Here is a 57,142-nt window from a genome sequence, read left to right as displayed (position 1 = left end):
TTCACCGAGACCCCCGACCAGCTGACCACCATCAACGAGGTCAAGGCGGATATGGAGCGCGAGGTCCCGATGGACCGGCTGGTCTCCGGCGACGTCGGATTCGGCAAGACGGAGATCGCCGTCAGGGCCGCGTTCAAGGCCGTCCAGGATGGCAAGCAGGTGGCCGTGCTGGTGCCCACCACCCTGCTGGCGCGCCAGCACCACGAGACGTTCACCGAGAGGTTCTCCGGCTTCCCCGTGCGGGTGCGCTCGCTCTCCCGCTTCCAGACGGCCAAGGAGGCCAAGGAGGTCGTGGAGGGGCTGCGGAACGGGTCCGTGGACGTGGTGGTCGGCACCCACCGGCTCCTCTCCAAGGAGGTCCAGTTCAAGGACCTGGGGCTGGTCGTGGTCGACGAGGAGCAGCGCTTCGGCGTCGAGCACAAGGAAGCGCTGAAGAAGATGCGCACCAATGTGGACGTGCTGGCCATGTCCGCCACTCCGATCCCGCGCACGCTGGAGATGTCGCTGACCGGCATCCGCGAAACCTCGACGCTGGCCACCCCGCCGGAGGAACGGCACCCCGTCCTGACCTACGTCGGCCCCTACACGGACCGGCAGGTCACCGCGGCGATCCGGCGCGAGCTGATGCGCGAGGGACAGGTGTTCTTCGTGCACAACCGCGTCTCCTCCATCGACAAGGTCGCCGCGCAGCTGCGCGAACTCGTTCCGGAGGCGCGGGTGGAGGTCGCCCACGGCAAAATGAGCGAGGCCCGGCTGGAGCAGATCATCGTGGACTTCTGGGAGCGGAAGTTTGACGTGCTCGTTTCCACCACCATCATCGAGACCGGCCTGGACATCTCCAACGCCAACACCCTGATCGTGGACCGCGCCGACGCCTACGGGCTGTCCCAGCTGCACCAGCTGCGCGGGCGCGTGGGACGCGGGCGCGAGCGCGCCTACGCCTACTTCCTCTGGAACGCGGAGAAGCCGCTGGGGGAGGTCGCGCTGGAGCGCCTGAAGGCGGTGGCCGCCCACAATGAGCTGGGCTCCGGCTTCCAGCTGGCCATGAAGGACCTGGAGATCCGCGGGGCCGGCAACCTGCTCGGCGGCGAGCAGTCCGGCCACATCGCCGGTGTCGGGTTCGACCTGTACATCAGGCTGGTTGGCGAGGCGGTGGCAGAGTTCAAGGGCGAGGCGGAGGACAAGCCCGCGGACATGAAGATCGAGCTGCCCATCAACGCCCACCTGCCGCACGACTACGTGCCGGGGGAGCGGTTGCGCCTGGAGGCCTACCGCAAGCTGGCCGCCGCGCAGGACGCCGAAGCGATCGACGCGGTCGTGGAGGAGCTGGTGGACCGCTACGGCGAGCCGCCGGCCCCGGTGGTGAACCTGGTGGAGGTGGCGCGGTTCCGGGTGCGCGCGCGGGCGGCCGGGCTGACGGACGTGGCCATGCAGGGCAACTTCATCAAGTTCGCCCCGGCAGACCTGCCCGAGTCCCGCCAGATGCGCCTGGCCCGGATGTACAAGGGGGCGCAGGTGAAACCGGCCCTGAATGCGGTGCTGGTCCCCAAGCCCAAGACCGCTCCGGTGGGCGGTCGCGACAAGGTCGACGCCGAAATCCTCGCCTGGGCGGGGGAGGTCGTGGGGAACATCTTCGAGGACTGAGCCTCCAGGCAGGCGGTGCTGCATGGTTCCGGTGCTGCGTGGCTCCGTGCTGGATAGTGCCGGAACTACATGGTGCCGTGGGCGATGACCACCGGGCATTTGGCGTGCGAGGCCACCGAGGTGGAGACGGAGCCCAGGAGCATGCCCTTGAACCCGCCGCGGCCGCGCGTGCCCACCACGAGCATCTCGGCGCCTTCGCTGGCGTTGATCAGGACCTGGGTGGGGGATCCCATCTCCATGCGCACGGTCAGCCCGGCGGGCGGCTCATCCCCAAAGGCCTCCCGGACGGCCTGGTCGACGACGGCGCGGGCATCCGCCTCCGGGTCCCAGTTGGTGGGCGCGTACTGCTCGAAACTCGTGCGGGCCTGCCACGCGCCCACGACCTCCACGGCGTGCCCCAGCGCGTCGGCCAGCGTGCGCGCGTAGCGCAGGGCCGCAACCGACTGGGGGGAGCCATCCACGCCGACCACGATGCGGCCACGCGGTCCAAATGCCTCGGTCATCCTGTTCCTCGCTTTCCTCGGCGGTGCTTCCCTGGGGGGGTGCTTCCATCGGTGGCGCCGGGCGCCCTGCTGCGCCGGGCCCGAATCCAGCGTACGTGGGCAGCCCCCCGAAGCGGAGCCCTGGCCGGGAAATCGTCCGCGAAGACCGCGAACCTCAGGACAGGGAGGTGGCCTGGGGTTCGTGGAGCTTGCGGGAGACCGTCGAGACGGCGCTTTCGACAACCTCTCCCACCGCCGGGGACTTGGCCCTCAGGCTGTCCTCCATGGCATCGATGCGCTGCTGGGTGCGCGGGTCGTCCCACAACTGCTGGGCCTTGGCCATCATCTTGTCGTAGGAGCCGCGTCCGGAGCGGGTGCCCAGCACGTAGCCGGTCGCGGCGCCTGCGAGAAACGTCAGAATGCGCATGTCAAGCCTCCTCAGGGTTGGAACGGGGCAGGTCCAGGACACAACCCTAGCCGCCCCGGCCGTTCCGGTCACGCAGTCCGGTGCCGGTCCGGGCCCGTTTAACGCCGCAGGACCCCCGCCGGTCCGGCGGGGGTCCTGCGGCGCCTGCGGGCAGGCGGTGCGACCGGTGCTACTTCTGGTCCTCCATGAGCTCCTTGGTGCTCCGGGAGCGGCCCAGGACGTGCTGCGGGATGGCAAAGGCGAGGCCGGCCATCAGCAGGCAGAGCAGGCCCGGAACCCAGGCGTTCTCCAGCGTCCACAGGGACAGCACGAAGAACGACCCCACCAGGAGGGCAAACATCACCAGGAAGGCGATGAAATTGCCAACGAAGTTGCCCTGGCCGGAATAGGCCTTGTTCTTGCCGTTCGAGTACACAGCGTTCTCCCTTGAAATCCTGTTGAAATCCGGCGTCCGGGGCCGCGGCGTGCGCGTCAGTACCCGGGGGCGCCCTGTTCTCCTCCAACAATAGCAACTCCGGAGCTGGCCCCGAGCCGCGTGGCCCCGGCCTTGATCAGCGCCAGCGCGTCCGCGAGCGTGCGCACTCCGCCGGAGGCCTTCACCCCCATTTTCGGCCCGACGGTGAGGCGCATCAGGGCGACGTCCGTGACCGTGGCGCCGCCGCCGGCGAACCCGGTGGAGGTCTTGACGAAGTCGGCGCCCGCGGCCGCGGCGGCTTCGCAGGCGAGGACCTTGGCATGTTCGTTCAGCAGCGAGGTTTCGATGATCACCTTGAGGATCGCCCCGCCGGCGTGCACCGGGGAAACGACCCCGGCGATGTCGCGCTCCAGCGCCGCCCGGTCCCCGCGCCTGGCCGCGGCGATGTCGATGACCATGTCGACCTCGTCGGCCCCGTTGGCAACGGCCTCGGCGGCCTCAAACGCCTTGGCGGCGGTGGTGGAGGCCCCCAACGGGAAGCCGGCCACCGAGCAGGTCAGCACCCCCGAGCCGGCCAGTGCCCGCTTGGCCGTGGCGACCCAGATGGGGTTCACGCACACCGCCTTGAATCCGTGGTCGATGGCTTCGCCGCACAGTTTCAGGATCTCGTCGCGCGAGGCGTCCGGCCTCAGCAGCGTGTGGTCGATGTAGCCGGCGACGTCGCGGCCTGTGGTTGGTTCCATGGCGGACCCTCCTGGGGTTGGGGAGCTCGGGGTGTGGGAGTGGGGTGCCCGCCGGCGGCGGGCGGTGGGGCCGGGGCCCTAAAGTCCGAGGGCCTCCTCCACGTCGCGGCGGACCGCCTCCAGGCGTTCGCGGGCGGCGGCCCGGGCGGCGGGCAGCTCGTCGGCCGCGCCCACCGCCGCGGTCACCTCGAGGTAGCACTTGAGCTTGGGCTCGGTGCCGCTGGGACGCACGATCACGCGGGTGTCGTCCGCGGCCAGGAAGCACATGCCTTCGGTGGGCGGCAGCTGGCCGCCCTCGGCCAGGTCCAGCGCGGAGACCACCTCCGAGCCGGCGAGCGAGGCCGGGGGATGCGCGCGCAGGCGCCCCATCATGGCGCCCAGCAGATCCAGCGAAGCGACCCGCACGGAGAGCTGGTCGGTGGCGTACAGCCCGTGGACCAGCGCCAGTTCGTCCAGGGCCTCGGGCAGGGAGCGGCCCTCGTGCTTCAGATCCGCGGCCAGCTCAGCCACCAGCAGCGCGGCGGAGATCCCGTCCTTATCCCGCACCAGGTCCGGGGCGACGCAGTAGCCCAGCGCTTCCTCGTAGCCGTAAGCCAGCCCGGGGACCCGGGCGATCCACTTGAAACCGGTCAGCGTGGTGCGGTGCTCCAACCCGTGGGCCGCGGCGATGCGCCCCAACTGGCGGGAGGAAACGATCGAGTTCGCGAACACCGGCCGGCCTGCGCCCTCCGCCTCCGCCCGGAAGCGCGGGGCCAGGTACGCGCCCAGCAGCGAACCGACCTCGTCCCCGCGCAGCATCCTCCAGCCCTCCCCGGGGAACTCGGCGCCGACGGCGCAGCGGTCCGCGTCGGGGTCGGTGGCAATCACCAGGTCCGCCGCGGAGGACTCCGCCTGGGCCAGTGCCAAATCCATCGCCCCCGGCTCCTCCGGGTTCGGAAAATCCACGGTGGGGAAGTCCGGGTCCGGGGCCGCCTGCGCGTCCACCGGCGCCACGTCCGTGAATCCGGCCGCGGCGAACACCCGGGAGAGGGTTTCCCCGCCGACCCCGTGCATCGGGGTGAACACGATCCGCAGCCCGCGCCCCGGACCGTCGGGGGAGGAACCGGCGGAGGCCAGGGCCGCGACGTCGGAGACGTAGCGGGCCGCCAGGTCACCGGGTTCCCCGGCGCCGGGCAGCACCGTCCAGCCGGCCCCGGCCAGGGGGATCGAGCCCAGCGGGGCGTCATGGTCGATCAGCGCGGCGATCTCGCGGTCGGCCGGGGACACGATCTGGGCTCCCTCGCCGTCGCCGGGCGCCATTTCGCCTCCGAGGTAGACCTTGTACCCGTTGTCCTGCGGAGGGTTGTGGCTGGCGGTCACCATGACCCCGGCTTCGCATTCCAGCGCGCGCACCGCCCACGCCAGGACCGGGGTGGGCAGGGGGGAGGGCAGCAGGAAGGTCTCGATGCCCGCGGCGGTGAACACCGCGGCGGTGTCCAGCGCGAAGGCCTCGGACTTGTGCCGGGCGTCGAAGCCGACGACGGCGCTGGGCACATAGGCGTCCCCCGCCTGGCGGAGGAGGTACCGGGCCAGGCCCGCCGCGGTGCGCCGCACGACGGCCCGGTTCATGCGGTTGGGTCCCGCCCCCAGTGCCGCGCGCAGCCCGGCGGTGCCGAACGCGAGCGGCCCGGCGAAGCGGTCGGCGAGGTCTCGCAGGGCGAGGTCGCGCCCGGCCCCGGAGCCGGCGCCGTTCCCCTCGGCCGCGGCGGCGAGCGCGAGCAGCTGTTCGGCGGTTTCCGGATCCGGGTCTTCGGCGGCCCAGGCCCGGGCCCGGGCAAGCAGTGCGGCGGTCTCTGCAGCGGTGGTGTTCACGGGTGTGCCTCCCTACAGGCGGCCGACGATGTCGGCGAGCAGCCGGGAAATCCGCGGCCCGGCGGCCAGGCCGGCCTCGATGACCTCCGCGTGGCTCAGCGGGGCCGGGCTGATCCCGGCGGCGAGGTTGGTGACCAGGGACACACCGAGGACCTCCAGCCCGGCATGGCGGGCGGCAATGGCCTCCAGCGCGGTGGACATGCCCACCAGGTCCGCCCCGATGCGCCGGGCGTACTGGACCTCCGCCGGGGTTTCGTAGTGGGGGCCGGTGAACTGGGCGTACACGCCTTCCTCCAGCGTCGGGTCCACCTCGCGGGCGATGCCGCGCAGGCGCCGGGAGTAGAGGTCCGTGAGGTCCACGAAGGTCGCTCCCTCCAGCGGGGAGGCGGCGGTGAGGTTGATGTGGTCACGGATCAGGACCGGGGTCCCCGCGGGCCAGTCCGGGTTGAGCCCGCCGCACCCGTTGGTCAGCACCACAACGGAGCAGCCGGCGGCGGCGGCGGTGCGCACCCCGTGGGCGACGGCGCGCACGCCCCGGCCCTCGTAGTAGTGGGTGCGGGCTCCCAGCACCAGGACCCGCCGGCCCGCGGGGGTAAGGACCGAGAGAACCGTGCCGGCGTGCCCGGCCACGGTGGGGGGATTGAATCCGGGAAGGTCCGCGGCCTGGAGGGTGTGCGTGGTCTCCCCGAGCAGGCCGGCGGCTCCGCCCCAGCCGGAGCCGAGCACCAGGGCGACGTCGTGGCGGTCGACTCCGGTGCGCCCGGCGATGGCGGCGGCCGCGGCGGAGGCCAGGTCGAACGGGTCGGTTCCGGAGGCGAGGGAGTCGGGGCCGGACAGGCCGGTGCGCAAGTCGTTCACGAATCCAACCTACCCAAGAACGGGGCAGGGGGGGAGCGGTCCGCCGGTGTGCAAGATGCTTCCAAGTGGGGAAGAATGGCTTTCCGTGACCGCACAACATGATTTCAGGACCCATAGGCTCGTCATTCTCGGGGGAGGACCCGGCGGTTATGAGGCCGCCATCGTCGCGGCGCACGCGGGGGCGCAGGTCACGATCGTGGAGCGCCAGGGCATGGGGGGCTCGGCCGTGCTGACGGACGTCGTTCCTTCCAAGACCCTCATCGCCACGGCCGACGCCATGCGGCGCGTGGCCAGCGCCGGAAAGTTTGGGGTCCACATCGGCGCCGGCGCCGGCACCTCGGCCGACCTCGGCGTCGTGAACTCCCGCCTCCTGGCGCTGGCCCAGGACCAGTCCAGCGATATCCGCACCGGCCTGGAGCGCGCCGGGGTGCGCGTGGTCATCGGCGAGGGCCGCCTGCTCTCCGCGCACCGGGTCCATGTGGCCCGCGCCGACGGAACCGAGGTGACGCTGGAGGCCGACGCCGTGCTGCTGGCCGTCGGTGCCAAGGCGCGCGAACTGCCCACGGCCCTGCCCGACGGCGAGCGGATCTTCAACTGGACGCAGATCTACAACCTCAAGGAGGTGCCCGAGCACCTGATCGTGGTCGGCTCGGGCGTTACCGGCGCTGAGTTCGCCTCCGCGTACAACCTGCTGGGCACCAAGGTCACCCTGGTGTCCTCGCGTGACCGCGTCCTCCCCGGCGAGGACGCCGATGCGGCCCAGGTGCTGGAGCAGGTGTTCGAGCGCAACGGCGTGAATGTCATCGCCCGTGCCCGCGCCCAGGCCGTGGACCGCGTCGACGACGGGGTGGTGGTCACCCTGGCCGACGGGCGCACCGTCGAGGGAAGCCACTGCCTGGTGGCCGTCGGCGGCATTCCGAACACCGCCGGCATCGGCCTGGAGGAGGCCGGGATCGACCTCACCGAGAGCGGGCACATCAAGGTCGACGGCGTCTCCCGCACCTCCGTGACGAACGTCTACGCCGCCGGGGACTGCACCGGCGTGTTCGCGCTGGCCTCCGTGGCCGCCATGCAGGGCCGCATCGCCATGGCCCACCTGCTGGGCGACTCGGTCAAGCCGCTCAAGCTTAAGGACGTCTCCGCCAACATCTTCACCAGCCCGGAGATCGCCACGGTCGGGGTCACCGAACGCGAGGTCGCCGAGGGCAAGTACCAGGCGGACATCATCAAGCTGAACCTGCCCACCAACGCGCGCGCGAAGATGATGAACGTCGACGAGGGCTTCGTGAAGATCATTTCCCGCCGCGGTTCCGGTTCGGTGATCGGCGGCGTGGTGGTGGCCCCCCGGGCCTCGGAGCTGATCTTCCCGATCGCCCTGGCGGTGCACAAGCGCCTGCACGTGGACGACCTCGCGGAGACCTTTACCGTCTATCCGTCGCTGACCGGGTCCATCTCGGAGGCGGCCCGCCGCCTCCACGTGCACATCTAGGCTGCCGGAACCCAGGGGACCGCCGCGCCGCGCGCCGGTCCCCTGTCCCGCCGCCGCTTTTGGCCGGGGCTTCGCGTCCCGTCCATCATTCGGACCGATTTGTCCGGCATTCGGAACACAGCTGTAGACTTTTGGGGAAATCGAGGGTATACGCCCGCACCACTTCCGAAAGAGAACACCCAGTGCCAACCGCTGTCACCGCTTCGAAGGCCGCGAAGAAGAACACGCCCGGACGCGTGATCTTCGCGAGCCTGATCGGTACCACGATCGAGTTCTACGACTTCTACGCGTACGCCACCGCCTCCGTGCTGGTCTTCCCGGCGCTGTTCTTCCCGAACGCCACGGACATCAACGCCATCCTCAGCGCCTTCGCGATCTTCGGTGTCGCGTTCGTCGCCCGCCCCCTCGGATCCATCGTCTTCGGCCACTACGGGGACAAGATCGGCCGCAAGGGAACGCTGGTGGCCTCCCTGCTGACCATGGGCATCGCGACCTTCCTGATCGGCTTCCTGCCGGCGGCCACCGGCTCCTTCGTGGTGCTGGCCCCGCTGATGCTGGTGCTGCTGCGCTTCGCCCAGGGCCTGGCCCTCGGCGGCGAATGGTCCGGCGCCGCGCTGCTGGCCACCGAGAACGCCCCGGCCAACAAGCGCGCCATCTACGGCACCTTCCCGCAGCTGGGTGCCCCCATCGGATTCATCATCGCGAACCTGTTCTTCGTGGGCCTGCAGACCTCCCTCACCCCGGAGCAGTTCATGGCCTGGGGCTGGCGCGTGCCGTTCATCCTCTCCGCCGTCATGGTGGCCGTGGGCCTGTGGGTGCGCCTGTCCCTGGTCGAATCCCCGTCCTTCCAGAAGGTCCTCGACCAGGACAAGGTGGAGAAGTCCCCGTTCGCGGCCACCATGAAGAAGCACTGGCGCCCCACCCTGGCCGGCACCTTCATCATGCTCGCCACCTACGTGCTGTTCTACCTGATGACCTCCTTCACCCTGACCTACGGCACGGCCCCGGCCACCGTCGAGCAGGCGGCCGCAGCCGCCGCCGCCAAGGGCAAGGAGTTCACCGCGGCCCAGGCGGAGGCGTTCGTGCCCGGCCTGGGCATCGCCCGACCGGAGTTCCTCACCATGCTGATCATCGGGGTGGTTTTCTTCGGCCTCTTCACCGTGGCTTCCGGCCCGCTGGCCGAGAAGTTCGGCCGCCGCCGGTTCCTGATTTGGGTGACCACGGCCATCGGCGCGTTCGGCGGGGCCTGGACCCTCATGTTCGGTCCCGGCCAGGGTGCGGCAATGGTCGGCCTGATCGTCGGCTTCGCCCTGATGGGCCTCACGTTCGGCCCCATGGCGGCCATCCTGCCCGAACTCTTCCCCTCCAACGTCCGCTACACCGGTTCGGCGGTCGCCTACAACATGTCCTCCGTGATTGGCGCGGCCCCGGCCTCTTTCGTGGCCATCGCGCTGTGGCAGGCCGGCGGCGGCAGCACCGTGTGGGTTGGCCTCTACCTGGCACTCGGCGCCGTCCTGACCCTGGCCGCGCTGTTCATGACCAAGGAAACCCGCGACGTGGCCTACGAGGACAACGTGGCCTAGTCCGGTCCGGGCAGCAAAGACGGCGGCGGGGCCCACCCCTGGTGGGCCCCGCCGCCGTTGGCGTTCCGGGATGGTCCGGTGCGGACCTAGTCGGCGATCGAAGCCAGCACGGTCCCCGCGGAGACCGTGTCGCCGGCCGTGGCGCTGAGTCCGCTGACCACGCCTGCCTTGTGGGCGGTCAGCGGCTGTTCCATCTTCATGGCCTCCAGGACCACGATCAGGTCGCCCTCCGCGACGGTGTCGCCGTCGCTGACCGCGACCTTGACGATCGTGCCCTGCATGGGCGAGGTCAGGTCATCGCCGGAGGCGGTGCCGGCGGGCCCGCCGGCGCGCGCGGCGCGCTTCTTCTTGGCCTTGCCGTTGGAGCGCGGTCCCGGGCCCAGCCCCAGCCCTGCCGGGAGCACGACCTCCAGGCGCTTGCCGGCGACCTCGACGGTGACGCGCTGCTGCCCGCCGTCTTCGTCCGGATCCGCTGCGCCGTTGGGGGACCACGGCTCGATCCCGTTGCGGAACTCCGTTTCGATCCAGCGGGTGTGGACGGAGAAGGGGCCCTCGTCCGGAACGAATGCCGGGTCCGCCATGACGGCGCGGTGGAAGGGCACCACGGTGGGCATGCCCTCGATGACCAGCTCGTCCAGCGCGCGGCGGGCCCGCTGGGCGGCCTGGGCGCGGGTGGCGCCGGTGACGATCAGCTTGGCGATCATGGAGTCGAAGCTGCCGGAGACGGACTCGCCCTCCTCGACGCCGGAGTCCACGCGCACGCCCGGTCCGGTGGGAAGCTTCAGGGTGGAGATGGTGCCCGGAGCCGGCATGAAGTTGCGTCCGGCGTCCTCGCCGTTGATGCGGAACTCGAAGGAGTGGCCGCGGATCTCCGGATCGGTGTAGCCGAGCTCCTCCCCGCGCGCCAGGCGGAACTGCTCGCGGACCAGGTCAATGCCGGTGACCTCCTCGGAAACCGGGTGCTCCACCTGCAGGCGGGTGTTGACCTCGAGGAAGGAGATCACGCCGTCCTGGCCGACGAGGAACTCGCAGGTGCCCGCGCCGACGTAGCCGGCCTCCTTGAGGATGGCCTTGGAGGCGGCGTAGAGGCGCTCGTTCTGCTCCGCGCTCAGGAACGGGGCCGGGGCCTCCTCGACCAGCTTCTGGTTGCGGCGCTGCAGCGAGCAGTCGCGGGTGGAGACCACCACGACGTTGCCGAACGCGTCGGCCAGGCACTGGGTTTCCACGTGCCGGGGGGCATCCAGGAAACGCTCAATGAAGCATTCGCCGCGTCCAAACGCGGCGGTGGCCTCGCGGACCGCGGATTCGTAGAGCTCGGGGATCTCCTCGCGCACCCGCACCACCTTGATGCCGCGGCCGCCACCGCCATAGGCGGCCTTGACGGCCAGGGGCAGCCCGTGGGCGTCCGCGAAGTCCAGGACTTCCTGGGTGCCGGTGACCGGGTTCTTGGTGCCGGGGACCAGCGGGGCCCCGACCTTCTCGGCGATGTGGCGGGCCTGGACCTTGTCGCCCAGCTTGGCGATGGCGTCCGGGGACGGGCCGATCCATGTCAGGCCGGCGTCGATGACCTTCTGCGCGAACTCGGCGTTCTCGGAAAGGAAGCCGTAGCCGGGGTGGATGGCGTCGGCGCCGGAGCGGGCCGCCGCTTCGAGGATCCTGTCCATGACCAGGTAGGAATCGGCGGCAGTGCTGCCGCCGAGCGCGTACGCCTCGTCGGCGAGGCGGACATGCAGGGCGTCCCGGTCCGGCTCCGCGTAGACCGCAACGGATGCGATGCCCTCGTCGCGGGCGGCGCGGATTACGCGCACCGCAATCTCGCCGCGGTTGGCAATAAGGACCTTGGTCAGCTGACTCATGGCAGGGGTGTCTCCTTCACTGTGCTGACTTGGAGCCTACCGGGATTGTGGGGTTCCCACGCCCCAACCCCTGTGCGGCGGACGCGACCGGCAAAAATTCTGTAGGTTCCCTACAAAATCCGGCCCGCAGGCCCGTGCGTCCCCGGCATCGGAGCCGTGGGCCCGGCCACATCCGCGGACGGCCCCTACTCCCAGAGGTCGGTGACGGAGAGCCGGGCCGATTCCAGCAGCCTGCGCAAAGTGGAGACCGAAAGGCCCACCACCGTATGCGGGTCGCCTTCCACCTTGCGCAGGAACGCCGCCCCGCGACCGTCGATGGTGAAGCCGCCGGCGCACGGCAGGGGCTCGCCGGTGGCCACGTAGGCCTCGATCTCGGCGTCGGAGACCTGCTCGAAGTACACCGCGGCGGAGGAGACCGCCCCCACCGTGGCGCCCGTGCCGCCGTCGTCCTCCTCGGTGCTGCGGTTGTCCACCAGCCAGTGGCCGGTGTGCAGGATCCCGGACTTGCCGCGCATCGCCTGCCAGCGCGCGGTGGCGGCCTCGGCTGTGTGCGGCTTGCCGTAGGCGGCGCCCTCGAACTCGAACACCGAGTCGCAGCCCAGGACCACCGCCCCGTCCGCATCCTCGAGCGCGGCCACGGCCTCGGCCTTGGCGCGGGCCAGCAGCAGGGCGGTGTCGGCCGGATCGAGGTCGCCGAAGCGTTCGGCGGCCGCGGCCACCGCCGCGTCCTCGTCCACTTCGGAGACGATCACCTGGAAGCCGATGCCGGCATCGGCCAGGATGCGGGCGCGCCCGGGCGAGGCGGAGGCCAGGACCAGCAGGGGCAGGTCATCGGGGTCGGACGGGGTGGAACCGGATGCGGTGGATTCGCTCATGCATCCACCGTATCCCGTGGCCGCTCCGGCTCCAGCCTGGCTCCCTCGACGTCTACGTCCGGCACGATCCGGTCAAGCCAGCGCGGGATGTACCAGGCGTGCCCGCCGAGCAGGTGCATGGCGGCCGGGATGATGGTCATGCGCACGATGAACGCGTCAATCAGCACGCCCACGGCGAGCGAGAACCCAATGGCACGCATCATCGTCAGGTGCGCGAACACGAACCCGGCGAACACGCTGGCCATGATCAGGGCCGCCGCGGTCACCACCGGCGCCGCGTGGGCGAAGCCGGAGCGCACGGCGACCCGGGCGGGCTGGCCGTGGGCGTAGGACTCACGCATGCCCGAGACCAGGAACACCTGGTAGTCCATGGCCAGCCCGAAGAGGATGCCGGTGAGCAGGATCGGCAGGAAGCTCATGATCGGGCCCGGGGTATGGACGCCGAACACGGCGCCCAGCCATCCCCACTGGTACACCGCGACGGTTGCGCCGAACGCGGCGGCCAGGGACAGCAGGAACCCGGCGGTGGCCAGCAACGGCACCACCACCGACCGGAACACCAGCAGCAGCAGGACCAGCGACAGGCCCACGACGATGCCCAGGTACGGGGGCAGGGCCTGGGCGAGCTTGGCCGACACGTCGACCTGGATGGCGACCTGGCCGGTGAGCGAGATTGCCGAGCCCGTCTCCGCCTCGATCTGTGCGGCGGAACCGCGCAGCGTGTGCACCAGCTCCTCCGTAGCCCCGCTGGCCGGCCCGTCCTGCGGGATGACCTGGATGACACCAACGGTGTTGGCCTGGTTGGTGTCCACGGGTACCGCGGCCACGACGCCGGGAACCTGGCGCAGCCGCTCGGCCAGGTCCAGGCTGGCGGCCTCGGCACCGGCGGCGTCCAGCCCTGCGGGCAGGTCGGCGACCACCATGACGGGGCCGTTGTGGCCCGCGCCGAAGCGGTCGCTCATCAGTTCGTAGGCCTGCAGCGCGCTGGAACCCTCGGGTTCGGCGCTGCCGTCGGGCAGCGCGGTGCGCAGGCTCGCGGCGGGCACGGCCGCCAGGCCCAGCAGCAGGATCCCGGCCGCCGCGAACACCCACGGGCGGCGGGTGACCACTGCGCCCCAGCCGCGGGCGCCGTCAGCGTTCGCCTGCCGGGAAGGGCCGGCCGCCGCCCTGGCCCAGGCGCGCCGGGAAACCAGCCGGGTGCCGATGATGCCCAGCACCGCCGGAGTCAGCGTCAGGGAGATGACCACGGACACCGCCACGGTGAACGCGGCCGAATAGCCCAGGACGGCCAGGAACGGCAGTCCCGGAACCGCGAGCGCCGCCAGGGCAACCACCACGGTCAGGCCGGCGAAGACGACGGCGTTGCCGCTGGTTCCGGTGGCGCGGCCGATCGACTCCTCCATGGCCATGCCCTCCAACAGTTGGCGGCGGTGGCGGTACACGATGAACAGCGAGTAGTCGATGCCCACCGCCAGGCCCAGCATCAGGGCCAGCGCAGGAGTGATGGAGGCCATCTCGACCACGCTGGACAGGGCGAGGGTGCCGCCCACGCCCGCTCCGACGCCCAGCACGGCCATCAGCAGCGGCAGGCCCGCGGCCACCAGGGTGCCCAGCATGGCCAGCAGGACCGCGGCGGCGATGGCCAGGCCGATCACCTCGGCGGGGCCGAAAACGGAGGAGAGGTCCTGGACGATCTCCTTGGAGTAATAGACCTCCACGCCCTCGTCGAGGGGGGCGGCGGCGATCGTCTTAATCCGTTCGCGGGTGTCCGTGCCCAGCGCGTCAGCTGATCCGGTGAACGTCAGGTAGGCCGCGGCGGTGGTGCCGTCCGCGGAGATGAAACGCATGCCGGCCGTGGAGGCCGCCTTGCGCTCGCCGAGGACCAGCTCCTGCTCGCCGCCGGCCAGCTCCGCTTCGCCGTCGGCGAGCTTATGTTCCGCCTCCGGGATTTCGGCAGCCTTCTCCTGAAGCGTCTTCGCGCCCTCCTCGAGCCTGGCTTCGTTTCGGGTGACGGCCTCCGCGGCCGCGATCAGCCTGCCCTCGTGGGCGGCGAGGGCGGCCGCGCCGGCGTCGAGCCGGGCCTGGCCCGCGGCGATCCGGGCTGCTGCGGCATCGAGCTTGCTCCGCTGGACGGCGAGGGTGGCGGCGCCGGCATCGAGCTGTTTCTTGGAGGCGGCCAGGGTCTTCCGCCCGGCGGCCAGTTCGGCCTCCTTGGAGGCCAGGGTCCTCCGCCCGGCGGCCAGCTCGGTGGCGGCGCCGTCCAGCTTCGCTTTGGCGGCGTCGAGCTGGGCGAGCCCCCCGACGGCGCGGTCAATCTCCTTTTGGGAAGCGGCGAGCGCCGAACGCTGTTCGCCCATCCGGGCCGGGGTTGGCAGTTGGGCGCGGGAGCTGTCGATGGCGGCCTGGCGGGCGGCACGTTCCGGCGGATCCGGCGAGGCGTCCGCGTCCAGGGCGGCCTGCTGCCGGTCAAGATCCCTGTGGGCGGCCTCGGCCTGATCGAGTTGGGCCCTGCCGTCGTCGACTGCCTGGCGGGCGGACGTGAGGGAGGCCAGGAACTCCGCCCGGGTCTTGCCTCCGAGCAGCCGGCCCATCCCCGCGTCGTACTGCGCCCGCCCGGCCTCGATCTCCCTCCCGCTGGCGGCGAGGGTCTTCCTGGCGGCGGCGAGCTGCCTGGCGGCGTCCGCGAGGCGGGCGGCACCGGCGTCGTACGTGCGCCGGCCGGCGGTGAGTTCGGCCTGGCCGGCCTCCAGCTTGGCCCGGCCTGCCGCGATGTCCTTCCCGGCGCCGGCCAGTTCGGCACGGCCGGCGTCGGCCTCGGACTTGGCGGCCTGCAACTGCGCCCGGCCGTCCCCGATCTCCTCCTTGCCCTGCTCCAGCTGCTCGCGGCCGGCCCGGATCTCCTCCTCGCCCTGCGCCAGCTGTTCCCTGCCCTGCTCCAGCTGCCGCCGTCCCTCGGCGAGTTCGGCGCGTGCGTCGGCCAGCTGGCGGCGGGCCTCGGCCAGCCTGGCCGGAGCCGAATCCATCTCCGCCTGCAGGTGGAAGGGGTCGGTGACCGAGGCCACGTCCTCCAGCTCCCCCAAGCGGGCGAGGGCACTTTGCACGGCGGCCGCCTGGGCGGGGGTGAAAGCGGTGCCGTCAGCGGTCCGGTAGAGGACGGACCCGGTCCCGCCGGCCAGTTCGGGCAGTTCCGCCTTGAGCCGGTCCAGCGTCTGCTGGCTGGCCGCGCCGGGGATGCTGAAGCTGTTGCTCAGGGTGCCCATGAACGCCCCGGCACTGGCACCGATGGCCAGCAGCGCCACGGTCCAGGCGGCCACGAAACGCCAGCGGCGGCGGTAGGCCAGCCGGCCCAGGCGGTACAGGAAGCGCGCCATGGCTCAGGCCCTTCGCCCGCCGGCGCCGGAGGCCGGGATCTGCAGGTGGGGGAAGCCGTCGCGCAGCAGGGCCAGCGCCTCGATGAGGTGGCCCTGGAGGGCCGCCATGGAGGCGTCGGAGAGGTCTCCGGCGTGGCCGCGGGCCCACTGGGCAAAGGCGGCCCGGCCGGCCCCGACGATCGCGTGGGCAAACACCACGGCTTCGAAGCCGTTGTGCGCGGGAATGCGCTCGCGGAGGGAGTCCACCAGGTGGTCCGCGCAGTCATCCCAGGCCTGCAGCTGCAGGCGGTCCAGCCGGGGGTTGCCCGCGGCGAGCACGAACAGTTCGGCCACCGGTGCCAGCAGGCGCCGTTCGGCCAGGGACTGCATGGCCTGGACGGACGCCGCCACGACGGTAAGCCCCGGGGGCAGTGCGTCCATGCGCTGCAGGGCGTGGTCCAGGAACCGTTCCACGGGCACGTTCAACGCGGCCTCGACGGAGGGGAAATAGTTGAAGAAGGTGCGCCGTGAGACTCCGGCGGCCTCGGCGATCCGCTCGGCGGTGACCGCCTCGCTGCCGCCGGAACGGAGCAGGTCCAGCGCGGCGTCGGCGATGGCGGCCCGCACGGCGGCTTTGTTCAGTTCGCGGCGGGAGGCGGGGCCAGTGGACGGGCTCATGAATTTACACTAAGTGCAAGTTTGCACTGCGTGCAATTCTTTTCCGGTGCCGGAAGCGGCAGTGGCGCCGCCCCCTGCGGTCAGGGGACGGCGCCACTGGAGCGGAACGGGAACCCGTGCTGTGCCCGCTGAAGGCCAGCGGTGCCCGGCGAAGGTTAGCGCTGTTCGGCGGAGGTTATTAGCGCTGCGCGGCCCCGGCGTCCCGGGAGGCTGCCTCAAGGGCAGAAGAGGGGGCCGCGGTGGCGGACTCGTCGGCGAAGGGGGTGCCGTTGCGGGGAGCGTTGTAGAGCGCCTCGTCGAGGATGCCCTCGCGCTTGGCCACGATCGCCGGCACCAGCGCCTGGCCGGCGACGTTCACCGCGGTGCGGCCCATGTCCAGGATCGGGTCCACCGCCAGCAGGAGCCCAACGCCGGCCAGCGGCAGGCCCAGGGTGGACAGGGTGAGGGTCAGCATCACGACGGCGCCGGTGGTGCCCGCGGTGGCCGCGGAGCCGAGCACGGAAACCAGTGCGATCAGCAGGTAGCTGCCCAGGTCCAGGTCGATGCCGAAGAACTGGGCGACGAAGATCGCCGAGATGGCCGGGTAGATCGAGGCGCAGCCGTCCATCTTGGTGGTGGCGCCCAGCGGCACGGCGAAGGCCGCGTAGCCGGAGGGCACGCCCAGGTTACGCTCGGTGACGCGCTGGGTGAGCGGCAGCGTGCCGATCGAGGAGCGGGAGACGAAGGCCAGCTGCACCGCCGGCCACACCCCGGAGAAGTACTGGCGCACGCTCAGGCCGTGGAGCCTCACCAATACCGGGTAGAGCGCGAACAGCACCAGGGCCAGGCCCGCGTAGACGGCGGCGGTGAACTTGCCCAGGGCGCCGATGGTGTCCCAGCCATAGGAGGCCGTGGCGTTACCGATCAGGCCCACCGTGCCGATGGGGGCGATGCGGATGATCCACCACAGCACCTTCTGGATCACGGCCAGGGTCGAGGCGCTGAAGGCCAGGAAGGGTTCGGCCGCCTTGCCGACCTTGAGTGCGGCAACGCCGACCGCGATGGCGATGACCAGCACCTGCAGCACGTTGAAGCTCACCGAGGTGGAGACCGACCCGGCCTCGGAAACGCTCGAACTGGCGCCCAGGCCCAGGAAGTTGGAGGGAATGAGCCCGGTGAGGAAGGCCCACCAGTCGCCGGTTTTCCCTGAGTAGTCCTCCGGCGCCGGTTGGCCGGTGTTGGCTCCGGGGCGGAACACCAGGCCCAGGGTGATGCCGACGACCACCGAGGCGAAAGCGGTGATGGCGAACCACAACAGGGTCTTCCAGGCCAGCCGGGCGGCGTTGGCGACCTGGGAGAGGTTGGCGATCGAGGCGACGACGGCGAAGAACACCAGCGGGATCACCGCAGAGCGCAGCAGGCTTACGTAGCTGGAGCCGATCGTGGCCAGCGTCTCGCCCAGGGCGGTGGGGGTGTCCGGGGTGTGGCCGGACTGGCGGGCCAGCAGGCCCAGGGCAACGCCAAGGACCAGGGCGGCGATGATCTGCGGCCCGAAGGAGGTCATCCAGCGGGGCACGCGCGTGGTCGGGGTGGGGGAGGCTGTAGTCACCCGTCGACGCTAGGCGTGGAGCCCATAGCATTCCGAGTCCGTGTTGAGAAATGTGACGTCACGGGAGGCGGGCGCCCCCGGGTCCCACGGCGCGCGATCGGCGGGAATCCGCGGCACGGGCGCCCGCGGGCCGCGGGCCCGTGTGACAAACCTCTCCGGCCCCCGGGCGGGTCCGGAGAGGTTCGGCGGCGCTGCCCTCAGCCCTGCGGCAGGAGGGCCCGGCGCAGCGTGTCCAGGCCCACCGAGCCCAGGCCCAGCGCCTCGCTGTGGAAGGCCTTCAGGTCGAAGCCCTCGCCCTCGGCACGGCGGCGGGCATCGCGGATCTGCTCCCACAGGCGCTGGCCGACCTTGTAGGCCGGGGCCTGCCCGGGCCATCCGAGGTAGCGGGCGAACTCGAAGTTCAGTTGCCCCTCGGAGATATCCAGGTGCCGGGCGAGGAAGTCATAGCCCTTCTGCGCGGTCCAGGTGCCCTCGCCCCACCGGGAGGGCACTTCGAGCTCCAGGTGGACGCCGATGTCGAAGACCACCCGCGCCGCGCGCATCCGTTGCATGTCCAGCATCCCCATGTGGTCCCCCGGGTCGGCGAGGAAGCCCAGGTCCAGCATCAGCCGCTCTGCGTACAGCGCCCAGCCCTCGCCGTGGCCGGACACCCAGCAGGCGTGCCGGCGCCAGTCGTTGAGCGTGTCCTTGCGGTAGGTGGCCGTGCCGACCTGCAGGTGGTGGCCGGGGACGCCCTCGTGGTACACGGTGGTGGTTTCCGCCCAAGTGGTGAAATCGTCCTCGCCCGCGGGTACGGACCACCACATGCGGCCAGGCCGGGAAAAGTCGTCGGAGGGACCGGTGTAGTAGATGCCGCCCTCCTGGGTGGGGGCGATCAGGCATTCGAGGCGGTCCATCGGGGCGGGGATGTCGAAGTGCACGTCCCGGAGCGCGGCGATCGCGGCATCCGACTTGTCCTGCATCCACTGCCTCAGCGCCTCGGTGCCCTTCAGCTGGCGGGCGGGGTCGGCATTGAGGACGGCCTTGGCCTCCTCGATGGTTGCCCCCGGCCTGACCTGTCCCGCGACCTTCTCCTGTTCGGCGATCAGCCGGTCCAGTTCCTCCACGCCCCAGTGGTAGGTCTCCTCCAGGTCCACCGTCGCGCCGAGGAAGAGCCGGGACGTCAGGGCGTAGTACTCGCGGCCCACGGCGTCCTTCTCCGGGGCCGACGGATGCAGTTCGGCGCGCAGGAAACGGGCGAAGGACCGGTAGGCCCCGGCGGCCAGGGCCGCGCCCTCGGCCAGGTCCGCGGACAGCGCGGCCGGCAGCCCGCCGCCGCCCGCCACCGCGGCGCCCGAAGCGAGCGTGTGGAAGAAGCCGTCCTCCGTGGCGTAGCCGCTGGCCTGCCCGGCGACGATCTCCACCTGGCGCCGGGCGGCGACTTTGCCCAGCGCCAGGCTGTGGCGCAGCGACTCGGTGTATCCGGCCAGGGCGGCCGGCACGTTGCGCAGCCGGCCGGCGATGTGGCCCCACTGCTCCACGGTGTCCCGGGGCATCAGGTCGAAGATCGCGCGGATCCCCTGGGCGGGGCAGGCGATGTTGTTCAGTTCGGTGATGCCGGTGGCGATGATCTCCAGCTCCAGCCCCAGCCGTTCGCGCATCGCGTCCAGGGTGGTGGCGTCGGTCGCGTCCGCCGGCTCCTGGTTCTCCAGCGCGGCCAGGGCCCCTCGGGCGGCCTCGGCCCGGGCCGCGGTGCCGGCGGGGGAGTAGTCCCCGTACCCGGTCTCATGGCCGGGCAGGCCCAGGCTGGTGGCGAACTCCGGGGAAAGCTCCAGGAGGCGGGCGAAGTGCCGGTTCGCGATCGCATCGATGGCGGTGGGCACCCGCGGGGTGCCGGCTGCGGCGTTGGTCATGGTCCGAGCCTACCCGGGCGTGAAAGTGTTGTTTGGGAATTGGGGGTTACCGCTCCGTGCTGGCCGCTTGGGAGGAGTTCGGCGGCGACCCCGCCTCCCCCGGGGATGGCGAACCTCGGGCCAGGCCCCTGCTGCACCTGGCCCACGGGGTCTTCGCCGACAGTGCCACCCCAACAGGCGGGCCGTTCCCGGCGGACACCCTGGAGGCCGGGTTCGCCACCGCCTCCGGCGGGGTGGTCCAAACGCCCACGGTGTACCGGGGGGCCGGTTCCGCCACACCGGGGCGGACGGCTGGCGGATCGTGGAACTGCCCTACAGCAACGGGTTCCTCATGCGGCTGGCCCTGCCGCCCCAGGGCGTGGCCCCGACGGCCGGAGCGGACACGCTGGCCTCCCTGGACGCGGCCGCGGAGGCCGCCCCCTCCGGGGAGCTGAGGGTGGGCCTGCCCCGGTTCGGGGTCAACGGGACGGTGCAGCTGCTTCCGGTGCTCAAGGCCCTGGGGCTGGAGCGCACCCTGGGACCCGAACCGGACCTGGACGCGATCCGGCCCGGTGCCGTGGTGACCGGGATCGCCCGGGGCGGGGACACGCGCACCGGCCTGCCACTGTGACTGGGCGCCTGTTCCCGGGCACCTGTTCCCGGGCACCGTGGGCGATCCGCGCTGAGCCCCTCCTCCGGCGCGCCGGCCCCCGGGAGGGCTCCCTAGGCCCTGCCGCTGCGCCAGGCGCCGGGCATGGTGGCCATCTGGCGGCCGCGGCGGAAGCCGCGGCGGACCTGCTCGCCGCGGGTGGGCGCGGCGGGTTCGGGCTCGGTCCCGGACTGCAGGCAGAGCACGACGGCGGCCAGCGCCGCGATTTCCTCCGGCGTCGGGTTGCCGCGTTCGACGCGGAAGAGCGGTTCTGGCTGCGTGTCCGTGGTGGCCACTGCGTCCTCCTTAGAGCGGGATGTTGCCGTGCTTTTTGGCCGGGAGCGAGGCGTGCTTGTCGCGCAGCGCGCGCAGCCCCCGCACGATCTGCAGGCGCGTCTCCGCCGGGGCGATCACCGCGTCGATGTAGCCGAGCTCCGCCGCCTGGTAGGGGTTGAGCAGCTCCGCCTCGTATCCTTCGATGATCTCGGTGCGGCGGGCCTCGACGTCTCCGCCGGCCGCCTCCACTTCGGCCAGGTCGCGGCGGTAGAGGATGTTGACCGCGCCCTGGGCGCCCATGACGCCGATCTGGGCGGTGGGCCAGGCCAGGTTCAGGTCGGCGCCGAGCTTTTTGGAGCCCATCACGATGTAGGCGCCGCCGTAGGCCTTGCGGGTGATCACGGTCAGCTTCGGCACGGTGGCCTCCGCGTAGGCGAACAGCAGCTTGGCGCCGCGGCGGATGATGCCCTGGAATTCCTGGTCCTTGCCGGGCAGGAAGCCGGGCACGTCGACCAGGGTCAGGATCGGGATGTTGAAGGCGTCGCAGTGGCGCACGAAGCGGGCGGCCTTCTCCGAGGCGGCGATGTCCAGGGTGCCGGCGAACTGCATCGGCTGGTTGGCGACGATTCCCACGGTACGGCCCTCGACGCGGGCGTAGCCGATCAGCACGTTGGGGGCGTAGAGGGACTGCATCTCCAGGAAATGGCCGTCGTCGACGACGTGCCCGATGACCGTGCGCATGTCGTAGGGCTGGTTGGCCGAGTCGGGGATGAGCGCATCCAGCTCCAGGTCCGCAGCCGTGAGGTGCAGTTCCTCCTCGAAGCCCATCAGCGGGGCCTCCGCCATGTTGTTGGAGGGCAGGAAGTCCAGCAGCTCCTTGACGAACTCGATCGCGTCCGATTCGTCGCTGGCCAGGTACGTGGCGGTGCCGGTGGTGGTGTTGTGCTGGCGGGCGCCGCCCAGGGTCTCCATGTCCACCTCCTCGCCGGTCACCGTCTTGATGACGTCCGGCCCGGTGATGAACATGTGGCTGGTCTTATCCACCATGACCACGTAGTCGGTCAGGGCGGGGGAGTAGGCCGCGCCGCCGGCGCACGGGCCCATAATCAGGGAAATCTGCGGGACGACCCCGGAGGAGTGCACGTTGTTGCGGAAGATGTCAGCGAACATCGCCAGCGAGGCGACGCCCTCCTGGATGCGCGCGCCGCCGCCGTCGTTGATGCCCACCACGGGGCAGCCGTTGCGCAGCGCGAACTCCTGGACCTTGACGATCTTCTCGCCGTTGACCTGGCTCAGGGAACCGCCGTAGACGGTGAAGTCCTGGGAGTACACGGCCACCAGGCGCCCGTCCACCGTGCCGTAGCCGGATACGACGCCATCGCCGAGCGGGCGCTTCTTGGCCATGCCAAAGGCGGTGGTCCGGTGCACCGCCAGGGCGTCGAACTCGACGAAGGAGCCCTCATCCAGCAGCAGGTCGATGCGCTCGCGGGCCGTGTTCTTCCCGCGGGCGTGCTGCCGGTCCACGGCCTCCTGCCCGGAGGGAAGCAGCGACAGGGCCTGCCGGCGCCGGAACTCCGCGATCTTGCCCGCCGTGGTGGACAAGTCGATCGCTTCGCCGGTCTGGTCGGTGCGGCTCTCTGCCATGCGGTGGACTCCCGTCTGGGTGGGTTTAGTGGGAATGGCACAACCATCGTGCCAACTCAGCCAGTCTAATGAGGTGGTTCGGGCCCCTAGGTGTAGGAATCCTACAAAAACGTCCCCCGCGGCTCGGCCATGCCCCGGGAAGCCGACCCCCCCACGGGGACGCGCAGCGAACTGTCGGGCACCGCCCGTAGGCTGGATGCATGACCAACCCCGGCCCGGACGCGGGCCCCCTTCCCGTTCCGCCAGCTTCCCGGCCGCCAATTTCCCCGCCGCCGGTCCCTGCGCTTCCGGCGACCGTTTCGCCGGAAGCGGCTGCGCCGCTGCGTGTTCCCCTGGATGGCCCCGCCCTGCGCGCCCGGCTGCTGGCGCCGTCGGGCCCCTACGCGCGGATCGAGACGGTGGAAGCCACCGGATCCACGAACGAGGACCTTGCCCGGGCCGCGGCGGCCGACCCGGACGCCTGGCCGGACCTGTCCGTGCTCGCCACGGACTTCCAGTCGGCCGGCCGGGGCCGGCTGGACCGCGTGTGGCAGGCCCCGCCGTGCTCTTCGCTGGCCGTGAGCGTGCTGTTCCGCCCCGGGGCGCCCGACGGCTCCGCGCTGCCGCACACCGCCTACGCCTGGCTCTCGCTGCTGTGCGCCGTGGCGCTGGCCGACACGCTGCGCGAGGAGGCGGGGGTCGAGGCCGCGGTCAAATGGCCCAACGACGTCCTGGCCGGCGGCAGGAAAATCTCCGGCATCCTGGCCCGGCTGGTGCCGCTGGACCCGGCTCCGGCCGTGGTGGTGGGCACGGGCGTCAACATCAGCCTCACCGCCGACGAACTGCCCGCGCCGACGGCCACCAGCCTGCTGCTGGAGGGCTCGCGGCACGGCACCACCGAGGTGCTCGCCGGATTCCTGCGCCGCGTCGGCCGCTACTACACGGCCTTCGTGGCGGCCGGGGGTGATCCGGAGGTGCCGCTGGAGGGGGTGTTTCAGTCCGGGATGGCCCACGGAGGGGCTCCGGCCGGGCTGCGCGCCCTCGTGGCCGCGCGCATGGCCACGCTCGGCGCCCGGGTCCGGGCCGAGCTGCCCGGGGGCCGGTTCCTGGAGGGGACCGCCACGGCGCTGGCGCCCGACGGGGCGCTGGTGGTGCGCGACGACGCCGGCGGGTTGCACCCGGTCCTGGCCGGGGACGTCGTCCACCTCCGGCGGGCCGACGGCCGGTACGCCTAGTCCGGTCCGCCCAGTCCGGTCCGCCCAGTCCGTTCCGCCCAGTCCGGTCCGCCCGGCTCCGTCCGCGGGGCCGCGACACCGGCCCGCAAAACCTAAAATCGACCATGGAATTCCCCAACCGGCCCGAAGGAGGTGCGGCATGCGGCTTAGGCTCGCCGACGGCGAACGCGTGATCGTCAAGACCCGCGCGCACCGCCGCGTGCTGCTGGGTCCGTCCATCGCGCTGCTGCTGGTCTCGGCGGCGACCGGCTACGTCACCGGACTGCTGGGCCGCACCGGCCTTCCCGGGCCGTTGGAGAGGGCCCTGCCCTTCCTGCAGGCGGCGGTTCCGGTCACGGCCCTGGTCCTGGTGCTGGCCTGGTGCGTGGTCCCGCTGGTGCGCTGGGTCACGACCTGGACCTACCTGACCAACCGCCGCCTCGTGGTGCGCCGGGGAATGGCCGGCCGGGAGCAGTGGGAGTTGCCGCTGGTGCTGGTGCGGGGCATCGACGTCAAGCAGTCCATGGCCCAGCGCGGCTCCGGCGCGGGAAGCCTGGTGCTGCATGCCGGTGGCCGGCCCAACGTGCTGGCGAACATGCCCGCCGTGCACCGCTTCGCCGAGCTCGTGACCGACGCAATCGAGGGGCCCCGGTGGCCTGCCCCGCTACATGGTGTAGAAATTGAAGGGGACCCGAACACGGATTGGATGGGCAATGGTTGATGGCACGGAGGCGGATGGCGCGCGCCCTCCCCGCACCGCGCCCCTGCCGGTGCTCAGCCAGGCCGCCGGCCCGGAGACGCGCGCCCTGCCGCTGGCGCAGGCGCTGGCCCGCGAGGCCACCCGCAACGACGCCCGCGAACTCGAGCGCCGCCTGCTGGGCGCCGAGCGCACCATGCGCCGCCGCGAAGTCGCTGCCGCCGCGGGGATCTCCCTGCTCAGCGCCCGCAAGCTGTGGCGGGCCATGGGCTTCCCGAACCTCGGGGACGAGGAGGTGGCCTTCACCACCGTCGACCTCGACGCCCTGCTGACGATCGTCGAGAAGGTCCGCGACGGCTCCCTCTCCGAGGAGGCCGCGATCTCCATCACCCGCTCGATCGGCCAGATGACGGACCGGATGGTGGTGTGGCAGCTCGAGGCCATGGTCGAGGACATGATCCAGAACGAGGGGCTTGGGGACCGCGAGGCCCGGCGCGCGCTGCTGGAGCGGCTCCCGAACCTGATCGATGCGATGGAGAAGGTCCTGGTCTACTCATGGCGCCGCCAGCTCAATGCGGCGGTGCAGCGCATGGTGGTCCGTCCGGTCACCGGACCGGCGGTTCCGGCCGGCCACGAGGGGTTCGAGGACGACGCCCCGCTGCCGCTGGCCCGAGCCGTCGGATTCGCCGACCTGGTCTCCTACACCTCGCTGTCCCGCCGGATGAACGAGCGCACGCTGGCGCAGCTGGTGCAGCGCTTCGAGAACAAGTGCGCGGAGATCATTTCCGTCGGGGGCGGGCGCCTGGTGAAGACCGTCGGGGACGAGGTGCTGTACGTGGCCGACACCCCCGAGGCCGGGGCGCAGATCTCCCTGGCCCTGGCCAAGGAGTTCCAGGAGGACGAGTTCCTCCCCAACGCCCGCGTGGCCATGGTGTGGGGCCGCGTGCTCTCCCGCTTGGGGGACATCTACGGCCCCACGGTGAATCTGGCTGCCCGCCTGACCTCCCTCGCGGAGCCGGGTACCGTGCTGACCGACTCGCTGACCGCCGCGGCGCTGGCTGACGACCCCCGGTTCGTGCTGATCCCGCAGGAAACGACGTCGGTGCGCGGCTTCGGGGACGTAAACCCCGTGGTCCTCGCGCCCGGCGAGGGCCGCGGACTGGTGGTCGATTAGGGCCGGAACCCCCGACCCGTCCGCCCGCCCGGAGCCGTGGGGACACTCATGCGGCAAGATAGTGCCTGTGAGTGAGACCCCGCTGAACGAGTCAGTCCTGAACGAGTCCCAGGAAGCCGTCCCGGCCGGCGACGTCCGCGCCGAGTACGAGCGGCTGGTCGACGACGTGCGCCGGTACCGGTTCGCCTACTACAACGAGGACGCCCCGCTGGTTTCCGACGCCGAATTCGACCTGCTCTACCGGCGCCTGGAGGAGCTTGAGCAGCTGCACCCGGAGATCGTCGCCAACGATTCCCCGACCCAGGAGGTCGGCGGCGAGGTGTCCGCCGCGTTCGCCCCCGTTGTCCACCTCAGCCGCATGTACTCGCTGGAGGATGTGTTCTCCCTGGAGGAGCTGGAGGCCTGGGTGGAGAGGGCCTCCGCCAACGCTGCGGTGCAGGCCCCGGAGAAGGGGTTGCGCTGGCTCGCGGAGGTCAAGATTGACGGCCTGGCGGTGAACCTGCTGTACCGCGACGGCCAGCTGGTGCGCGCCGCTACCCGCGGCGACGGCACCACCGGGGAGGACGTCACCCACAACGTGCTCACCATCAAGGACATCCCGCAGCGCCTGGCCGGCACCGGCTGGCCCTCCGAGGTGGAGATCCGCGGAGAGATCTTCATCGCCTCCCAAGGCTTCCTGGAGCTCAACGAGCAGATGGTTTCGGAGGGCAGGGCCCCCTTCGCCAACCCGCGAAACGCGGCGGCCGGCTCGCTGCGCCAGAAGGACCCGGCCGTCACCGCCCGCCGGCCGCTGAGCATGTTCGTGCACGGCATCGGCGCCCGGGAAGGACTGTCCGCGGCCAGCCAGTCCGAAGCCTACGGGCTGCTGCGCGACTGGGGCCTGCCGGTCAGCCCGTACTTCAAGGTGCTGGACAGCTATCAGGAGGTGCTGGACTTCATCGGGCACTACGGGCAGCACCGGCATGACCTGCTGCACGAGATCGACGGCATCGTCGTCAAGGTGGACGACTTCGGACTGCAGCGGGCCCTGGGACACACCTCCCGGGTGCCGCGGTGGGCGGTGGCCTACAAGTACCCGCCGGAGGAGGTCCACACCAAGCTGCTGGACATCCGCGTCAACGTCGGGCGCACCGGCCGGGTCACCCCCTACGCCGTGATGGAGCCGGTGAAAGTGGCCGGTTCCACGGTGGAAATGGCCACCCTGCACAACCAGGACGTGGTCAAGGCCAAGGGCGTCAAGATCGGCGACATCGTGGTGCTGCGCAAGGCCGGGGACGTCATTCCCGAAATCGTCGGACCGGTGGTGTCCCTGCGCGATGCACAGGACCCGCCGGTGCGGGACTTCGTGATGCCCGTGCTGTGCCCCTCGTGCGGCACCCCGCTCGCCCCGGCCAAGGAGGGCGACGTCGACATCCGCTGCCCCAATGCGCGTTCGTGCCCGTCGCAGCTGCGCGAGCGCGTCTTCCACCTGGCGGGCCGGGGCGCTTTCGACGTCGAGGCCCTGGGCTGGGAGGCCGCCATTGCCCTCACCTCGGGGCCGGGCCCGGATCCGGCGACCATCGGAGGGCACCCGAGTCCGCAGGGCCCCGGAGTGCTGACGGACGAATCCCGTATTTTCGAGCTCGCGGAGGACTACCCCGATCCGGCCCTGCGCGAGGCGCTGGCCGGGGTCAAGGTCTGGCGGGAAAAGCGGTCCCGGGGTGCCGGCACCGGCCAGTGGGAGCTCGTGCCGTACTTTTGGACCAAGCCGACGGCAAAGAGCCCCTCGAAGCCGTCCGCCACCACGGAAAAGCTTTTCCGGGAGCTGCAGAAGGCCAGGACCCAGCCGCTCTGGCGCGTGCTGGTGGCCCTGTCCATCCGCCACGTCGGTCCCACCGCTTCGCGGGCGCTGGCCACGGCCTTCCGCAGCATGGACGCGATCCGCGCCGCGTCCGAGGAGGAGCTGGCCCACGTGGACGGGGTGGGCCCGACCATTGCCGCCTCGCTAATCGAGTGGTTCGCCGTGGACTGGCATGTGGAGATCCTGGAGCGCTGGAAGGAAGCCGGCGTGCGCATGGAGGACGAAGTGGACGAGAACATGCCGCGCACGCTGGAGGGCCTGACGGTGGTGGTGACCGGCACGCTGCCTGATTTCAGCCGCGACGAGGCCAAGGAGGCCATCATCGTGCGCGGCGGCAAGGCCTCCGGCTCCGTGTCGAAGAAGACCAGCTACGTGGTGGCCGGGGACGCCGCCGGATCCAAGCTGGACAAGGCGGTCTCGCTGGGAATCCCGGTCCTGGACGAGGACGGCTTCCGCCTGCTCCTGGAGCGGGGCCCGGACGCCGTCGCCGAGCCCGCAAGTGACGGGGAAGCCCCCCCAAAAGACGTGGAAGCCCACGCAGAAGAAACGGAGACCCGCGCATGAGCGGCACCACCCCCGACCACGCCAGCGAAGGCGCCCCCGCGGCGGAGCCCGGCGCCCCCACGGTTGCCGAACTGCTGGCCATTGCCCGCGCCGCGGCGGCAGCCGGCGCCGCCGTGCTGGCCCAGCGCCGCGGCCTGCACGTGAACGCCGCCACCAAGTCCGCCGCCGGGGACTGGGTCACCGAATTCGACCGCCGCGCCGAGGATGCGGTGCGCGACGTCATCCGCGCCGCCCGCCCGGACGACGAGATTTCCGGGGAGGAGTACGGCACCAGCGTGCCCGCCAACCCCACCGCCTACCGCTGGTCGATCGACCCGCTCGACGGCACCGTGAACTTCGTGCGCGGCATCGCCTACTATGCGACGTCCGTCGCGGTCGCCGGCCCCGCGCCCGAGGCGCCGGGGGAAATAGTCTGGCTCGCCGGCGTCGTGCAGGCCCCGGCGCTCGGGCGCACCTACTGGGCCTCGCGCGGGGCCGGGGCCTGGCTGCTGGACGAGCAGTTCGTCGGGGACCTCCCCGACGGGCAGATGCACGACGACGGCGGCACGGCCCCCGTGGGCATCCGCCGCCTGACGGGACCGGACCCGGAGACCGACGGGCGCCTGATCGCCACCGGCTTCGGCTACGACCCCGACCGCCGCCAGCTGCAGGTCGGGGCCCTGAACCTGCTGCTGCCCGGCTTCGCGAACATCCGCCGGCTCGGCTCCGCCGCGCTGGACCTGTGCTTCGTGGCCGACGGGACGCTGGACGCCTACGCCGAGTACGGCACCCAGGAGTACGACTGGGCCGCCGGCGCCCTGGTGGCCGAGGAGGCCGGCTGCGCGGTGCTGCGTCCGCGCGTGGAGCCGGGCTGGTCCGCCGTGGGGGACGTCGATTTCGACACCCTGCAGCGCTGGACCGACCACCTGTGAGCGGACCCGCCCGCAACGGGGCCGCGGCGGACGGTGCCGGCGCGCACGGATCCTCCCGCGCCGCCGTCGTCGTGCGGGACGCGGTGCCCGCGGACTACGGCGAGATCGCGCGGATCACGGTGGCGGCCTACCTGGCCGCCGGGCACTTCGACGACCCCGACGCCCCCTACGTGCGCCACATGCGCAAGGTGGCCGAACGCCACGCCCGGACGGACGTGTGGGTGGCCGAGCGGGAGGGCCGGATCGTCGGCTCGCTCACCCTGGCCCGGCACGGCAACGAGTACGCGGACATCGCCCGCGAGGACGAACTCGAGGTCCGGATGCTCGTGGTGGACCCGGACGTCCAGCGCTCCGGCGCCGGCCGCGCCCTGATCGGGGCCGTGCTCGAGCGCGCCCGCGCGACGCCGGGGATCGCCGCCGTCAGCCTGACCACCGGCACCGACTGGCACGCCGCCCACGCGCTGTACGGCTCGGTGGGGTTCCGCCGGGCTCCCGAACGCGACTGGCACGTCCCCGGAACCGACATCCTGCTGCACGTCTACGTCCTGGTCCTCTGAGCCGCCCCACCGACGGCGCCGTCGGTGGGGCGGACGGTGCGCGCATAGAATGGTGGGGATAACCGCCCACCCACTTTCACGGGGAGATACATGTCTGCCATCAGCCGTGAGGACGTCGCGCACCTCGCCCGGCTTGCCCACATCGAGATGAGCGATGCCGAGCTGGACAAGATGACCGGCGAACTCGGCGTCATCGTCGATGCCATCGCAAGCGTGAGCGAGGCCGCCGGAGCCGACGTGCCCGCCACCAGCCACCCCATCCCGCTGGCCAACGTGTTCCGCGAGGACGTGGTCGGCGAGACCCTCACGGTGGAGCAGGTGCTGCAGAACGCCCCCGACTCCGAGGACTCCCGCTTCAAGGTCCCCGCCATCCTGGACGAGGAGTAAAACATGACCGAGATCATCAAGCTGTCCGCCGTCGAACTGGCCCAGAAGCTGCGTGCCGGCGAGGTCACCTCCGTTCAGGCCGTGCAGGCCCACCTGGACCGCATCGCCGCCGTCGATGGCGGGGAGCGCGGAGTGCACGCGTTCCTGCACGTGAACGCGGAGGAGGCCCTGGCCGTGGCGGCCGAGGTGGACGCCATCCGCGCCGCCGGCGGCGCCGGGGCCGAGGCCCTCCACCCCCTGGCCGGCGTCCCGATCGCCATCAAGGACCTGATCGTCACGGTGGGCCAGCCCACCACGGCCGGCTCCAAGATGCTCGAGGGCTGGATGAGCCCCTACGACGCCACGGTCATCTCCAAGATCCGTGCGGCCAAGCTGCCGATGCTGGGCAAGACGAACCTGGATGAGTTCGCCATGGGCTCCTCCACCGAGCATTCCGCCTACGGCCCCACCCGCAACCCGTGGGACCTGGACCGGATCCCGGGCGGCTCCGGCGGCGGGTCCGCCGCGGCCGTGGCGGCCTTCGAGGCCCCGCTGGCGCTGGGCACCGACACCGGCGGCTCCATCCGCCAGCCCGGCGCCGTCACCGGCACCGTCGGGGTGAAGCCGACCTACGGCGGGGTGTCCCGCTACGGCGCCATCGCCATGGCGTCCTCGCTGGACCAGATCGGCCCGGTCTCGCGTACCGTGCTCGACTCCGCCTACCTGCACGAGCTGATCGGCGGGCACGACCCGCGCGATTCCACCTCGCTCAACGAGCCCGTCCCGTCCCTGGTCGACGCCGCCCGGCAGGGCCTGTCCGGGGACCTGACCGGGGTGCGCGTGGGCGTCATCGCCGAACTGCAGGGCGACGGCTACGAGGCCGGGGTCCAGGCGCGCTTCAACGAATCGCTCGAGGTGCTGCGTGCCGCGGGGGCGGAGATCGTCGAGGTCCACTGCCCCAACTTCAAGTACGCCCTGGGCGCGTACTACCTGATCATGCCCTCGGAGGTCTCCTCCAACCTGGCCAAGTTCGACGGGGTCCGCTACGGCAAGCGCGTCATCCCCGCCGACGGCCCGGTGACCATCGAACGCGTGATGGGCGCAACCCGCGCCGCCGGCTTCGGCGACGAGGTCAAGCGCCGCATCATCCTGGGCACCTACGCCCTCTCCGCCGGCTACTACGACGCCTACTACGGCTCGGCGCAGAAGGTGCGCACCCTGGTCCAGCGCGACTTCGACGCCGCGTTCGAGAAGGCCGACGTGCTGGTGTCCCCCACCGCCCCGACCGTGGCGTTCGGGCTGGGCTCCAAGACCGGCGACCCGCTGGCGATGTACCTCAACGACGTCGCGACGATCCCGGCCAACCTGGCCGGCGTGCCGGGCATCTCCGTCCCGGGCGGCCTCTCCGAGGGCCTGCCCGTGGGCATCCAGTTCCTGGCCCCCGCCCGCGAGGATGCCCGCCTGTACCGGGTCGGCGCCGCGCTGGAGTCCCTGCTGGAGAAGGGCTGGGGCGGACCGCTGATCTCCCAGGCCCCGGACCTGGCTTCCGCCGAGAAGGAAGGTGTTGCCTAGCATGGCCGCAACCACCGAAAGCCTCGTCGACTTCGACGAGGCGCTGGAGAAGTACGACCCGGTCCTCGGCTTTGAGGTCCACGTCGAGCTGAACACCAAGACCAAGATGTTCTCCGACGCCCCGAACGTGTTCGGCGACGAGCCGAACACCAACGTCACCCCGGTCTGCCTGGGCCTGCCGGGGGTGCTGCCGGTGGTCAACAAGACCGCCGTGGAGTACTCGATCCTCATTGGCCTGGCGCTGAACTGCAAGATCGCCGAGACGTGCGGCTTTGCCCGGAAGAACTACTTCTACCCGGACACCCCGAAGAACTTCCAGACCTCCCAGTACGAGGACCCGATCGCCTACGACGGCTACCTGGACGTCGAACTGGAAGACGGCGAGGTCTTCCGCGTGGAGATCGAGCGGGCCCACATGGAGGAGGACGCCGGCAAGCTCACCCACATGGGCGGGTCCACCGGCCGCATCCAGGGTGCGGACTTCTCCCTGGTCGACTACAACCGCGCCGGCGTTCCGCTGGTGGAGATCGTTACCAAGCCGATCGTCGGCGCCGGCAAGCGCGCCCCCGAACTGGCCAAGGCCTACGTCGCCGCCGTCCGCGAGATCGTCAAGAACCTGGGCGTCTCCGACGCGAAGATGGAACGCGGCAACGTCCGCTGCGACGCCAACGTCTCGCTGATGCCCAAGGGCGCCGACAAGTTCGGGACCCGTTCGGAAACCAAGAACGTGAACTCGCTGCGCGCCGTCGAGCATGCCGTGCGCTTCGAGATCGAGCGCCACGCGGGGGTCTTGGAGGCCGGGCAGAAGGTGGTCCAGGAGACCCGCCACTGGCACGAGGACACCCGCACCACCACCGCCGGACGCCCGAAGTCGGACGCGGACGACTACCGCTACTTCCCGGAGCCGGACCTGGTCCCGGTGGTCACCACCGCCGAATGGATCGAGGAACTGCGCGCCCGCCTGCCCGAGCCGCCGGCCGAGCGCCGCAAGCGGCTCAAGGCCGAGTGGGGCTACTCCGACGCCGAGTTCCGCGACGTGGTCAACGCCGGCCTGCTGGACGCGATCGGGGAGACCATTGCCGCCGGCGCCTCCGCCGCGGTGGCCCGCAAGTGGTGGATGGGGGAGATCTCCCGCCTGGCCAAGAACGCGGACACCGATCCTGAGGGCCTGGGCGTCACCCCGGCGACCATCGTCGAGCTCAACGGCCTGATCGAGGCCAAGAAGATCAACGACAAGATCGCCCGCCAGGTGCTCGAGTTTGTGCTCGCCGGCGAAGGCACCCCGGCCGAGATCGTCCAGAAGCGCGGCCTGGCCGTCGTCAACGACGACTCTGCCCTGGGTGCCGCCATCGAGGACGCCATGGCCACGATGCCGGACGTGGTTGCCAAGATCAAGGACGGCAAGCTGCAGGCCATCGGCGCGCTCATCGGCCCGGTCATGAAGGCCACCCGCGGCCAGGCCGACGCCGGCCGCGTCCGCGAACTGGTCCTGGAAAAGCTGGGCATCGAGGGCTAGCGCCCTGCCCCTGCGGTACGGCGGCGGGAAGGGGCCGTGGGCATCCATGATCCCTTCCCGCCGCCGTTGCGTTTTTCGCCCGCGGCGGGTCGTGCGGCCCGCCGTTGCCGCAGGAGACCCGGAATGGTGGGATGGGGCCATGAAGATCCATCTCACCAGCGTTCTCGTCGATGACCAGGCCAAGGCGTTGGCGTTCTACACCGAAAAGCTGGGCTTCGTGAAGAAGCGGGACGTGCCCATGGGCACCGACCGCTGGCTCACCGTCGTTTCGCCCGAGGCTCCGGACGGGGTCGAGCTGCTGCTCGAGCCCTCCGGGCATCCGGCGGCGGGCCCGTTCAAGGAGGCGCTGGTGGCCGACGGCATCCCCTTCACTTCCTTCGGCGTGGAGGACGTCCAGGCTGAATACGAGCGGCTGCTTGCCCTTGGCGTCGTCTTCACCCAGCCGCCGGCCCGGACGGGTCCGGTGACGACGGCGGTGCTGGATGACACCTGCGGAAACCTCATCCAGATCGCCACGATGGCCGATTAGCGGCAGGGGGAAGGGGGTTGTGTCCGGCTGGCGGATCCGGGCCGGCCTGGCACTACGCTGGTGGCCGTGAACCGGCAGCCCAGTGACCAGCGCCCCGCCGCCGACGTGGTGATCGACGCCGAGCTGGTCCGGGGCCTGCTCCGGGCGCAGCACCCGGACCTGGCCGCGCTGCCGCTGCGGCCGGGCGGTACGGGATGGGACAACGTGGTCTACCGGCTCGGCGGCGGTTTGGCCCTGCGGTTGCCGCGCCGCGCGGCGGCCGTGGCGCTGCTGGAGAACGAGCTGCGCTGGCTGCCGGCCCTGGCGCCGCGGCTGCCCGTGGCCGTTCCGGCGCCGCTGCGCCGCGGCGCCCCGACGGCCGGATATCCCTACCCCTGGGCGGTGGTTCCCTGGTTCGAGGGCACCAGCGCCGCCCTGTTTCCGGCACGGGTGCGGGACGGCTATGCCGGAACCTTGGCCGGGTTCCTGCGCAGCCTGCACCTGCCGGCCCCGGCGGACGCCCCGCGGAACCCGGTGCGCGGGGTCCCGCTGGCCGCGCGCGGGGACGCGTTCCGCACCAGGCTGGCGGGGTGGGACTCCTTCCGGGACCGCCACGCTCCGCAGGCTCCCGACGCCTCCGTCCTGATGGCGGTGTGGACCCGGGCCCTCGAAGCGCCGGCACACGCCGGGAAGCCGGTGTGGCTGCACGGGGACCTGCACCCCCACAACCTGGTCGCCGGCGTCTCCGGGAACCTGGTGGCCGTTGGCGACTTCGGGGACCTCGCCTCGGGGGACCCCGCAACCGACCTGGCTGCCGGGTGGCTGCATTTCACCGCCTCCGGGCACGGGCGGTTCCGCGCCGGCCTGGCCTCCCCGCCGGGGCCGGGGGAAAAGGCCGCATGGGAACGGGCCAGGGGCTGGGCCGTGTCGATGGCCCTGGTGATGGCAATGCACCAGCCCGCGGAACCGCTCCACGCCGTGGGGCTGCACGCCTTGAGCCGGCTGGCCGGCGAGGCCGGCTAGCCGGCCCCGGACCCAACCCAGACCCAGGCCGTTCCGGCGCGGGCCGGCCCGGTGTGGCGGGTGTTCCCGGGCGGGTCCGGCTGTCCTGCCGCCTGCCCGTTGTCGACGGGCCCCCGCAGTGGTGGGATGGGGTGATGAAAGCGCTCTACAAGGCGGGATGGGATGCCGGGCTGGAACTGGTGGACCTCCCCGAGCCGGAAACCGGCGCCCATGAGGTCAAGATCCGCGTGATGACCACCGGCATCTGCGGCACCGACCTGCACCTGCTCGATGGCGATGCCGCTGCCCACGCGATGGCGGCCGTCCCGCTGGTGCCCGGGCACGAGTTCTACGGGGAGGTCGTCGAGACCGGATACCTGGTGCGCAGCGTCCAGGTGGGGGAGCGGGTTTCCGGCGAGGGGCACGTGGTGTGCGGCATGTGCCGCAACTGCCGCGCCGGGCGCCGCCAGATGTGCATCAACAGTGTCTCCGTGGGGGTGCAGCGCGACGGCGCCTTCGCCGAGTACGTGGTCATTCCCGAAGCCAACGTGTGGGTGCACCGGGACGCGGCCGTCACCCCGGAGCTGGGGGCCATCTTCGATCCCTTCGGCAACGCCGTGCACACGGCGCTGTCCTTCCCGCTGGTGGGCGAGGACGTGCTGATCACCGGCGCGGGCCCCATCGGCCTGATGGCCGTCGCCGTCGCCCGCCATGCCGGAGCCCGGAGGATCGTGGCCACCGACGTCTCCCCCCAGCGCCTGGAACTGGCCCGGGGGATGGGAGCGGACCTGGCGGTGGACGTGTCCTCCCGCCGGATCGCCGACGCCCAACGGGACCTGGGGATGATGGAGGGCTTCGACGTCGGGATGGAGATGTCCGGGCACCCGGGAGCCCTGGAGGAAATGGTCGAGAACATGAACCATGGCGGCCGGATCGCGCTGCTGGGGTTGCCCGCCGGCCCGCTGGAAATCGACTGGCACAAAGTGGTCACGCACATGCTGACGCTCAAGGGCATCTACGGCCGGGAAATGTTCGAGACCTGGTACGCGATGAGCGCCATGCTGCAGTCCAACCCGCGGCTGCGCCAGGCCATCGCCTCAGTGGTCACCGACCGGTTTCCCGCCACCGACTGGGAGGCCGCGTTCGCCGCCGCCCGTTCCGCCCACGGCGGCAAGGTGGTCATGGACTGGACCGTTTTCTAGGAGGAGGACCATGTACACGCTCAAAGACCAGCTGGCCGCCGAACTCGATGCACTGCGGGCGGCCGGGCTCTTCAAGGAGGAACGCCACATCGACTCCCCGCAGGCCGCGCACATCGCCGCCGGGCCGCTGGGCGGCCAGGCCCGGGAGGTGCTCAACTTCTGCGCCAACAACTACCTCGGCCTGGCCGATGATCCCCGGCTGGTGGCCGCCGCCAAGCAGGCCCTGGACGAGCGCGGCTTCGGCATGGCCTCGGTGCGCTTCATCTGCGGCACCCAGGACCGCCACCTGGAGCTGGAGCGCAGGCTCTCCGCTTTCCTGGGCACGGAGGACACCATCCTGTTCTCCAGCTGCTTCGACGCCAACGGCGGCGTGTTCGAGGCCCTGTTCGGGGAGGAGGACGCGATCTTCTCCGACGCGCTCAACCACGCCTCCATCATCGACGGTATCCGGCTGTCCAAGGCCGCCCGCCACCGCTACGCCAACCGCGACCTCGCGGACCTGGAAGCCCAGCTGGTAGCCGCGCAGGCGATGAACGGCGGCGCCGGCCCGCGCCGGTGCGTGATCGTCACCGACGGCGTGTTTTCCATGGACGGCTACCTTGCCCCGCTGGCGGGGATCTGCGACCTCGCCGAACGCCACGGCGCCCTGGTCATGGTGGACGACTCCCACGCGGTGGGATTCATGGGCCCCACGGGGGCCGGCACCCCAGAACACGCCGGAGTCGCCCATCGCGTGGACCTCTACACCGGTACCTTTGGCAAGGCGCTGGGCGGAGCCTCCGGCGGCTACGTCTCCGGCCGCGCCGAGCTCGTGGCGGTGCTGCGCCAGCGGGCCCGCCCGTACCTGTTCTCCAACTCGCTGGCCCCGGCGATCGTGTCCGCGACGCTGGCCGCGCTGGACCTGGTCGCCCGATCGGGGGAGCTGCGCGCGAAGCTCTTCGCTAACGCCGCGCATTTCCGCCGGCGCATGCTGGAGGAGGGATTCGAGCTGCTCGAGGGCGAGCACGCGATCGTCCCGGTGATGTTCGGGGACGCGGCGGTCGCCGGGCAGGTGGCCGCCCGGATGCTGGATCAGGGGGTTTATGTCACCGCCTTCAGCTACCCGGTGGTGCCGCAGGGCAGCGCGCGCATCCGCGTCCAGCTCTCTGCCGCGCACACCCCCGAGGACGTCGAGGCCTGCGTGGCCGCCTTCGTGGCCTCCCGCTAGCGCGCCGGCCTCCTCCCCACCCAAGTCCCCTGCTTCGCCCAAGCCACCCGCTTTACCCAAACCACCGCTTCACCCATGCCCATGCCCATGCCCATGCTCAGGCCTGCGCCCTGGACCCGGGCCGGTTCGGCGCCGGGCGGGTGGGAACGTGGCGGCCAGGTACCCGGCTACCGCGATTCGGCGAACGCGCCGGCCACCACGCCCAGGCCCAGGGCCGCGAGGATGCCGGAGGAGATACGTTCCAGCCACCCGTTGACGGCGGGGCGCTTCAGCCAGGCCATCGCCTTCGAGGCCAAGGTCACCAGAACCACAAAATAGGCCAAAGCCACCCCGCCGACGACCGCCCCCAGACCCAGTGAGGCCAGCAGGGTGTTGGCACCGGCCGGGATGAACTGGGGCATCAGCGCCAGGAAGAACAGGCCCACCTTCGGGTTCAGGCTGCAGGAGATTGTCCCGGCGGCGAAGGCGGAACCCAGGCCGGATGCGGCAGCCTTTACCTCCGGGTTGCCGGACGCGTCTCCCGGGCCGGACGCGGTACCCTGGCTGGCCGCGGCGGCCCGGCGTGCCTTCAGGAAGGTGCCCACCCCCAGGTAGAGCAGGTACAGGCCGCCGGCGACCTTCAGCCAGTGGTAGACCTCCGCCGACTGCTGGAGCAGGGCCGCCACGCCCACGCCCACCAGCGCGGACCACAGCACCGTCCCCAGGATGCAGCCGAGCGCCGCCAGGTAGCCGGCGCGGGCGCTGGAGAGCGAATGGCGCAGGACCAGGAACGTGTCGGGGCCGGGGGTAAGCGCAAGGACAACGGACAGGCCGGTGAAGGCCAACAGTGAAGCGGGTGCCATGGAACCGATTATCGCTTGCCGGTGCCGGTGCCGGTGGGAGCGGTGGCGGTGGCGGTGCCGGTGGCGAGGGCGGCGGTGGCGACGCCTTCGGACCCGGGGGCGTGGTGCTCGCGCCGGCGGCGCTCGAGGCCCTGCTGCAGGCGCTCCAGGAGTTCGACGGCGGTGCGCAACTCCTCCTCGGAGGCCTCCACCGACTCGCGCACCACCGTCGCGCGGGCCGCGCCAAAGGCGGCCATGTTGCGCAGGGTGGCGGGGGTGGGGTGCAGTTCAACGCAGCGGGCGTCGCCTCCGCCGGAGCGGCGCTCAATCAGGCCCTTGGACTCGAGGGAACGCAGCGTGGTGCTGACGTTGCTGCGCTGCATGTGGGCGCGGCCGGAAAGTTCGCCCGGGGTAATGCCGGGCGCGTGGGCCACGTGGCGCACCAGCAGCACCTCAGACGGGGTGAGCGGGACGGCTTGGGCGGCGTCCTCGATCTGCGGACGGATCTCGCGGGCGGTGTCCAGGATGAGGCGGGCCAGCGCCGAGGCGAGCTCATCAATCCCGGTGGGGGCAGCTTCCATAGCCTCCAGTGTAAGTCATGCTGGATTCATAGTTATTTACACATAAATTATTTCGGGCTAGTCTCGTTCCATGCCTTCCGCCGCGCCCCCCGCCCTGTCCGCCCGGTCCGGCGGCCTTCCGCTGCGCCTGCTCCTGGTCCTGGCCCTGTGCTCCATGGTGGGGCCGGCGGCCACGGACCTCTACCTTCCCGCATTCCCGGAGATGGCCCGGGACTTGGGCGTGGAAGCGCCGGGGGTGCAACTGACGCTCACCGCGTTCCTGTTGGGGATGGGGGCCGGGCAACTGTTCTTCGGTGCCGTTTCCGACAAGTACGGGCGGTTCCGGCCCCTGCTGGCCGGCCTGTCCGTGTTCTTCCTGGCCTCCGTCCTGGCCGCCCTGGCCCCCACGCTGGAGATACTGGTGGCGGCCCGGCTGTTGCAGGGCCTGAGCGCCGCCTCCGGCATCGTCATATCCCGCGCCATCGTGGCCGACCGCGTGTCCGGGGCCGCCGCGATTCGTGTCTTCAGCCTCCTGATGACCATGGTGGGGGTGGCGCCGGCCGTGGCGCCGCTGGCGGGAAGCTTCATTTCCGCCGCCGCGGGGTGGCGCGGGGTCCTGTGGGTGCTGGCCGGCTTCTCCGCGGTGATGGTCCTGGGCATGCTGCTGGTGGTCCGCGAGAGCCATCCGGTGGCGAACCGCCGCCGGGGCGCGCTGCTGGGCGGGCTGGGCGAGGTGGCGAAGCGCCCCCGCTTCCTGGGCTACGTGGCGTTGGGCGGGGCGAACTTCGGCGTCCTGATTGGCGTCATTTCCGCGTCTCCCTTCGTCTACCAGTCCATGATGGGCTTCAGCGCGCAGGTGTACGGCCTGTTCTTCGGGCTGAACGCCTTGGGCATGATGGCCAGCGGCATCATTTCCTCCCGGCTGGCGGGGCGGGTACCCGCCCGCCGCACGCTCGGCGTGGCCGTGGCGGTAACGCTCGCGGTGTCCCTTTCCACTCTGGTCTTTGTCCTGTCCGGGCTGCCGGCGGTCGTGCTGGCTCCGTGCCTGTTCCTGCTGGTGTCCGCGCTGGGCTTCGTTATGGGTAACAACACGGGCCTGGCCCTTGCCGAGGTGCGCCACGTGTCCGGTTCCGGCTCCGCCTTGCTGGGCGGGGCCCAGTTCGGTATGGGGGCCTTGGCCAGTGTGCTGGTGGGCCTGGGGGGCGAACTGACCGCCCTGCCGCTGGCGGTCGTGCTGACCGCCAGTTCCTTCGTCGCGCTCTGCGCCTTCGCGGCCACCGCGCAGCGTAATGTTCCAGTGCAGCGTAATGTTCCAGCGCAGCGCAAGGCCGCAGCCCCGGGCTCCCTGCCCGCCCCGGCCGCCGACGCCCCGGCCGCCGACGCCCCGGCCGCCGACGCCCCGGCCGCTGACCCCTCCCGCTGACCGGCGCCGCAGAGGCCCACAGGGTCCGGCCACCCGGCTCCCGGGTGCCTGGTCCGCGGGAAAAACGCGTGTCCCCGTTCCAGAACGGGTGCCGCTCCACGGTGCCGTACCGCGGAGCGTTGCGTATCCTTGGCCCACGCGGCCCGACGGGGGGAGCCCGGGCAGCCACGCCGCACGGAGCACGGCGGGACGCGTTCGCCGACCCTGAGGAGCGCCCCGTGAAATCCCTGAAAACCGCCCTGACGGCCCTGGCCGCGCTGGCCGTGGTCCTGGCCCCGGCTGCGGTGCCCGCGGCGTCCCCCCTCCCCGCCGCGGCCCCGGCTGCGGTGCCGGCTGCCCTCCAGGAACCCGGAGCCGTGCATTTCACCGCCGCGGGAGACTACTCCTCCAGCACGGCGGCGCGGTCCGTGTTCAGCCAGATCGGGGCCATCTCCCCGGATTTGCACCTGGCCCTCGGGGACCTCTCCTACGGGGCCACGGGGCAGGAACAGGCCTGGTGCGACGCCGTCACCGGCGCGGTCGGGGCGGGCTTCCCCTTCGAACTCCTCGCCGGGAACCACGAAAGCAACGGCCAGAACGGCAACATCAACGACTTCTCCGCCTGCCTGCCCAACCAACTGCCCGGCCTCGTCGGCACCTACGGGCGCCAGTGGTACGTCGACGTGCCCCAGGAGGACCCGCTGGTGCGGTTCGTCATGATCTCGCCCAACCTTCCCTTCACGGACGGCACCTGGAGCTACAACGCCGGCACCGCGCGTTACAACTGGACGGCGGCGGCCATCGATGGGGCCCGCAGCGCGGCCATTCCGTGGGTCGTGGTCGGCATGCACTACCCCTGCCTGTCGATGGGCGTGTACGCGTGCTCCCCGGGGGCGGACATCACCAACCTGATGCTCAACCGCAAGGTGGACCTGGTGCTCTCCGGGCACGAACACGCCTACCAGCGCACGCGCCAGCTCGCCACGGGCAGGCCCGGCTGCGCCACCCTGGTTCCCGGCACATACAACGCGGCCTGCGTGGCGGACCCGGACAACGCGATGGCCAAGGGGGCGGGCACCGTCTTCGCCACCGTGGGGACCGGGGGTGTCGCGCTGCGCGACGTGAACAGGGCCGACTCCGAGGCGGGCTACTTCGCCGCCGCGTCCGGGCTGAACAGCAACCCGACCTTCGGCGCCCTGAGCCTCACGCTGCGGCAGGGCAGCCTCACTGCCGCCTTCCGCCGCGCCTCCGGGGGCACGTTCACCGACGACTTCTCCATCACGGCCGGAACGACGCCGGCGAACTCGCCGCCGACGGCCTCCTTCACGTCCTCCTGCACCGGCGCGGGCTGTTCCTTCGACGCCACCGCGTCCTCGGACGCCGACGGCACGGTGGCACAGTACGCCTGGGACTTCGGCGACGGATCCACGGGCAGCGGGGCGCTGGTGCAGCACACCTTCGCCGCGTCCGGCACGTACCCCGTGCGGCTCACCGTCACGGACAGCGGCGGCGCCACCGGCACGCTGCTGCGCTCGGTCACGGTGACGGCGGGAACCGCGCCGCTGGCCCGCGACACGTTCGGGCGGACCGTGGCCAGCGGTTTCGGCGCCGCGGAGACCGGCGGGAACTGGACCGTGTCCAGCACGGCGAATACCTCGGTCTCCAGCGGAGTGGGGCGGCTGCGGCTGCCCTCGGCGGGGAACTCGGCCAGCGCGCTGCTCAATGCGGTCTCTTCCACCAGTACCGACCTGCGGCTGGCCCTGGGCACGGACAAGCCGGCCACCGGCAGCGGCCTGTACCTCTCCGCGGTCGCGCGCAGTGTCCCCGGCGCCGGGCAGTACCGGGCCAAGGCCGTCCTGGGGGCCAACGGGCAGGTCAGGCTCCAGACCGTGCGCACCACGGCCGCGGGCGCTGAGACAGCCCTCCAGACGGCCGTGACGGTACCGGGGGTGTCCTACGCGGTGGGGGACCGGCTGGAGGTGCGCGTGCAGGCCACCGGAACCAGTCCCACGACCGTGCGGGCCAAGGTCTGGGAGCGGGGAACGCCGGAACCTGCCGGGTGGCAGGTGTCCGCCACGGACGCGACCGCGGGCCTGCAGGCCGCCGGCGGCGTCGGCCTCCTGGCCTATCTGTCCTCCAGCTCCACCAACGCGCCGGTGGTGGTGACCGTCGACGACGTGGAGGCGGTCCGGGCAAACTGAGGGCGCCGGGGCGCAGCCGCCGCCCCCGTTAGCGCAGGTCCGTATCCAGGGCCGCGTTGGCCGCCGCCAGCATTTCGCCGGAGTGGGCCAGCAGGCGCACCGCCTCGATCTCGGGGGACAGGTGGCGGTCGGTGCCCGGACCTTCCACGACGGTGCGGATGAGGGTGCGCACGGCGGCGATGGCGGGGGAGGACCGGCAGGTGGCAATCCCGCCGTCGCGCATGTCCAGGGCCCGGGCCGCGGTAAGCAGTTCGATGGCGAGCACCCGCTCCAGCCCGTCCACGGCCCGGCGCAGCTTCAGGCCGGCGGCCCAGCCCATCGAGACGTGGTCCTCCTGCATGGCCGAGGACGGGATCGAATCGACCGAGGCCGGAACGGCCAGGCGCTTCATCTCGGACACGATGCCCGCGGCCGTGTACTGGGCGATCATGTGCCCGGAGTCCACTCCGGGGTCGTGCGCCAGGAACGCGTTCAGCCCGTGGCTGCGCGCCGGATCCAGGAAGCGGTCGGTGCGCCGTTCGGAGATCGAAGCCATATCGGCGGCGGCGATGGCGAGGAAGTCCAGCACGTACCCCACGGGGGCGCCGTGGAAGTTGCCGTTGGACTCGACCCGGCCGTCGGCGGTGACCACCGGGTTGTCGATCGCCGAGGCGAGCTCGTACGCGGCCACGGACTCGGCGTGGTCCAGGGTCGCGCGGGCGGCGCCATGCACCTGCGGGGCGCAGCGCAGCGAGTAGGCATCCTGGACCCGGGTGAAGGCGTGGGAACCCTCCTTCTGTTCCGCGGCCAGGGCGGACCCGGCGAGCACGGCGCGCAGGTTCGCGGCGGAGGCCAGCTGCCCGGGGTGGGGGCGCAGGGCGTGCAGGTCCGCGGCGAAGACGTCTCCGGTGCCCAGCAGCCCCTCCACGCTCATGGCTGCGGCAAGGTCGGCTGTCGCGAACAGCCGGCGCAGGTCCGCGGCCGCCAGCAGCAGCATTCCCAGCATTCCGTCGGTGCCGTTGACCAGGGCCAGCCCCTCCTTCTCGGCCAGCACCACCGGCTCAAGGCCGGCATCGGCCAGGGCCTTGGCCGCATCGACCACGTCGCCGTCGGCCCCGCGCACCCGGCCCTCGCCCATCACGGCCAGCGCGCAATGGGACAGCGGGGCCAGGTCCCCGGAGCAGCCCAGGGAGCCGTACTCGCCCACCACCGGAGTGATGCCCGCGTTGAGCAGCCCGGCGTAGGCCTGGGCCACCAGCGGGCGGACGCCGGTGCGGCCGGTGGCCATGGTGTGGAGGCGGTTGAGCATCAGCCCGCGCACCACCTCGCGGTCCACCTCGGTTCCCGAGGATGCCGCATGCGAACGGATCAGCGAGCGCTGCAGCTGGGTGCGCAGGTCGATGGGAATCTGCCTGGTCGCCAGCGCGCCGAATCCGGTGGAGACCCCGTAGTGCGGGCGCTCGTCGGTCACCAGCGCATCGATAACGGTGCGCGAACCCTCCATGGCCGCCAGCGCCTCGGGGGCCAGTTCGACGGCGGCACCATGCCGGGCGACGGCCACCACGTCCGCGGGGGAAAGGGGGGTGGGGGTGATGGAGACGGTCTGCTGCATGCGGGCTCATCCTGTTCGGGGCAAGGTACCGGCCCTTGCCGGGTACTGGAATCTAAGTTTCAATAAGTGAAACGCAAATGCCGGCCGGTGGCAATATTCACCGACCGGTTCCCCACCCAGGAGGATCCATGGTCGAAGCCTCGACGCGCACGGTCGAGCGGGCGCTGCAGCTGCTCGGCACCGTGTGCGACGCCGGCCAAATCAGCCTCGCCGACGCCTCGCGCGGAACCGGGCTCTCGGCCTCGACCGCGCTGCGCCTGCTGCGGACCCTCGAAGCCAGCGGCTTCGTGCGCCGGGACGACGACGGCGGTTACCGTCCCGGCATGCGGCTGGTCCAGCTCGGCGCCCAGGCGCTCAGCCACGAGTCGCTCGTCTCGCTCGCCCAGGAGCCCCTCTTCCGGCTGGTCGCCGGCACCGGCGAATCGGCCTACCTCAACGTTCCCGCCGCGGGCGACCACGACCACGGGATCTACATCGCCGTGCAGGAGGGGACCCAGTCGGTGCGCCACACCTCCTGGGTGGGCCGGTCCATCCCGCTGGAGGGCACGGCCGCCGGGGCCGTCCTGCGCGGACAGACGCCGGAGGCGGGCTATGTGGTCGTGGACCGGGGCGTGGAACGGGACGTCACGGCCATTGCCGCACCGGTCGTGGCGGGGACCGGCGGCGCGGCCCGCGTGGTCGCCGCCCTCTCCGTGGTGGCCCCCTCCTACCGCACCGGCCCGGAGGAAGTGGCCCGCATCGGCAGGCTGGTCGCCGCCGAGGCCCGGTCCCTGCTCCGGGGCCCGGCCGGAACCGAACCCCCCATCCACCCCCAACCGCCCCATCCCACCCTGCCACCACATCCCACTCTGCCGCCACATCCCACTCTGCCGCCCCGCCCCGACCCGCCACTCCACACCGACCGGGAGGACCAGAAATGAGCACCGGATTTACCCAGCACGACCCCACCCGCACCATCCGCGCCCCGCGCGGCACCGCGCTGACCGCCAAGAGCTGGCAAACCGAGGCTCCGCTGCGCATGCTCATGAACAACCTGGACCCCGAGGTCGCGGAGCGGCCCGAGGACCTGGTGGTCTACGGGGGCACCGGCCGCGCGGCCCGCTCCTGGGAGGCGTTCGATGCGATCGTGCGGACCCTGGCGGACCTGGAGGAGGATGAGACGCTGCTGGTCCAGTCCGGCAAGCCCGTCGGCGTCTTCCGCACCAACAAGTGGGCCCCCCGGGTGCTGATCGCCAACTCCAACCTGGTCGGCGACTGGGCCAGCTGGCCCCAGTTCCGCAAGCTGGAGGCCGAGGGCCTGACGATGTACGGGCAGATGACCGCCGGCTCCTGGATCTACATTGGCACCCAAGGCATCCTGCAGGGCACCTTCGAGACCTTCGCCGCCGTCGCCAACAAGCGCTTCGGGGGGTCCCTGGCCGGGACGCTGACCCTCACCGGCGGCTGCGGGGGCATGGGCGGGGCCCAGCCGCTGGCCGTGACCCTCAACGGCGGGGCGGTGCTGATCGTCGACGTCTCCGAGGAGCGCCTGCGCCGGCGCCTGGGCAAGCGCTACCTCGACGACGTCGAGACCGACCTGGACGCCGCCCTGGCCAAGGTCCTGGCCGCCAAGGCGGAAAAGCGCCCGCTCTCCGTGGGGTACGTCGGCAACGCCGCCGCCGTGTTCCCCGAGATCCTGCGCCGGCACCGGGCCGGCGAACTGGCCGTGGACGTCGTCACCGACCAGACCTCCGCCCACGACCCGCTGTCCTACCTGCCGGTCGAGTACACCGTGGAGCAGTGGGCGGCCGAGGCCGAGGCGGACCCGGCCGGCTTCACCAAGCTGGCGCAGGCCTCCATGGCCCGCCATGTGGAGGCGATGGTCGGTTTCCAGGACGCCGGCGCGGAGGTCTTCGACTACGGCAACTCCATCCGCGACGAGGCACGCAAGGGCGGCTACGGGCGCGCCTTCGACTTCCCGGGCTTCGTCCCGGCCTACATCCGCCCGCTGTTCTGCGAGGGGATGGGCCCGTTCCGCTGGGTTGCTCTCTCCGGGGACCCGGAGGACATCCGCGTCACCGACCAGGCGCTCAAGGAACTCTTCCCAGACAACACCCACCTGCACCGCTGGATCGACGCCGCCGCCACCCACGTCGAGTTCGAGGGCCTGCCCGCCCGCATCTGCTGGCTCGGCTACGGCGAGCGCCACAGGGCCGGCCTGCTGTTCAACGAGCTGGTCCGCACCGGCAGGGTCAAGGCCCCGATCGTGATCGGCCGCGACCACCTGGATTCGGGCTCCGTCGCCTCCCCTTACCGCGAGACCGAGGCCATGGCCGACGGTTCCGATGCGATTGCGGACTGGCCGCTGCTGAACGCGCTCACCGCCGCCTCATCCGGCGCCACCTGGGTCTCCATCCACCACGGCGGCGGCGTTGGCATCGGCCGCTCCATCCACGCCGGCCAGGTCTCCGTGGCCGACGGCACCGACCTGGCCGCAGCGAAGCTGGAGGTCCTGCTGACCAACGACCCCGGCATGGGCATCATCCGCCACGCCGACGCCGGTTACGGCCGCGCCGCCGAGGTCGCCCGCGAGCGCGGGGTGCGCATCCCGATGGCGGAGCACTAGGGTATGGGCACCGTAACGCAGCTGCTGGCCGCCATCGCCGACACCGGCCGCGACCGTCGCCGGGGCGGTTACAGCCGAGCCGCATACACCAGCGCGGACCGGGAGCTGCGCGAGTGGTTCACCGCCGAGGCCGCCGCGCGCGGCCTGGCCGTGGAAACGGACGCCAACGGCATCCTGTGGGCGTGGTGGGACCTGTACGACGGAGGGACCCGCCGGCCGGAGTCCTCCCGCCGCGGCGCGCTGGTCACCGGCTCGCACCTGGACTCGGTCCCCGGGGGCGGAGCGTTCGACGGGCCGCTGGGGGTAGCCTCCGCACTGGCCGCCGTCGACCGGCTCCGGGCCCGTGAGGTCTCCGGGGCGCTGGTGCGCAACCGGGCCCTGGCCGTGGCCGTGTTCCCTGAGGAGGAGGGCAGCCGTTTCGGCGTGGCCTGCCTGGGCTCGCGCCTGCTCGCCGGGGCCATCGACCCGGCCCGGGCGCTGAACCTGCGCGACGCCGACGGGAACACCTTCGCCGACGTTTCCCGCGCCCACGGCCTGGACCCGGACCGGATGGGACTGGACGAAACCGCGCTGGGACGCGTTGGGGACTTCGTGGAACTGCACGTGGAACAGGGCCGCGCCCTGGGCTCCCCGGAATTCGCCGGCCACGGGGAACACCCCGGGCCCGCCGTCGCCGTCGGCTCCTCGGTGCTCGGCCACGGCCGCTGGCGGCTGACCGTGACCGGGCAGGGCAACCACGCCGGCACCACCCTGATGGAGGACCGCGCCGATCCGATGGTCGCCGCAGCGCAGATCGTGCTGGCGGTGCGCAAGCTCGCCGCCGCCGTTCCGGGGGCGCGGGCAACGGTCGGGCGGCTGGAACCGGTCCCCGGCGGCACCAACGTCATCGCCTCCCGGGTGGACCTCTGGCTGGACGTCCGCCACCCGGAGGACGCGACCGTCGCGGACCTCGTCGAGCGCCTCCACGGCCAGGCCCAGAAGATCGCCGCCTTCGAGGGCTGCGCGGCCCGATTGCTCGAGGAATCCTCCAGCGGAACCGTGCACTTCGATGCCGCCCTGGCCCGTTCGCTGGAGCACTCGGTCCGGCGCACCGTTCCCGGCGCGCCGGCGCTGGCCACCGGGGCCGGGCACGACGCCGGCGTGCTGGCCTCCGTGGTGCCCACCGGCATGCTCTTCGTGCGCAACCCCACCGGCATCAGCCATTCGCCGGAGGAGCACGTCGAGGACGGGGACGCCGAGGCCGGGGTGGACGCGCTGGCGGACGCGCTCGAGGACCTGCTGTGAGCGCGGCGGGCCTGCTCCGTGTCCCGGGCCCGGTCAACGCCCATTCGCACGCCTTCCACCGGATCCTGCGCGGGCGCACCCACGGGGGCGCGGCCGGCGGCGACGGATCCTTCCGGGCAGATTCGTTCTGGACCTGGCGGGACCAGATGTACGCGGCCGCCGGGCGGCTGGACCCCGAGGGCTATGAACGGCTCGCCACCGCCGTGTTCGCCGAGATGGCGGTCGCCGGGTGGACCGCGGTGGGGGAGTTCCACTACCTGCACCACGGCCCCGGCGGGATCCCCTACGGAACCGGTTCCGCCGGAGGAGCTACCCGAACCGGAGGGGCTTCCCGACCCGGCGGGCACTGGCCCGAGCACGCCATGGAGCGCGCCCTGGCCCGTGCGGCCAGGGCGGCCGGGATCCGGCTGGTCCTGCTGGACACCTGCTACCTGCGCGGCGGGCTGGACACCGCCGGCGCCCCCCTGCCGCTGAGCCCCACCCAGGCCCGCTTCTGCGACGGCGACGCCGCCGGCTGGCTGGCCCGGCTCGCCTCGCTGCGCGCCGCGCTCGAGGAGGAAAACGGGGCGGAGGAAAACGGCGGGGGGGAGGGCGGCGGGGGACTGGTGAGCCTGGGTGCCGCCATCCACTCGGTGCGCGCGGTGGGCGAGGAGGACCTGGCCGCCATTGCCTCCGGGCTCGACCGTGTCCTCGGCGCGGACGCCCCCCTGCACGTGCACCTGTCCGAACAGCCCGCCGAGAACACGGCCTGCCTGGCCGCCACCGGAACCACCCCCGCCGGCCTGCTGGCCCGCCACGGGCTGCTCTCCCCGCGGCTGTCCGTGGTCCACGCCACCCACCTCACCGGGGAAGACATCGCCGCGCTGGGCGCGGCGCGGGCGACCGTCGTCATGTGCCCCAGCACCGAGGCGGACCTGGCCGACGGGATCGGCCCGGCCCGCGAGCTGGCCGACGCCGGTGCCACCATCGCCCTGGGCAGCGACCAGCACGCCGTCGTCGACCCCTACCTGGAGATGCGCGCGCTCGAGCACGGCGAACGCCTGCGCAGCGGGATCCGCGGCCGCTTTGCCCCGGCCGAGCTGGCCGCCGCCGTCCGGGAGGGGGGCCTGCGCAGCCTGGGCCTGCTCCGCGCGGACGGGACCGCCCCCAACGGCGACCATCTGCTGGTGCGCACCGGCAGCGTCCGCACCGCGGGTGCCCGGCCCGGCCAGCTGCCGCTTACCGCCACCGCGGCGGACGTGGCCGCCGTCGTCGTCAACGGCGTTACGGTCGCCCGCGACGGCCTCCACACCCGGCTCGGCGACCCGGCCGAGCTGTATGCCGCCTTCCTCGCCGAGTATCCGGAGTACGCATGAACAGCACCCTGGTCACCAACATTGCCGAACTGCACACCGTCGACGCCGAGGCCCGCGTGCTGCGCGGTGCGGCGCTGGTGATGGAGGGGGAGCGGATCGCCTGGATCGGAGACGCCGCGGCGGCTCCGGCCGCGGACACGGTGCACGACGCCGGCGGCCGTGCCGCACTGCCGGGCTGGGTGGACTCCCACACGCACCTGGTCTTCGCGGGGGACCGCACCGCCGAATTCGAGGCCCGCATGGCGGGCCAGGCGTATGCGGCCGGAGGGATCGCGACCACCGTCGCCGCGACCCGGCAGGCCGGGGACTACGAGTTGACCCGGCTGCTGCTGGGCCGGGCCGCCGAGGCCGCCCGCGGCGGCACCACCTACCTGGAAACCAAGACCGGCTACGGGCTGGACGTGGAGGAGGAGGCCCGGCACGCCCGGATTGCCTCCACCGTCGCCGACGAGGTCACCTACCTGGGCGCGCACCTGGTCCCCGCAGGCGCGGACCCGGAGGAGTACACGGACCTGGTCTGCGGGGAGATGCTGGAGCGGGTCCGCCCGTACGTGCGCTGGGCCGACGTCTTCTGCGAGCGCGGGGCGTTCACCGCAGAGCAGGCCCGGCGCGTGCTCCGGGCCTGCGGCGAGGCGGGACTGGGCCTGCGCGTGCACGGCAACCAGCTGGGTCCGGGCGCCGGCGTGCAGCTGGCGGTGGAGTTCGGTGCGGCCAGCGTGGACCACGTGAACCACCTCCAGGACGCGGACGTGGAAGCGCTCGCCGGGACGTGGGGCAGCTGGGACGCCACCGTGCGCACCGGGAACCCGGGCACCGTGGCGACCTGCCTGCCGGCCTGCGACCTCTCCACCCGCCAGCCGCTGGCCCCGGCGCGCCTGCTGCTGGATGCGGGCGTGGAGGTCGCGCTGGCCTCCAACTGCAACCCCGGCACCAGCTACACCTCCTCGATGGCCTTTTGCGTCACTACCGCGGTGCTGCAGATGGGACTGTCCGTGGCCGAGGCGGTGCGCGCGGCCACGTTCGGCGGGGCGCTGGCGCTGCGCCGGCACGCCGGCCTGGACGCCGACGGCCGGCGCGCGGTGGGCAGCCTCGCCGTCGGGCACCGCGCCGACGTGCAACTGCTCAACGCTCCCAGTCCCACGCACCTGGCCTACCGGCCGGGCATGCCGCTGACCGGCGCCGTATGGCGCAAGGGCGTGGCGGTGGCCCGATAGGAGGTGTTCCCGTGTCGGTGCCAGGCTCGAATGACAGGACCCCGATAACGCCCGGCCAATTTTCCTGGCTGAGGCGGCCGGGTCCACGGGCTGCCAGGATCTGGCCGAACAGGCCGATGCCGGTGGGAGGCGCTGGCCGCCCGCTTCACGGAAGGTGCCGGCGTCGAGCTGGAGTATCAGGCGGACACCGAGGGCGGACAGAGCGGCGCGCCGGTTTTCGCGTGGTTCAGCGGATCCCTCCATGTCGTGGGCACCCACTCCGGCGGCGAGAACAACTTCGGGGAACCTCGCCAGAACGTCGCTGCCGGCGGCAGCGCACTGGCGAACCTGCTGCACTGGGCACGCAACACTCGGCCGCAGCCCCAGGTGGAGCATCTGCTGCCGGTATGCGGGCTGGGGCTGGAGTTCTCGCACCGGCAATCCGGGTGCAGGCAGGCAAAGGGGTTCTCTCTCTTGACGGTCTCCAACTCCCACCGGGCCAGCCTCGGAGGGCGTGGACCTTGCCTCCTCATGCGCCTGCTTCAGCTGGGTCCTGAGCACACCCAGAACCTTTTCCTGATCTTCTGTCACGCCGTTGTTCTCCGGCTGCATCAGGCACCTTCCTCGGATCAGTTCCCGGTGCGGGGAGGTCACCGACGGCGCCAGGGCGCGGGCTGGATCCGGGAAAGAGATTCTGCTGGACTGGGCACATGGCCACCCCACTGCCCGAACTGCTGGTTCCCGATGCTGCCGCCTGGCGCGCCTGGCTTGAGGAACACCATGCCGGCAGCCCCGGTGTGTGGTTGGTTCTGCACAAGAAGGGCGGCACCGCCACCACCCTGGCCTACGAGGACGCGGTGCTGGAGGCGTTGTGCTTCGGGTGGATCGATGGGCAGCTGTCCGGCAGGGACGGGGGCACCTACCGACTGCGCTTCACGCCCCGCACCCGGTCCGGCAGGTGGTCCGCAAAGAACGTGGAGCGGGTGGAAAGGCTGTCGGCGGAGGGGCTGATGCGTCCCGAAGGCGTGGCGGCGGTCGAGGCTGCGAAGGCTGACGGCCGCTGGGAGGCGGCCTACGCCGGGTCCTCGGCGGCCGAACCGCCGCCGGAATTCCTTGACGCACTGGATGCCGTCCCGTCGGCACGAGAGGCCTATGGGCGGTTAAACGCGGCCAACCGGTATGCGATCTACTACCGGCTGCACGCCGTCAAAAAGGCTCAGACCCGGGAACGGAAGATCGGCGAGTTCGTGCGCATGCTGGCTGCCGGGCAGGCACCCTACGCGCAGGCCGGGTTCGAGGTTGCCCGCAGCGACCGGCCGTAGGGCCGCGCCGGCGGCCTTCGTCTGGGCCGGCAGGGTCTGGGTGCCGCCGGCAATCCGCCGGTTCGGCAGCGTCAAATGGCGGGGATCGGGGCCGCGGTGCAATTCGCGCCGGCCTGCGCGTGGTAGACAGGAGACATGGCTAATACCGCATTCCGGGGTACCCCCGTCCAGACCATTGGCGACCTGCCCGCGCAGGGCGCCGCAGCCCCCGACTTCACGCTGACCGGTGCAGACCTGTCCGACGTGGCCAGCGCCGAGCTTTCCGGGCGCCGGGTGGTGCTCAATATCTTCCCGAGCATCGACACCGGCGTCTGCGCCGCCAGCGTGCGCAAGTTCAACGAACTGGCCGCCGGCCTGGAGGATGCAACCGTCGTGTGCGTCTCCGCCGACCTGCCGTTCGCGCTGGGCCGCTTCTGCGGCGCCGAGGGCATCGAGAACGTCGTCGCCGCCTCCACCTTCCGCTCCAGCTTCGGCGAGGACTATGGCGTAAAGATGGCCGACGGTCCGCTCGCCGGGCTGAACGCCCGCTCCGTGGTGGTGGTCGACACCGACGGCACCGTCCTGCACTCCGAACTGGTTCCGGAGATCGGCCAGGAACCGGACTACAACGCCGCGCTCGCCGCACTGAACTAGCCCCGGCCTCCCGGGCCCGACGCCGTCCGGATTCCGCGCCGTCCGGGTTTCCGTGCCTTGGCCCCGCCATGTCACGGAACCCGGACGGCGTTTTCCGTCCCAAGCGGCGTTTTCCGGGCCGGGCCACCCGGAAAGCCGCCGCCCGGGCGTGGTGGAAAGCGCGCTGGAAAGGGGGTCCTTCCCGGTCACCCGGACCGTTTGGCTAGGATCGGGCGCATGAGCAGTGCAGATCCCGGCGCGCACCCCAGTGCAGGTCCCGGCGCGGATCCCGGCGCGGATCCCGGCGCGAATTTCCCGGACGCCCGCGCGCCGGGGCCGGGCTCACCGGCGCGGACGGTGCCGTCCGTCCCCCCGTCCCGAAGGTTCCTGTGGGCCGAGGTCGGGTTGGTGCTGGGGCTGTCCCTGGGCCAGTCCGCGGCGTATTCGGTGGTGAGCCTGCTGGACAAGGCCACGCGCGCGCCGCTGGCCGGGCAGACGACCACCCTGAACAACAGCCTCAATCCCCGCGAGTACTTCGACCTCGCGTACCAGCTGCTGGACATCTTCTTCGCCCTGGTGCCGGTTGTGCTGGTGTTCTTCCTGCTCCGGCAGGTCCCCGGCGGGAATCCGTTCCGCCGGCTCGGGCTGGACGCCCGCCGCCCGTGGCGCGACGCCGGGCTGGGCGTTGGGTTGTTCGCGGCGATGGGCGCGGGAACGCTGGGGGTGTACGCGGCCGGGCGGGCGCTGGGCGTCACCACGGCGATCGTCCCGGCGGCGCTGGACCCGTACTGGTGGACGGTGCCGGTCCTGCTGCTCTCGGCGGTGCGCCACGGGATCCTCGAGGAGGTGATCGTGGTCGGGTACCTGTTCGAACGGCTGCCCCGCCTGGGCTGGGGAACCTGGCAGGTGCTGGTCGCCAGCGCCGTCCTGCGCGGCAGCTACCACCTTTACCAGGGGGTCGGCCCGTTCCTGGGCAACTTCGCGATGGGCCTGGTGTTCGGATGGGTGTACCTGAAGACCCGGCGGGTAATGCCGCTGGTGATCGCGCACGCCCTGCTGGATGCGGCGGGGTTCGTGGGCTTCGCCCTCTTTGGCCCGGCCATTGGCCTGGGCACCTGAACTCCCGGTACGGGGGCTTCCGGCGCAGGGGTACCGGCCCTGCGCCGGAACCGGGGGACGCGGGAGGCGGGGGACCAGCGCCGTGCAAGGGCGCCCCCAAGACGACGACGGCGGCACCCGGGTGGGTGCCGCCGTCGTGCTGCCGGAAGATGCTGTGGTGCAGGCCAGGTGCTGTGATGCAGGTGGTGATGGTGTGCAGGCGGCGCTGTTGCGGTGCCTGTGTGTGGGGGAGTGGCCGCCGGCCTAAAGCTCGACCTCGCCCTTGGGAGTCGTGAAGGTGACGCAGAGGATGCCCGGGTTCCCGTTGGGGGACTGCCACACGACCTCCACGTCGCCCACCGGGGACTGCTCGGGCTGGCCCAGCCAGTCGCGGACACGGTCCCGGGACCCGGCGATGGTGATCTTGGAGATCCGGCCCTTCGGGTCCAGCGCCTTGGACGGGTGCAGGTCCTCGGTGCCCTCGTCCCAGCGCAGCATGTAGGGGACCTGCGGGTCGGCGATCAGGCCGTTGATGCCGATCTGCTGCCAGGTCAATTCACGACCGTCGGGGAACTTCCGGTTGCCCGGCACGGACTGGCGGCCCAGCCGCTCCTCGAACGGGGCAAGGTCGTCCACCGCAACGCACCACCCCATCCAGCCCCCGCCCAGTTCAGAGCGGGCCCGCACGGCCTGCCCGAAGGGCGCTTTGTCCGAGGCCGGGTGGTTGAGCACCTCCACGACCTCCAGGTATTGGCCGTTCTGCAATGGAAAAATGACGTTTCGAGTGCCGAAGCGCGGATGGACTCCGCCCTTGACGTACTCGAGCCCCAAGGTCTCGCCGATGCGGGCGGCTGTGGCAGCCAACCCGTCGGGACCGCACGCGTAAGAAACATGGTCCAGCCTCATCATGGGCCCATCATGGCACTTTGTGATTCACGTCTCGACTTAGGTATTCCTAACGTGCGCCCGGACCCCAGACGGGGTAGTGGGGCCCGGCGGAGGGTTGACACAAGCGGACACATAGTTGCGGGACCGGCGGGGCTTCGCAAGACTTGGAACCAAGGTCATGAGTGCCAGCGCTAAACCCCGGTTTGCTGGCCGGCAACCCTCCACTCGCGGTGGGGTGCCCCGGGTGAAGACCAGGCCCCGTGCCAGCAGGACACGGGACAAGCGCGGGTCACATCCCGGCGGAGGCACGGCCCGTGCTTCCGCGCAGCCGGGGAGGACCCCCAGTCAGAGGGGAAGAAACATGTCGAGCAACACTTGGTCTTTCGAAACCCGCCAGATCCACGCCGGGCAGGTTCCCGACGGAGCCACCGGGGCGCGGGCCCTGCCGATCTACCAGACCACCTCCTTCGTGTTCCCCAGCGCGGAAAGCGCTGCCGCCCGCTTCGCGCTGCAGGAACTGGCGCCGATCTACACCCGCATCGGCAACCCCACCCAGGAGGCCGTGGAGAACCGCATCGCCGACCTCGAAGGCGGCGTGGGGGCGCTGCTGCTGGCCTCCGGCCAGGCGGCCACCACCTTCGCGATCCTGAACGTGGCCGAGGCCGGCGACCACATCGTCGCCAGCCCCAGCCTGTACGGCGGGACCCAGAACCTGTTCAAGCACACCCTCCGCAAGCTGGGCATCGAGGCCACTTTCGTGGCCGACCCCGACGACCTGGGGCAGTGGCGCGCGGCCGTGCGTCCGAACACCAAGGCATTCTTTGGCGAGGTCGTTTCCAATCCGCGCCAGGACGTGCTGGACATCGAGGGTGTCAGCGCCGCCGCCCATGAGGCCGGCGTTCCGCTGATCGTGGACAACACCCTGGCCACCCCGTACCTGATCCGGCCCATCGAATGGGGCGCGGACGTCGTGGTGCACTCGGCCACCAAGTACCTCGGCGGCCACGGCACGGCGATCGCGGGAGTCATCGTGGACTCCGGACGGTTCGACTACGGGCGGGACCCGCAGCGTTTCCCGGGCTTCAACACCCCGGACGAATCCTACAACGGCCTGGTCTTCGCCCGCGACCTGGGAGTGGACGGAATCCTCGGGGCCAACCTCGCCTACATCCTCAAGGCCCGCGTGCAGCTGCTGCGCGACCTCGGCTCCTCCGTGGCGCCGCTGAACGCGTTCCTGATCGGCCAGGGCCTGGAAACCCTGAGCCTGCGGGTGGAGCGCCATGTCGCCAACGCCCTGAAGGTCGCCGAATGGCTCGAGGCCCACCCGCAGGTGAGGTCGGTGGCCTATGCAGGCCTGCCCTCCAGCCCATGGTTCGAGCGCGGCCGCAAGTACGGCCCGCGCGGCACCGGCGCCATCGTGGCCTTTGAACTCGACGGCGGAGCCGCCGCCGGGCAGGCGTTCGTGGATGCCCTGGAACTGCACTCGCACGTGGCGAACGTCGGCGACGTGCGGTCCCTGGTGATCCACCCATGGTCCACCACCCACGCGCAGCTCACCGACGCCGAGCGGGCAGCGGCCGGGGTCAGCCCGGGCCTGGTCCGGCTGGCGGTGGGCATCGAACACATTGACGACATCATTGCGGATCTTGAAGGCGGCTTCCGGCAGGCCGCCAAGGAACCGGGATCCGCCCTCCAGGCGGTGAAGTGAGCATCGATTTCGACGTAACCTCCGGGCAGACGGAGTGGCGGCACGCCGTGGGGCATGGGCCCGACGGCGTGCTCCGCCAATTCCGGACGGGTCCGTACTCCTTCGAGACCGGGGGCTACCTCCCGGAAATTGTGATCGGGTACGAGACCTGGGGAGAGCTCAACCGGGACGGGTCCAACGCCGTCCTGCTGGAGCACGCCCTGACCGGTGACACCCACGTGGCCCGGGGCGACAGCGACACCCCGGGCTGGTGGGACGGATTCGTGGGACCCGGCAAGACGATCGACACCGACCGGTTCTTCGTCGTCGCGCCAAACATCCTGGGCGGCTGCTACGGCACCACCGGCCCGTCCACCCCGGACCAGGCGGGCCGTCCCCTCGGTTCCCGCTTTCCGTTCACCACGATCCGCGATGGCGTCCGCGTCGAGGCCCGCCTCGCCGACGCCCTGGGGATCCGGCGGTGGCACACCGTGATCGGTGGCTCCATGGGAGGGGCGCGCGCCCTTGAATGGGCAGCCGAGTTCCCGGACCGGGTGGGCAACTGCGTGGTCATCGCCGCCTGCGCCGAATCCACCGCGGAGCAGATTGCGTTCGCGCAGATCCAGACCCAGTCGATCCGGCTGGACCCGCAGTTCCGCGGCGGGGATTATTACGGCGCCACCGGCCCCGACGGCACGCCCGCGCCCGGGCCGGTCGAGGGGCTCGGCATCGCCCGGCGCCTCGCCCACATCACCTACCGCTCCGAACCGGAGATGGACCTGCGTTTCGGACGCCAGGCGCAGCATGCGGAGGACCCGTTCGGTTCCGCCGGTTACGACCGCGGCCGCTACCAGGTGGAAAGCTACCTGGACCACCAGGCCTCCAAGCTGGTGGGCCGCTTCGACGCCAACAGCTACATCGTCCTCACCGAGGCCCTGATGTCCCACGACGTCGGCCGCGGCAGGGGCGGCGCGCAGGCCGCGCTGTCCAGGCTCTCCGGCGTGCGGTTTTTCGTCGCCGCGGTGGACAGCGACCGCCTCTACTGGCCCGAGCAGTCCGAGCGCCTGGCCCGCCTGCTGCCGTCCACCCCGCCGGTCCACTACATCACCTCGCCGATCGGCCACGACGGCTTCCTCACCGACATCGAGCAGCTCGACGGGGCCCTCCGGGCCGAAATCTTCACCTAGACCTAGACCTAGACCTAGACCTAGACCTGGACCTGGACTCGGACCTGGGCCGGGACTAGTTCCGGCGGCGCGGCGGCGGACGGGCCCGGAACACCCCTGGCCCGGAACACCACTGGTCAGGGGGTGGTCCGGCACCTTACAGTGGGTGCAGTGGGCCCCCACGCGGGGGGCGGGACAGGGCCCGGCGCGGCCCGCATCGACCCGCCGGGCCGCTAGGCAGGGGGAACCCATGGGGTTGCAGGAGCACCTTCTCAGGGGGATCAGGGCCCGCCGGGTCCCGACGGACCGGCTGATCGCCAATGTGCTCGAACGTGGCGGCGACGACCCGGACGGCATGCCCGTAGTCTTCGTCCATGGAAACCTGTCCTCCTCGCTGGTGTGGCAGGACGCGATGCTGGCCCTGCCCGGTCCCTGCCGCGCCCTCGCGGTGGACCTGCGGGGGTTTGGCGGATCGGACACCGCCCCGGTGGACGCGACCCGCGGGGTGCGCGACTTCAGCGATGACCTCGCGGAGGTCCTCCTTGCCCTGGGCGTCGAGGCGCCGCACCTGGTGGGCTGGGACCTGGGCGGAGGAGTGGCGATGCAGTACGTTTTGGACCATGCCGTCTCCACCCTGTCCCTGGTGGCCCCGGTTTCCCCCTACGGCTTCGGCGGCACCGCGGGTCCCGAAGGGCGGCGGCTGACGGAGGACGATGCCGGCACGGGCGCCGGGGGCGTGAACCCGGACTTCGTCGCGCGGCTGGCCGCC

At 71.7% G+C, this 57,142-nt stretch carries 48 protein-coding genes and 1 riboswitch (2 of these 49 only partly in view); of the genes, 30 read left to right on the top strand and 18 right to left on the bottom strand.

The window, feature by feature from the left end; translation table 11 throughout:
* Positions 1-1,644: the 3' end of a transcription-repair coupling factor gene (mfd, locus tag NCCP_RS05765; protein ID WP_149956283.1), read on the top strand. Its footprint begins 1,965 nt before the window's first position; the window shows 1,644 of its 3,609 coding nt (coding positions 1,966-3,609); the start codon falls outside the window, past its left edge; it ends in the stop codon at positions 1,642-1,644.
* A 65-nt stretch (positions 1,645-1,709) separates the two neighbouring features.
* Here mfd and NCCP_RS05760 read toward each other — a convergent pair whose 3' ends face one another.
* From NCCP_RS05760 to NCCP_RS05735, 6 genes are all read right to left on the bottom strand, one after another.
* On the bottom strand, positions 1,710-2,147 hold the full coding sequence (locus tag NCCP_RS05760) for a universal stress protein (RefSeq protein WP_149956282.1): 438 nt from the start codon (positions 2,145-2,147) through the stop codon (positions 1,710-1,712).
* A gap of 154 nt (positions 2,148-2,301) precedes the next feature.
* Positions 2,302-2,553: a hypothetical protein gene (locus tag NCCP_RS05755; RefSeq protein WP_149956281.1), complete on the bottom strand. Its 252-nt coding sequence runs from the start codon at positions 2,551-2,553 to the stop codon at positions 2,302-2,304.
* Positions 2,554-2,722: 169 nt separating this feature from the next.
* Positions 2,723-2,968, bottom strand: coding sequence for a hypothetical protein (locus NCCP_RS05750; RefSeq protein WP_149956280.1), 246 nt, complete (start codon positions 2,966-2,968; stop codon positions 2,723-2,725).
* A 56-nt stretch (positions 2,969-3,024) separates the two neighbouring features.
* Positions 3,025-3,711 (bottom strand): deoxyribose-phosphate aldolase, encoded by a 687-nt coding sequence (gene deoC / locus NCCP_RS05745; RefSeq protein ID WP_149956279.1) that lies wholly within the window; start codon positions 3,709-3,711, stop codon positions 3,025-3,027.
* Between the two features lie 78 nt (positions 3,712-3,789).
* The gene (locus tag NCCP_RS05740; protein WP_149956278.1) at positions 3,790-5,562 is read right to left on the bottom strand and encodes a phospho-sugar mutase; all 1,773 of its coding nucleotides are present in this window, start codon (positions 5,560-5,562) and stop codon (positions 3,790-3,792) included.
* 12 nt (positions 5,563-5,574) lie between these two features.
* The gene (locus NCCP_RS05735; protein ID WP_225873706.1) at positions 5,575-6,411 is read right to left on the bottom strand and encodes a purine-nucleoside phosphorylase; all 837 of its coding nucleotides are present in this window, start codon (positions 6,409-6,411) and stop codon (positions 5,575-5,577) included.
* A 94-nt stretch (positions 6,412-6,505) separates the two neighbouring features.
* Between NCCP_RS05735 and NCCP_RS05730 the strand changes: the two genes are divergently transcribed.
* Both NCCP_RS05730 and NCCP_RS05725 read left to right on the top strand, forming a co-directional pair.
* Positions 6,506-7,909 carry an NAD(P)H-quinone dehydrogenase gene (locus NCCP_RS05730; RefSeq protein ID WP_149956277.1) on the top strand — a complete coding sequence of 468 codons (1,404 nt, stop codon included), beginning with the start codon at positions 6,506-6,508 and terminating at the stop codon, positions 7,907-7,909.
* Between the two features lie 182 nt (positions 7,910-8,091).
* Positions 8,092-9,492 (top strand): MFS transporter, encoded by a 1,401-nt coding sequence (locus NCCP_RS05725; RefSeq protein WP_149956276.1) that lies wholly within the window; start codon positions 8,092-8,094, stop codon positions 9,490-9,492.
* Between the two features lie 86 nt (positions 9,493-9,578).
* On the opposite strand, the gene NCCP_RS05720 is transcribed toward NCCP_RS05725, so the two are convergent.
* The 6 genes from NCCP_RS05720 to NCCP_RS05695 form a co-directional block, all read right to left on the bottom strand.
* Entirely contained in the window at positions 9,579-11,348 is a 1,770-nt protein-coding gene (locus NCCP_RS05720; RefSeq protein WP_149956275.1) for an acetyl/propionyl/methylcrotonyl-CoA carboxylase subunit alpha, read from the bottom strand.
* Positions 11,349-11,533: 185 nt separating this feature from the next.
* Positions 11,534-12,223 carry a Maf family protein gene (locus NCCP_RS05715; protein WP_414727707.1) on the bottom strand — a complete coding sequence of 230 codons (690 nt, stop codon included), beginning with the start codon at positions 12,221-12,223 and terminating at the stop codon, positions 11,534-11,536.
* Positions 12,220-15,594: an MMPL family transporter gene (locus NCCP_RS05710; RefSeq protein ID WP_149956274.1), complete on the bottom strand. Its 3,375-nt coding sequence runs from the start codon at positions 15,592-15,594 to the stop codon at positions 12,220-12,222. Before NCCP_RS05710 ends, NCCP_RS05715 begins: the two co-directional genes overlap by 4 nt.
* Before the next feature lie 3 nt (positions 15,595-15,597).
* Positions 15,598-16,251: a TetR family transcriptional regulator gene (locus tag NCCP_RS05705; RefSeq protein WP_149956273.1), complete on the bottom strand. Its 654-nt coding sequence runs from the start codon at positions 16,249-16,251 to the stop codon at positions 15,598-15,600.
* A gap of 178 nt (positions 16,252-16,429) precedes the next feature.
* Positions 16,430-17,794 (bottom strand): dicarboxylate/amino acid:cation symporter, encoded by a 1,365-nt coding sequence (locus NCCP_RS05700; protein WP_149956339.1) that lies wholly within the window; start codon positions 17,792-17,794, stop codon positions 16,430-16,432.
* A gap of 242 nt (positions 17,795-18,036) precedes the next feature.
* The gene (locus NCCP_RS05695) at positions 18,037-19,731 is read right to left on the bottom strand and encodes a DUF885 domain-containing protein (RefSeq protein WP_149956272.1); all 1,695 of its coding nucleotides are present in this window, start codon (positions 19,729-19,731) and stop codon (positions 18,037-18,039) included.
* On the opposite strand from NCCP_RS05695, the gene NCCP_RS15540 reads away from it, so the two are divergent.
* The gene (locus tag NCCP_RS15540; protein ID WP_149956271.1) at positions 19,688-20,341 is read left to right on the top strand and encodes a serpin family protein; all 654 of its coding nucleotides are present in this window, start codon (positions 19,688-19,690) and stop codon (positions 20,339-20,341) included. The two genes, NCCP_RS05695 and NCCP_RS15540, sit on opposite strands and share 44 nt — an antisense overlap.
* A gap of 92 nt (positions 20,342-20,433) precedes the next feature.
* Here NCCP_RS15540 and NCCP_RS05685 read toward each other — a convergent pair whose 3' ends face one another.
* Positions 20,434-20,655 carry an acyl-CoA carboxylase subunit epsilon gene (locus tag NCCP_RS05685; RefSeq protein ID WP_149956270.1) on the bottom strand — a complete coding sequence of 74 codons (222 nt, stop codon included), beginning with the start codon at positions 20,653-20,655 and terminating at the stop codon, positions 20,434-20,436.
* A gap of 10 nt (positions 20,656-20,665) precedes the next feature.
* Positions 20,666-22,279 (bottom strand): acyl-CoA carboxylase subunit beta, encoded by a 1,614-nt coding sequence (locus tag NCCP_RS05680; protein WP_149956269.1) that lies wholly within the window; start codon positions 22,277-22,279, stop codon positions 20,666-20,668.
* Between the two features lie 200 nt (positions 22,280-22,479).
* Here NCCP_RS05680 and NCCP_RS05675 point away from each other — a divergent pair, with 200 nt between their 5' ends.
* The 13 genes from NCCP_RS05675 to NCCP_RS05615 all read left to right on the top strand — a co-directional run bounded on the left by NCCP_RS05675 (position 22,480) and on the right by NCCP_RS05615 (position 36,588).
* Positions 22,480-23,493: a biotin--[acetyl-CoA-carboxylase] ligase gene (locus tag NCCP_RS05675; protein WP_149956268.1), complete on the top strand. Its 1,014-nt coding sequence runs from the start codon at positions 22,480-22,482 to the stop codon at positions 23,491-23,493.
* Positions 23,494-23,632: 139 nt separating this feature from the next.
* A complete protein-coding gene (locus NCCP_RS05670; RefSeq protein WP_149956267.1) occupies positions 23,633-24,193 on the top strand; it encodes a PH domain-containing protein in 561 nt (186 codons plus the stop codon).
* Positions 24,186-25,343, top strand: coding sequence for an adenylate/guanylate cyclase domain-containing protein (locus NCCP_RS05665; protein ID WP_149956266.1), 1,158 nt, complete (start codon positions 24,186-24,188; stop codon positions 25,341-25,343). The genes NCCP_RS05670 and NCCP_RS05665 overlap by 8 nt, the downstream gene beginning before the upstream one ends.
* Before the next feature lie 61 nt (positions 25,344-25,404).
* Positions 25,405-27,747 (top strand): NAD-dependent DNA ligase LigA, encoded by a 2,343-nt coding sequence (ligA, locus tag NCCP_RS05660; protein ID WP_414727706.1) that lies wholly within the window; start codon positions 25,405-25,407, stop codon positions 27,745-27,747.
* On the top strand, positions 27,744-28,658 hold the full coding sequence (locus tag NCCP_RS05655) for an inositol monophosphatase family protein (protein ID WP_149956264.1): 915 nt from the start codon (positions 27,744-27,746) through the stop codon (positions 28,656-28,658). Before ligA ends, NCCP_RS05655 begins: the two co-directional genes overlap by 4 nt.
* On the top strand, positions 28,655-29,215 hold the full coding sequence (locus tag NCCP_RS05650) for a GNAT family N-acetyltransferase (RefSeq protein ID WP_149956263.1): 561 nt from the start codon (positions 28,655-28,657) through the stop codon (positions 29,213-29,215). The genes NCCP_RS05655 and NCCP_RS05650 overlap by 4 nt, the downstream gene beginning before the upstream one ends.
* Positions 29,216-29,305: 90 nt before the next feature.
* The gene (gene gatC, locus NCCP_RS05645) at positions 29,306-29,602 is read left to right on the top strand and encodes an Asp-tRNA(Asn)/Glu-tRNA(Gln) amidotransferase subunit GatC (RefSeq protein WP_149956262.1); all 297 of its coding nucleotides are present in this window, start codon (positions 29,306-29,308) and stop codon (positions 29,600-29,602) included.
* A 3-nt stretch (positions 29,603-29,605) separates the two neighbouring features.
* On the top strand, positions 29,606-31,153 hold the full coding sequence (gene gatA / locus NCCP_RS05640) for an Asp-tRNA(Asn)/Glu-tRNA(Gln) amidotransferase subunit GatA (RefSeq protein WP_149956261.1): 1,548 nt from the start codon (positions 29,606-29,608) through the stop codon (positions 31,151-31,153).
* Position 31,154: 1 nt separating this feature from the next.
* The gene (gatB, locus tag NCCP_RS05635; protein ID WP_149956260.1) at positions 31,155-32,669 is read left to right on the top strand and encodes an Asp-tRNA(Asn)/Glu-tRNA(Gln) amidotransferase subunit GatB; all 1,515 of its coding nucleotides are present in this window, start codon (positions 31,155-31,157) and stop codon (positions 32,667-32,669) included.
* Positions 32,670-32,808: 139 nt separating this feature from the next.
* Complete coding sequence (locus tag NCCP_RS05630) at positions 32,809-33,198, top strand: VOC family protein (protein WP_149956259.1); 390 nt, start codon at positions 32,809-32,811, stop codon at positions 33,196-33,198.
* Positions 33,199-33,264: 66 nt separating this feature from the next.
* A complete protein-coding gene (locus tag NCCP_RS05625; RefSeq protein WP_216364663.1) occupies positions 33,265-34,200 on the top strand; it encodes an aminoglycoside phosphotransferase family protein in 936 nt (311 codons plus the stop codon).
* A 134-nt stretch (positions 34,201-34,334) separates the two neighbouring features.
* Positions 34,335-35,381, top strand: coding sequence for an L-threonine 3-dehydrogenase (gene tdh / locus NCCP_RS05620; RefSeq protein WP_149956258.1), 1,047 nt, complete (start codon positions 34,335-34,337; stop codon positions 35,379-35,381).
* 10 nt (positions 35,382-35,391) lie between these two features.
* Positions 35,392-36,588 carry a glycine C-acetyltransferase gene (locus NCCP_RS05615; RefSeq protein WP_149956257.1) on the top strand — a complete coding sequence of 399 codons (1,197 nt, stop codon included), beginning with the start codon at positions 35,392-35,394 and terminating at the stop codon, positions 36,586-36,588.
* A 167-nt stretch (positions 36,589-36,755) separates the two neighbouring features.
* Here the strand turns inward: NCCP_RS05615 and NCCP_RS05610 are convergent, their stop codons facing one another.
* Both NCCP_RS05610 and NCCP_RS05605 read right to left on the bottom strand, forming a co-directional pair.
* Positions 36,756-37,430: a LysE family translocator gene (locus NCCP_RS05610; protein WP_149956256.1), complete on the bottom strand. Its 675-nt coding sequence runs from the start codon at positions 37,428-37,430 to the stop codon at positions 36,756-36,758.
* Positions 37,431-37,438: 8 nt separating this feature from the next.
* Positions 37,439-37,990, bottom strand: a complete 552-nt coding sequence (locus tag NCCP_RS05605; protein ID WP_149956255.1) for a MarR family winged helix-turn-helix transcriptional regulator — start codon at positions 37,988-37,990, stop codon at positions 37,439-37,441.
* A gap of 70 nt (positions 37,991-38,060) precedes the next feature.
* Between NCCP_RS05605 and NCCP_RS05600 the strand changes: the two genes are divergently transcribed.
* Both NCCP_RS05600 and NCCP_RS05595 read left to right on the top strand, forming a co-directional pair.
* The gene (locus tag NCCP_RS05600) at positions 38,061-39,392 is read left to right on the top strand and encodes a multidrug effflux MFS transporter (RefSeq protein ID WP_149956254.1); all 1,332 of its coding nucleotides are present in this window, start codon (positions 38,061-38,063) and stop codon (positions 39,390-39,392) included.
* Positions 39,393-39,610: 218 nt separating this feature from the next.
* Positions 39,611-41,572, top strand: coding sequence for a PKD domain-containing protein (locus NCCP_RS05595; protein ID WP_149956253.1), 1,962 nt, complete (start codon positions 39,611-39,613; stop codon positions 41,570-41,572).
* Between the two features lie 28 nt (positions 41,573-41,600).
* On the opposite strand, the gene hutH is transcribed toward NCCP_RS05595, so the two are convergent.
* Positions 41,601-43,163: a histidine ammonia-lyase gene (hutH, locus tag NCCP_RS05590; RefSeq protein ID WP_149956252.1), complete on the bottom strand. Its 1,563-nt coding sequence runs from the start codon at positions 43,161-43,163 to the stop codon at positions 41,601-41,603.
* A gap of 128 nt (positions 43,164-43,291) precedes the next feature.
* Here hutH and NCCP_RS05585 point away from each other — a divergent pair, with 128 nt between their 5' ends.
* The 8 genes from NCCP_RS05585 (at position 43,292) to NCCP_RS05550 (ending at position 52,653) form a co-directional block, all read left to right on the top strand.
* Positions 43,292-44,083 carry an IclR family transcriptional regulator gene (locus tag NCCP_RS05585; protein WP_149956251.1) on the top strand — a complete coding sequence of 264 codons (792 nt, stop codon included), beginning with the start codon at positions 43,292-43,294 and terminating at the stop codon, positions 44,081-44,083.
* On the top strand, positions 44,080-45,768 hold the full coding sequence (gene hutU, locus NCCP_RS05580; protein WP_149956250.1) for a urocanate hydratase: 1,689 nt from the start codon (positions 44,080-44,082) through the stop codon (positions 45,766-45,768). Before NCCP_RS05585 ends, hutU begins: the two co-directional genes overlap by 4 nt.
* Positions 45,769-45,771: 3 nt before the next feature.
* Positions 45,772-47,052 carry an allantoate amidohydrolase gene (locus NCCP_RS05575; RefSeq protein ID WP_149956249.1) on the top strand — a complete coding sequence of 427 codons (1,281 nt, stop codon included), beginning with the start codon at positions 45,772-45,774 and terminating at the stop codon, positions 47,050-47,052.
* Positions 47,049-48,407, top strand: a complete 1,359-nt coding sequence (locus NCCP_RS05570; RefSeq protein ID WP_149956248.1) for a formimidoylglutamate deiminase — start codon at positions 47,049-47,051, stop codon at positions 48,405-48,407. The genes NCCP_RS05575 and NCCP_RS05570 overlap by 4 nt, the downstream gene beginning before the upstream one ends.
* The gene (hutI, locus tag NCCP_RS05565) at positions 48,404-49,621 is read left to right on the top strand and encodes an imidazolonepropionase (RefSeq protein WP_149956247.1); all 1,218 of its coding nucleotides are present in this window, start codon (positions 48,404-48,406) and stop codon (positions 49,619-49,621) included. Before NCCP_RS05570 ends, hutI begins: the two co-directional genes overlap by 4 nt.
* A gap of 689 nt (positions 49,622-50,310) precedes the next feature.
* Entirely contained in the window at positions 50,311-50,922 is a 612-nt protein-coding gene (locus NCCP_RS05560) for a YdeI/OmpD-associated family protein (protein WP_149956246.1), read from the top strand.
* A 135-nt stretch (positions 50,923-51,057) separates the two neighbouring features.
* A complete protein-coding gene (gene tpx, locus NCCP_RS05555) occupies positions 51,058-51,555 on the top strand; it encodes a thiol peroxidase (RefSeq protein ID WP_149956245.1) in 498 nt (165 codons plus the stop codon).
* 216 nt (positions 51,556-51,771) lie between these two features.
* Positions 51,772-52,653: a CPBP family intramembrane glutamic endopeptidase gene (locus NCCP_RS05550; protein ID WP_149956244.1), complete on the top strand. Its 882-nt coding sequence runs from the start codon at positions 51,772-51,774 to the stop codon at positions 52,651-52,653.
* 243 nt (positions 52,654-52,896) lie between these two features.
* On the opposite strand, the gene NCCP_RS05545 is transcribed toward NCCP_RS05550, so the two are convergent.
* Entirely contained in the window at positions 52,897-53,541 is a 645-nt protein-coding gene (locus NCCP_RS05545) for a VOC family protein (RefSeq protein ID WP_149956243.1), read from the bottom strand.
* 153 nt (positions 53,542-53,694) lie between these two features.
* Positions 53,695-53,811, top strand: a riboswitch (SAM riboswitch).
* A 70-nt stretch (positions 53,812-53,881) separates the two neighbouring features.
* Between NCCP_RS05545 and NCCP_RS05540 the strand changes: the two genes are divergently transcribed.
* From NCCP_RS05540 to NCCP_RS05530, 3 genes are all read left to right on the top strand, one after another.
* Positions 53,882-55,228 (top strand): bifunctional o-acetylhomoserine/o-acetylserine sulfhydrylase, encoded by a 1,347-nt coding sequence (locus NCCP_RS05540; RefSeq protein ID WP_149956242.1) that lies wholly within the window; start codon positions 53,882-53,884, stop codon positions 55,226-55,228.
* A gap of 2 nt (positions 55,229-55,230) precedes the next feature.
* Positions 55,231-56,394 carry a homoserine O-acetyltransferase MetX gene (gene metX, locus NCCP_RS05535; protein WP_414727709.1) on the top strand — a complete coding sequence of 388 codons (1,164 nt, stop codon included), beginning with the start codon at positions 55,231-55,233 and terminating at the stop codon, positions 56,392-56,394.
* A 229-nt stretch (positions 56,395-56,623) separates the two neighbouring features.
* On the top strand, positions 56,624-57,142 hold the start of the coding sequence (locus tag NCCP_RS05530; protein ID WP_149956241.1) for an alpha/beta hydrolase. It continues 543 nt past the right edge of the window; the window shows 519 of its 1,062 coding nt (coding positions 1-519); its start codon is at positions 56,624-56,626; its stop codon lies beyond the right edge, outside the window.

The organism is Zafaria cholistanensis, from assembly GCF_008580665.1.
GTDB classification, from domain to species: domain Bacteria; phylum Actinomycetota; class Actinomycetes; order Actinomycetales; family Micrococcaceae; genus Zafaria; species Zafaria cholistanensis.
The sequence above is the reverse complement of the archived record's forward strand: the minus strand, read 5'-3'. Positions and strand labels throughout refer to the sequence as shown.

Excerpts from the sequence above, each read along its gene's own strand:
- tpx (WP_149956245.1), top strand. The coding sequence starts at position 51,058 with ATGGCTAATACCGCATTCCGGGGTACCCCCGTCCAGACCATTGGCGAC.
- NCCP_RS05540 (WP_149956242.1), top strand. The coding sequence starts at position 53,882 with ATGTCGAGCAACACTTGGTCTTTCGAAACCCGCCAGATCCACGCCGGG.
- NCCP_RS05545 (WP_149956243.1), bottom strand. The coding sequence starts at position 53,541 with ATGATGAGGCTGGACCATGTTTCTTACGCGTGCGGTCCCGACGGGTTG.
- NCCP_RS05670 (WP_149956267.1), top strand. The coding sequence starts at position 23,633 with ATGCGGCTTAGGCTCGCCGACGGCGAACGCGTGATCGTCAAGACCCGC.
- NCCP_RS05665 (WP_149956266.1), top strand. The coding sequence starts at position 24,186 with ATGGTTGATGGCACGGAGGCGGATGGCGCGCGCCCTCCCCGCACCGCG.
- NCCP_RS05615 (WP_149956257.1), top strand. The coding sequence starts at position 35,392 with ATGTACACGCTCAAAGACCAGCTGGCCGCCGAACTCGATGCACTGCGG.
- NCCP_RS05600 (WP_149956254.1), top strand. The coding sequence starts at position 38,061 with ATGCCTTCCGCCGCGCCCCCCGCCCTGTCCGCCCGGTCCGGCGGCCTT.
- hutH (WP_149956252.1), bottom strand. The coding sequence starts at position 43,163 with ATGCAGCAGACCGTCTCCATCACCCCCACCCCCCTTTCCCCCGCGGAC.
- NCCP_RS05760 (WP_149956282.1), bottom strand. The coding sequence starts at position 2,147 with ATGACCGAGGCATTTGGACCGCGTGGCCGCATCGTGGTCGGCGTGGAT.
- NCCP_RS05700 (WP_149956339.1), bottom strand. The coding sequence starts at position 17,794 with ATGACCTCCTTCGGGCCGCAGATCATCGCCGCCCTGGTCCTTGGCGTT.
- NCCP_RS05710 (WP_149956274.1), bottom strand. The coding sequence starts at position 15,594 with ATGGCGCGCTTCCTGTACCGCCTGGGCCGGCTGGCCTACCGCCGCCGC.
- NCCP_RS05755 (WP_149956281.1), bottom strand. The coding sequence starts at position 2,553 with ATGCGCATTCTGACGTTTCTCGCAGGCGCCGCGACCGGCTACGTGCTG.
- NCCP_RS05560 (WP_149956246.1), top strand. The coding sequence starts at position 50,311 with ATGGCCACCCCACTGCCCGAACTGCTGGTTCCCGATGCTGCCGCCTGG.
- NCCP_RS05550 (WP_149956244.1), top strand. The coding sequence starts at position 51,772 with ATGAGCAGTGCAGATCCCGGCGCGCACCCCAGTGCAGGTCCCGGCGCG.
- deoC (WP_149956279.1), bottom strand. The coding sequence starts at position 3,711 with ATGGAACCAACCACAGGCCGCGACGTCGCCGGCTACATCGACCACACG.
- NCCP_RS05680 (WP_149956269.1), bottom strand. The coding sequence starts at position 22,279 with ATGGCAGAGAGCCGCACCGACCAGACCGGCGAAGCGATCGACTTGTCC.
- NCCP_RS05715 (WP_414727707.1), bottom strand. The coding sequence starts at position 12,223 with ATGAGCGAATCCACCGCATCCGGTTCCACCCCGTCCGACCCCGATGAC.
- tdh (WP_149956258.1), top strand. The coding sequence starts at position 34,335 with ATGAAAGCGCTCTACAAGGCGGGATGGGATGCCGGGCTGGAACTGGTG.
- NCCP_RS05585 (WP_149956251.1), top strand. The coding sequence starts at position 43,292 with ATGGTCGAAGCCTCGACGCGCACGGTCGAGCGGGCGCTGCAGCTGCTC.
- NCCP_RS05720 (WP_149956275.1), bottom strand. The coding sequence starts at position 11,348 with ATGAGTCAGCTGACCAAGGTCCTTATTGCCAACCGCGGCGAGATTGCG.
- NCCP_RS05695 (WP_149956272.1), bottom strand. The coding sequence starts at position 19,731 with ATGACCAACGCCGCAGCCGGCACCCCGCGGGTGCCCACCGCCATCGAT.
- NCCP_RS05605 (WP_149956255.1), bottom strand. The coding sequence starts at position 37,990 with ATGGAAGCTGCCCCCACCGGGATTGATGAGCTCGCCTCGGCGCTGGCC.
- hutI (WP_149956247.1), top strand. The coding sequence starts at position 48,404 with ATGAACAGCACCCTGGTCACCAACATTGCCGAACTGCACACCGTCGAC.
- gatC (WP_149956262.1), top strand. The coding sequence starts at position 29,306 with ATGTCTGCCATCAGCCGTGAGGACGTCGCGCACCTCGCCCGGCTTGCC.
- NCCP_RS05610 (WP_149956256.1), bottom strand. The coding sequence starts at position 37,430 with ATGGCACCCGCTTCACTGTTGGCCTTCACCGGCCTGTCCGTTGTCCTT.
- gatB (WP_149956260.1), top strand. The coding sequence starts at position 31,155 with ATGGCCGCAACCACCGAAAGCCTCGTCGACTTCGACGAGGCGCTGGAG.
- gatA (WP_149956261.1), top strand. The coding sequence starts at position 29,606 with ATGACCGAGATCATCAAGCTGTCCGCCGTCGAACTGGCCCAGAAGCTG.
- NCCP_RS05575 (WP_149956249.1), top strand. The coding sequence starts at position 45,772 with ATGGGCACCGTAACGCAGCTGCTGGCCGCCATCGCCGACACCGGCCGC.
- NCCP_RS05675 (WP_149956268.1), top strand. The coding sequence starts at position 22,480 with ATGACCAACCCCGGCCCGGACGCGGGCCCCCTTCCCGTTCCGCCAGCT.
- NCCP_RS05655 (WP_149956264.1), top strand. The coding sequence starts at position 27,744 with ATGAGCGGCACCACCCCCGACCACGCCAGCGAAGGCGCCCCCGCGGCG.
- hutU (WP_149956250.1), top strand. The coding sequence starts at position 44,080 with ATGAGCACCGGATTTACCCAGCACGACCCCACCCGCACCATCCGCGCC.
- NCCP_RS05630 (WP_149956259.1), top strand. The coding sequence starts at position 32,809 with ATGAAGATCCATCTCACCAGCGTTCTCGTCGATGACCAGGCCAAGGCG.
- NCCP_RS05705 (WP_149956273.1), bottom strand. The coding sequence starts at position 16,251 with ATGAGCCCGTCCACTGGCCCCGCCTCCCGCCGCGAACTGAACAAAGCC.
- NCCP_RS15540 (WP_149956271.1), top strand. The coding sequence starts at position 19,688 with ATGGCGGTGGGCACCCGCGGGGTGCCGGCTGCGGCGTTGGTCATGGTC.